This window comes from Vreelandella sp. V005, from assembly GCF_052645115.1.
On sequence record NZ_JBQXYA010000008.1, the window covers coordinates 1 to 57,671 of the forward strand.

Sequence of the window (57,671 nt, forward strand, 5' to 3'; positions counted from 1 at the left end):
ACGAAGAAGACGGCACGCTCACCGTGGCCAACGGCGGGGTGGACTTCACCCCCGGCACCAACGGTGACGGCTACTACGCCTTTGACGGCGAGAACGTGACCCTGACCCAGGCCGGTGTCGACGCCATCAATGCCGGCACCACGCTGCCCCCGGTCAGCCTCACCGCCACTGACAGCGGCACGCCTGCGCTCACGGCCACTGACAGCGACACCCCGACGTACACCGCCCAGAACGATGGCCCGACGATCGACGTCACCGCGGTGGATACCTTTAACGAAAATGACGCCGTGGTCGGCCAAACCGTCGCCACCTTCACCGCCAGTGACGAAGAAGACGGAATGCTCACCGCCGGTGCAGGCCAAGTCACCTTCACCCCCGGCAGCAACGGTGACGGCTACTACGCCTTTGACGGCGAGAACGTGACCCTGACCCAGGCCGGTGTCGACGCCATCAATGCCGGCACCACGCTACCCCCGGTCAGCCTCACCGCCACCGACAGCGGCGGCCTGACCGCCACTGACAGCGACACCCCGAGCTATGTAATTAATAGTGTCGTTGCCATCTCTGAAGAGGGGTTGGATAACGGCATTCCCGACACTGGGGCAGGGGCAGGCTATTCAGATTCGACAAATTCAACGACTGCTTCAGGTACACTCAGCATTGCTGGAGACACCGGTTCGTCATTGACAGTAGGCATTGATTTAACTTCATTACCTACTGGCTTGGCTTCCGGAGGGGAGGAAATTACCTGGGATTACTTAGGTGGCAATCACGCAATTGCGGTTGGCTCCACTAGTAATGGAGAGGCGATCCGCATTGAGTTAAATGATGGTAATACATCAGTAGCAAACCCCTCTGCTACTTCCTCTGTTGGCTATGAAGTTACGTTAAGTGCTCCTGTCGATCATCCGGAAAATAGTCTGGAAGACACATTAAACTTCGATTTTGACGTAAATATTGTCGATGGTAATAATGCATCAAGCACTGGCACGGTAACCGTAGTTGTTGAAGACGATATGCCAATCGTAAATGCAGATTCCAACGATCTTAATGTGGTTGTAAACGAATTAGCTGTGGGTGGCTTATCTGTTGCCTGGTCTAATGTGTCAGGTGCTAATGGGGGTGTGTTAAACAACCAGCCAGCTGGGCAAGATGACGTGATTAGCTGGGGTGGTAGTAATGGAAAAAGCAATTACACTTTCGATGATAACGACGATTTAATTGCTAATAATTCTGTGTCAGTGAATTCGATGTTTGAACTAGGTGAATTTACTCACAATAATTTTGTTGTGTCTCAAAGCATTAATTCTGTTGATCTGGATTTATCATTGAATATTCTGATTAATGGTTACTCCGCTACCATTAAGCATACCATTAATTTTGATCACAATGAGACATCAAATAGCGGCGCTGACCCTCGTGATATTGTAACCATCAAAAATGCCAGCACTATTGTGCCAGTCGAAATAACAAACGGAAATGGCGAGATTGAAACCTATAATTTTCAGATAATCGGGTTTGTTGATCAGAATAACAATATTGTTAGTAATGTATTTACTAATGAAAATGCCTCCAATAGCTATAAGTTAATGGCTAAGTTGGTGTCTTCTGATGCGCCTGATGTATCTGGCCAGTTAGAGTACGCATTCGGTGCCGATGGCCCCTCGGATGAAGAGGCTGTTGTCTGGAATAATGGTAATGGCGTTAGCACTAAAGAAAACGGTGATATTGAGGTACAAGGTAAGTTTGGCATTCTGACCGTTTCTGAAGACGGCTCATATACTTACAAGCTAGACCAAGGGGCTTACGATCAATTGGATGCTGGTGAGAAAGAGACAGAGAGCTTTACTTATACTCTTACGGATGGTGATGGTGACAGCGTTAAATCTGCTCTCGACATCAATATTACTGGTGAGGCCGCTCCGCTGAATCCGAACAATGTAAGCATTGGTACCAATGCCGGAGAGACTGTTGAGAGTAAAGGCGGTGATGATCTACTTATCGGCGATCAAGGCGGTAAGAAAACAGTCATCGAGAAAGGTCAAGATTATAATATTTCTTTGATGTTAGATGCTTCGCAAAGTATGAGCGCTCAATCCGGAACGGGCAGCCTTTCACGGTTCCAATTAGCTAAAAATGCATTGAAAAGCCTAGTTGATGATCTATCTAATCACGATGGTATTGTCAATGTTCAGCTTTTAGCCTTCTCAGATAGTGCCTGGAAGGTTGCTGAAATCAATGGGTTGAGTGCTGCTAACGTTAAAGGATTGAAGTCGCAGATAGATAGCATCTCTCAAAATACTTGGACAAATTATGAGGATGCATTTATCAAATCGAAAGCTTGGTTTGATAAGCAGGCTGACTCTGATTCATTTAAAGATGTTGCTTACTTTCTAACTGATGGCGACCCCACTGCCTATAATCATAATTCTGGCAATGTTAAGACAACCGGTGGTTATGACACCAATAAAGCAACGATGGAAAAGGCGATTGAGGCATTTTCAGCGCTGAAAGGTGTCGATGTCCATGCTATAGGTATCGGCGGTGGCGTAAGTCAAAACTTACTCGAGTTTTTCGATAATACTGGTTTGGTCATTGAAAATGATAGCGTTCGGGTAAACGGTGGCAAGGTTTATGGTTCAACTGGGAAAGTAGACATTGTTAATTCTGCAGAGGATTTGCAAGCCGTATTGCAAGGCGGTTCCGAGCGTGAGGAACCCGCTGACGTAGGAAACGATATCTTGCGTGGTAGTGATGGAGACAACATCATTTTTGGTGATGCGCTAGAACACGCCGATTACCCCGGTATGGGCGTACAAGGTATCAAAAATTATCTGCAAGCTGAAAATGGTGCTGAGCCAAGTGATGAAGCGTTAGCAGCCTTTATCCGTGAAAATCATGAATCGTTGGTTATGCCCACTGAGCAAGGTGGGGACGATGTTTTAATTGGCGGCGCAGGCAATGATGTCCTTTATGGTGTGGCCGGTGCTGATACTTTTGCATGGGAGTTTGGTGATCAGGGCACGACAAATAACCCTGCTGAAGACCAAGTAATGGATTTCCACCTGGGTGAGTTTGGTGTTGATAATGAAGCTGATCGTCTGGATTTAGCAGATCTTTTGCAAGATGAGGATAGCAGTAATATCGATGGCTATATTTTCGCCGAGCAGCAGGGCGACGATACTGTACTCCACGTTAAATCTGACGGTGGATTAACAGCAGATGGTAGCAATGCTGATCAACATATCGTTTTGAAAGGCGTTGAGATGCCTCAAGGTGGCAACTCGTCAGACTTTATTCAAAGCATGCTGGACAATGATCAGCTTAAAATTGACCAATAAGTAAAAAGAAATAATAAGGCCGCCTCAGGGCGGCCTTTCTGTATCTAGTTCGGTATGCTAATAGGTAATCCTTCAATGCTTTTACCCACAGAGGAAAGGCCATGCTCTACACCAAGCGCAATCCAGCTGGCGAGATTGTGATGCTTAGCAAAGAATCAACCACTGAGTGTAATGAAACGGTTGCTCCTGATTCCCCTGCGGTGCTGGCTTTTTTGGCCGACCAGCCCGGTTCAACGTCCCACTTCATAGCGTCTGATTTGGCGTTTGTAAGGGTAGTCGAAGATATATTGGAAGTGCTGCTAGAGAAGGGAATTATCACCTTTACTGACCTGCCCGAAGCCGCGCAAGCCAAGGTGATGGAGCGTAAATCTCTCCGGGTAAAGAATAACGTCGATTTATTGGGCGGTGATAGCGACACCATTTAGCAATATCAATAGAACAGTGCCGCTAAGTTACCTCAAGCCTCAACTTCTAAGTGAGGCTTAAGCGTGATGTACGCCTGGACCGGTCGCGCCATCGATACCCACGCGGAACAAGCAAACGAGTTCCTCATCGTCTGCCACACCTTCCCCTATCACCTGAATGCCTAATGAGTGACATAACGTGGCCATGCCCCGCACGATGGTCTGTTGTTCATTGGATGTATGCAGAGCGTGTATCAGGCTGCTATCCATTTTTAAGTAGCTAAGGCCTACATCGTGCAGATCAGCGAGTTTCGTAAACTCGGCACCCACATGCTCGATGCCGAAGGTACACCCAAGGGGGCGTAAGGCGGTGCATAGCCCGCGCAAGCTGCCTATTGCATGGGTGCTCAGCGTGGCGGGTACTTCAAAGCAGAGCTGTTTTGCAAGCAATGGGTGAGCAACCAGCAGGTTCCGAAGGTCGTTCACAAACTGAGTGTTGGTGATCGATGCTGCAGAAAGGTTGATTCCCACTGGTTTGAGATCGCTTTGTAGGTTGTGCAGTGCCTTTTTGACGACCGCTAAGTCAAGGGCGGGCTCCATATCGAAGCGAGTGACCCAGGGAATGAATACGCCAGCGGTGTGCCATTTCCCCGCTAACTGTAATCGGGCAGGGCATTCGTAGTGAAGGATATCGCCATTGACGTCGACGACCGGGAAGTAAGCCAACTCTGGGCCCGCCAGAATGGCGGTTTCCAGCGCTGCTCGCCATTCGGCGTGGCTGCTGTAAAGCGAGACACGTTCGCGCTGACGTACTACTACCTGTTCAAAGGACGTTAGACTTTCGGCTTGAGCCAAGGCGTCATCCAGCGTGGCTAGCAGCATGGCGCGTTCGTCATGAGGCGCATAAGGCACAATGGCGGTCGGTAAAAACAGCTCTGCGGTGGGCACCGTGGCGGTTATCTCCACTAAGGCGGCCATGACTTGAATTCTAAGCTCTTCCACATCATCTATCAGCGGTAGCATAAAGATAAAATCACTACCGTTAAGGCGACCTACCACCGGCTCTGATGACGCATTGTCAAGTTGTCCTAACTGGGTCACCAGCGTCATTAATAATTGGTCGGTAGCGGCATAGCCGAGCTGCTCGTTAAGCGTCTCAAGTTCCTGTACACGAACCATCACCAACATGCCGGTAGCGCGTGCGTCATCGCTGCTTAACTGGGAAGAAAGCTTACCCATGAACACATCGCGATTGAGCGCTCCGGTGACACGGTCATGCTGTAAATGACGGCGTAATTCATCCAGTTTATAGCTTTCGTGACTCAGCATCTGATGAACATTGGCCGATAGGATGTTCATTGCCTGTGTAACTTGACGCAGTTCCAGCGTGCGTGGCTCTTTGATCGTCGTGAAGCGTCGTGCGCTGATATCTTGGGCTTGTGCCACAACACGCGATAAGGGATGTTTAATACCACGTACCACCATAGTGGCAATGGCTAGACTAATGGCGCCCGCGAGTAAAAACCACGCGGCTAGTTCGAGCATGCTCCGCCAAAGCGAGGCATAAGCAAAACTGTGCTGGCTCTCTAGCTCCAACGTGCCGAACTGCCGCCAGCCATCTTGAATGGTGGCGGTGCCGCTGGGTACATCAAACTCTACCAACTGACGAAACCAGCCAGGTACATCACCGGTATAGGTATCGGCAACGCGCTCGATCAACACGCTGCCATCGGTATCACGCAGGGTAATTCGACGGTAGTAACCGGTATCAAATTGAGCAGCTATCAATAGCTCTAAGGTCACCAGTTCTTTATCCAGCTGGCTCATGGAAAGCGCCAGTGCGTTGGCATTGTCTTCATTCTTAATACGCACTTCTTGCTCAATATAATCGCGGCTGGTGGTGATGCTGATAGCCAGACTGCCCACGAACGACAGCAGAAGCAGGGCGATAATGGCAAGCCAAAGTTGTTTTATAAGTGACATCGTGCCAATTCCTCTTAAATGAAACCCTGGGTTTGCATACGTTCGATAACGCTGCGCCAGCGTGAGAGCCGAGCGAGCGGGTCGGCGCGAGATTCAGATGAGCCGCCAGCCCAAAGCCCTTCGCTGTTAAAACTAAACAGTGGGTCGAGGTCCGTACGCTGGGAGGCAGGGGTAATAGAAGGAATAATATTATCCAGTACCAATGGTTCTGCATCTGGTGTTGAGTAGTAGCCCAGCACCATGTGTGCTTGGGTAATTTGGCTACGTCCAATGCGCGCTCGCACATAAATCATGCGTAGATACTGGCTAGTAATACCTAATTGTTTAAGCGTAATGTATTTGGCAATGGAGTAATCCTCACAATCCCCCTGGCCTTTGCCCATGGCCTCCAAAGGTGTGGACCAGAAATCCTCTTCTCCCCAAACACGAATATCATCGACCCATCGAATACGGCGATTGAAGAAATCATTAACCCCACGCAGTTGCGCTTGAACATCTTGATTCTGTAGCTGTTGAAGTAGGGTAAGCCACTCTTCTAAGACGGATAGGCCCGTCTGACCATACTGTTGCTGCATGCTTTGACGAAGGCGCTGGGGATCAAACGCTGATGCAGGCGTGGGGTGAATACCAAGCCCTATGCCCAACCAAAGCGCGCCGACCGTTGCTAAGAACTGTCGACGCGAAAAAGTAGTAGGGCTGTGATCAGAAGATGCAGGCATGAGCCGCCATTTGTAACTGTCAAATAGGCCTTAAGATTACAAGCTGGCGTGGTGAAGTGCTACATCTCTCAGTCAAAAGAGTGGGCTTACTGAGCCGCTGCCTGATGCGTTCTCTCTAATAAGGGTTCAAGCGTGGGCCACACATTATCGAGAATAATCGGCTGTGCATCCGCAGTGGGGTGAATACCGTCGCTTTGCATGAGTGCGTCGTTCAAGGCGATATCCTCCAGCAAGAAAGGTACCAAGGGAACGTCATACTCTTCGGCTAACGAGTGGAAAACACCGGTAAAAGCGTCTCGATACGCTTGGCCATAGTTGGGCGGTATATCGATTCCCAATAGCAGCACTTGCGCGCCTGCTTCTTGGCTCTGCTCGATCATAGTGGCTAAGTTCGTCTGCATTTGTTGTGGAGACAAACCACGTAAGCCGTCATTGCCGCCCAGCTCTAATAGAACAATATCTGGCTGTTGCTGTCCGAGAATATCAGAGAACCTTTGTAGACCGCCGGAAGTCGTTTCACCGCTAATGCTGGCATTGATTATCTGGGCATCGCCTTCCAAGCGCTCTGCCATCAGGTTCACCCAGCCCTCATCACGCTCTATGCCATAAGCGGCGCTTAAGCTATCACCCATCACCAGCAATGTGGTGCCTGGGTCTGCGTCCGCGTTAATAGGTTCTGCGTTGATAGACGATGAGGCAAAGGTGACTATCAGCAGCACCAGCCATCCGGTTACCATGCGGTTCAGTCCATGCCATGCCATAGGGATGCCACGCTTCATGTCTTATTCCTCAAGTTCAAGCTCCTCAGATAAAACTGCACATTCATCTACTGATAAATCGATTTCAAGCGTATCGCCCCAAGGTGAGCGCCAGCTTACTTCGGACAACCCAACCGCAGGCGATGTTCCTCAAGCCGCAACTAGCGTGACTTCTGATGCTACCGGGCACACGGTCCTACACGCGGATAAGCTGTCTAAAAAGGTCACTAGCGGAGAGCGTTCGCTCACCATCTTACATGACCTTTCGCTCAGCGTAGCAGCGGGGGAGAGTGTCGCGATCCTGGGCAAGAGCGGAGCAGGAAAGTCGACGCTGTTAGGGTTGCTGGCGGGGCTTGATACGCCAAGCGACGGCGAGCTAACCCTGTTTGGGCACGCCCTTAGCCGTTTAGACGAGGATGGGCGTGCCGCACTTCGGGCTGGGCGTGTAGGCTTTGTATTCCAAAACTTTCAATTACTACCTACCTTGAGCGCGCTTGAGAATGTCATGCTCCCGCTTGAACTGTCGCCCCGTGCCGGGGAGACGCAAACCGCTGCACAATGCTTAGCGCGTGTGGGGCTTGGCGAGCGTGTAGATCACTTACCTAAACAGCTTTCCGGTGGTGAGCAGCAGCGGGTTGCCGTTGCGCGCGCTTTCGTAACTGACCCTGAACTGGTATTTGCCGATGAACCCACCGGCAACCTGGACCCCGATACCGGGGCGCAAATCATCGATCTACTTTTCACGCTAAACCGGGAAGCGGGTACCACGCTTATCTTAGTCACCCACGATCATGCTCTGGCGCGCCGCTGTGATCGCTGCCTGCGTTTAGACCACGGGAAGTTAGAAGCCTTTGTGCCCACCGCCACGGCAATTGATGAGGGCGCGCAATGAGCGATGTGAATTGGCGCTTGGCCATGCGCAGCCTCAGGCGAGACTTGAGAGCCGCCGATGTACGTGCGCTGTTTATTGCCCTGGTACTGGCGGTCGCGGCTTCGACCATGATTGCGTTTTTTCTTGACCGCCTGGAACGCGGTCTTGAGCGTCAGGCGGGCCAGATGCTGGGGGGCGACCTGGTGTTAGAGCAGCGCGATCCGTTTTCAGGAGAGCTGCGAGAACGCCTTGAAAGCGCCGGTTTTATACTCAGCGACCAAGTCGATCTAGTCTCAATGATTAGCCGTGACGGCCGTTTTCAACCGGCTAGCTTAAAAGCCGTGGATGACGTTTACCCTCACTACGGTGTCTCCCACGTTGATTTTGGAAATGGGACCGAACAGATAGCCTCAGGCCCCGCGCCCGGTGAGGCGTGGGCCGACCCCCGGCTGATTGAGCTGGTCGAGATTGAGCTGGGTGATCGCGTTCAGGTGGGTCAAACCGAGCTGGCCGTGACAGGGATTATTGAGCGCGAAGCGGATCAGTCGGCGGGCTTTGGTAATTTTAACCCACGCTTGATGCTCAATACCGCGGATGTTGAAGCCACCGGCCTTGTACAGGAAGGCTCGCGAATCGAGTTTGAAATCCTGGCGGCCGGACCGCCGGAAGCACTGGATCAAGTGCAAGGGTTGCTCGCTGAGCTACGCCGCAATGGGGTAGAGGTTCGCGATGTCCGCGTTGATCGCCCTCAACTCGGCAATGCATTACAGCGCGCAGAGAGTTATCTGGGGCTGGCCGGTTTAGCAGCAGTCTTGCTCGCCGGTGTGGCCGTGGCAATGTCGACTCGCCGTTATGTGGAACGCCACCTGGATACCGCTGCGTTGTTGCGTTGCTTTGGTGCCAGTCAACGTCAGTTGGTCACTATTTTTACCCTCCAGCTAATGGGGCTTGCGCTGGTAGCCGCGGTGATCGGTGCGCTGCTTGGGCTGATTGGGCAAGCGGTGCTGATTTGGCTGCTAGTGAGTTTTCTGCCCATGACCTTACCGCCGCCAGGTCTTATGCCGCTGGGTTTAGGTGTGTTTACAGCCCTAGCGGTACTGGTAGGGTTTGCTGGGCCAACCCTGTTACGTATCAAACGCGTGAGCGCCTTAAAAGTCCTGCGCCGTGAGCTGGACCCACTGCCGCCGTCGGCTTGGCTGGTAGTCGGTGTGGCAAGCCTCGTGTTTGGAGGGCTGCTGTGGCTCTATTCGGGAAGTCTGCCGTTGGCCATTGCGCTGTTGATCGGCGGGGCGGTGCTGCTCGGCGTGTTGTGGATGATTAGCGCGCTGCTACTGAGCGGCTTGTTGCGGGTTGTACAGCGGTTCTCTGGGCGAAGTGAGTGGTCTCAGGCGCTGCGTTTAGGCGGCCGCCAGCTAGCTAGGCGTCGCCAAACGGGCCTAGGCCAGTTACTGGCCTTTTCGGTGACCTTCTTTGCCATGGCGATGATTGTTTTGGTGCGTGGCGACTTGCTTAGCACTTGGCAGGACCAACTGCCTGACAATACGCCCAACTACTTTGCTATCAATATTCAGCCTTCCGAGCGCGACCCTTTCGAGGCGGCAGTTTCGCCCCGAGTGGAAACGCAAAGCACTCTCTACCCTATGGTGCGTGGCCGGGTGATTGCGATTAATGGCCAGGCACCCAGGGACGCTGTGCCGCCGGATGCCAGCGGTGATAACTCGCTGCGTCGGGAGCTCAACCTAACTTGGCAATCAGAAGTACCCGAAGGCAATGCTGTGGTGGCTGGGGAGTGGTTCTCGACGGCGCAAATTGATGAAGAGGCGAGCCAAGACTGGATGAGCGCTGTTGAGGCGACTCCCCAAAGCGCCCCCGTCCCCATTTCGATGGAGGATGGGCTCGCTGAAAGGCTGGGTCTCGGTATCGGCGATGAAATGACGTTTTCGGTGGGCAGCGACGAGATCACCACGCAAATTACTAGCCTGCGCAGTCTGAATTGGGACAGCTTTCAGCCCAATTTCTTTGTCATTTTCCCGCCGGGAGTGCTGGAACAGTTTGGGCATAGCTATATTACAGCCTTTCACTTGCCTGAAGCAGAGCAGGAGTTGATCCGTGAACTGATTACCGACTTTCCTGGGGTCTCCTTGCTGAATGTCGATGCCATTCTCGGCCAGGTGCGGGATGTGCTCGGCCAAGTCACTCGGGCCGTGGAGTTAGTCCTTGCCTTGGTGCTATTGGCAGGGGTAAGCGTGCTGTATGCCGCACTCACCGCCAGCCGACCAGTACGTGCCCATGAAAGCGGTTTGCTACGCGTGTTTGGCGCAGGTAGCCGCATGATTTCGCGGGTGCAGGGCGCTGAATACGCGCTGCTGGGTTTTGCAAGTGGTTTGATGGGCGCGGTGCTTGCCGAATTGACCACGGCGGCACTGTATATTTTCCTCTTGGATCTCACGCCACGCTTCCACTTGGGGCTATGGATTTTCCTCCCTCTTGGCGGTGCCGTGCTGATTGGCGTGATAGGCCATGCACTTTCGCGAGGATTGCGTCGTCAGGCGCCTGCCGCCAGCTTGGGACTGCTCGGCGAAGCCTAAAAGCTATTTCGCGAGCCAGAAACCGACCACCAGGGCACTGATGACAGCAATAAAAAAGACCAGATTACGGACGCGGGTATCGCGGTGAGGTTTCATAACGGCACCAAGTGAGCGTGAAGGTAAAAGGGGCGGAAGCATTGTGCTCGGCATGGTAACGTTTGTTGCTTACGCCGTCATCTTGCCCGCTCCGCCGTTTGCCCAGGATACTTGATTATGCCTCACACCGAATTCAAGGCTGCTTCCAGCGTTGCTTCGCAGCCCCTTTCTCTTGCTCAAGGCCGCTTAGCGGCCCTGAGTTGGGGCCGAGCAGGTGCCCCAGTTTGGCTAGCGCTACACGGCTGGCTAGATAATGCCGCCAGCTTTTCACGTTTAGCGCCGCTGCTGGTAGAGGCGCTGGGTATTCGTATCGTCGCCATTGATTTTCGTGGCCATGGCCATTCTGCGCACCTGCCGCAAGTCGGTGACTATGCTCTCACTGATTATGCGCTATGGGACTATTGCCACGATGTGTTGGATGCCATGGAAGACCTCGGTCTTGACCAAGTTAGCGTGCTGGCCCATTCGATGGGCGCCGCAGTGGCCTGCCTACTTGCTGCAGCACTACCCGAACGCATCGAACGCTTGACGCTGATAGATGGCCTGGGCGCACTCAACACACCCAGCGAAGAGACGGCCAGCCAACTACGTAAAGGGCTAACGGCGTACCGTCGTCCACTTTCTCGCCCACCGCGCTACCCAGATATCGAAAGTGCCGTCGCTGCTCGTGTGGCCGGTGGCGTCACTCCGATAGACAGCATCACCGCAACGCCGTTGGTAGAACGTAACACCCAGCCAACCGCCGATGGTCATGTTCAAATGCGTACCGACAGTCGCTTGCTAAAGCCGTCCTTGGTGCGCTTCACGCCTGAACAAGTGCTGTCGTTACTCGCTAATATCAACGCCCCAGTGCTATTGATCGAGGGTGAAGAGGGCATTTTGGGTGAACGTGCCTGGGCCATCCAAGCGCGACAAGCCGTCAAGAGGTTAACCCGCCAGGTGCTCAAAGGTGGCCACCATTTGCACCTGGAACCTAATGCGGTAGCGCAAGTCGCCTTGGTTATCGATGCATACTGGGTCAATGCGAATAAGGGCTAGCGATGGACAGCAGTATGAATGAATTGGCACAGGGCAGTCGGGGTAACAAAGTCGCGCTGGTATTAGGCAGTGGCGGTGCCAGGGGCTATGCGCATATTGGGGTAATTGAATCGCTCGAGGCGCGGGGCTTTGAGATCATCGCCGTCTCAGGCTGCTCAATGGGTGCGCTGATTGGCGGTATTTACGCTGCTGGCAAGTTACCTGAATACCGTGATTGGGTATGCAACCTTGATTACCTGGATGTGCTCAAACTGGTGGATGTGACCTGGAATCCCATGGGCGCGATGCGCGGCAGTAAAGTAATGAGCAAACTAGAAGCGCTGGTGGGCGATATCTTGATTGAAGACCTGGCAATTCCTATTACGACGGTGGCGACAGACCTGGTACGCCAGCGGGAAGTATGGTTTCAAAACGGCCCGCTTTTGCAAGCCATTCGTGCCTCGATCGCGGTTCCAGGGGTGATTACTCCGGTGCATTTTGGCGAACAGGTATTGGTGGATGGCGGATTGCTCAACCCGTTACCAATTATGCCTGTGGTGGCCGCCCATCAGGCGGATTTTGTGGTAGCGGTCAACGTCACGGCCCATAGCCCACTGCCGGTCACGCTGGAAGAATTGCTACCCAAAGAAGAGCAAGCCGTCGACAGCCGAAGCAAAAAAGAGATTGAACGCGATCAACGTATGGGCAACTGGATAGGTGATGTACGTGCCGCCACGCAAAAGCTGTGGGCTGGGCTGGGGGCCAATGGGGAGGGCGAAGACGCGGAACTGGAAGAGACCACCGAAGCGCGCGGCAAGCGGGAGTGGAGCAAGCTCGATATGATTCTGGAGTCGTTTGATATTACCCAGGCGGCGCTGGCCAAGTACAAGGTGGCGGGCTATCCACCCGATGTGCTGATCGAAATACCCAAAACGGTCTGCAGCACTTACGAATTCCATCGTGGCAAGGAGTTGATTCGCCTGGGTAGGCACCTAGCGGACGAAGCACTGGAGCGGCGCATGCCAGGTATTGCCTCTGATGCCGCCGAGTAGGGTTACTGGCCTCGCTTGCGCAGCAAAATATAGACCGCGCCGGTGCCACCATCAATATCGATAGCGGAACAGAAAGCCAGCACCCCAGGCCATTCGCGTAGCCAGGCGTTGGTATGGCTTTTGAGGACGGGAAAGTCAGCCGTGGTGCCCCATGATTTGCCATGTACCACCAGCACGCAGCGCAAACCTTGGCTGGCAGCATCGCGCAGAAAGCTTTCCAGCTCCGCGCGCGCCTCTTCCAGGGTGTGGCCATGTAGGTCAAGTCCCGCCTGCCATGCCGTTTGGCCGCGTTTTAACTGGCTGAACGTGCGCCAAGGCAAGTCCGGCACACTGAATTCCAAGTACTCGGAAGGCCTTACGGCTTCCACCCGTCCGTCTGAAGTACGTCCGCTGGACTGCGTTGTACTGCTCTCAACCGCCGCGTGACGCCGCGCTTGCTGAGCCAACCCATCGCGCCTGGGTTTGCCAGGGTCAGCTTGGTTGGTCGCGATACGACGGACACCTGCCGCCTTTAGCGCAGCGCGAAAGGCATTGATATCGTCATCATCGGGCAGGTGGCGGCGTCGCGTCATGGTAGGCTCGGGTGGCAAAAAAGTAGTAAATAACGGTAGAACAAGTAAAGACGCACAGTATAGCGGGCTGAGCGTTGCTGTGAACCGGACGGCGTGAAAGGTACAATCTTTTTATTCGTTGTGTGTATGCGGCTGCATTGGCTGTATTCACGATTATCGTCAACCAGGAGTCGCTGTGTGACCACGCACCTAAACGCTGAGCCTTCTCACTCAACCCTTTCCCTGCCCGAGTCGGTGCTGGTAGGCGAACTCTTTACGCTGCGCGACTACCTGCGCTGGGTTTCTAGTGAGTTTTACCTGGCCGGTTTGCATTATGGCCACGGCACCGATTCCGCTTGGGACGAGGCTGTCGCGCTCTGCCTGGGGTCACTTCACCTGCCATGGAATGTTGACCCCGCTGTGCTGGAAGCACGCCTTTTGCCGGTCGAGCGTCAGCGAATTATCGCGCTCGTCAAAGAACGTGTTACTACCCGCCGCCCGTTGCCCTATTTACTGGGAGAAAGTTTCTTTGCCGGCCATCCGTTCAACGTTGATGAACGGGTGCTTATTCCGCGCTCGCCAATTGCCGAGCTGATCGAAGACGGTTTCGCCGCTTGGTTCCCCGAAGAGCCGCCTGCCAGTGTGTTGGATTTATGCACCGGTTCTGGCTGTATCGGCATTGCGACCGCTCTCTACCTGCCTACCTGCGAAGTGACGCTTGCCGATATCAGTCAAGATGCCTTGGCCGTGGCCCGCCAGAACATTACCCGCCATGATGTGGGCGATCGGGTGCGGGCGATCGAGTCGGATGTTTTCAATGGCTTAGAGGGGCGGCGTTTTGATTTGATTGTCTCTAACCCGCCTTATGTCGACGCCTGTGATCTGGCTACCATGCCTGCCGAGTTTCGCCATGAGCCTTCGCTGGCCCTAGGCGCCGGCAGCGATGGGCTGGATATCGTCCGACGCATGTTGCGTAAAGCCCGGGACCATTTGACCGATGAGGGCTGGCTGATTGTAGAAGTCGGCAACTCTGATCGCCATTTAGAAGCGGCCTTTCCGGAGGTTGCTTTTCTGTGGCTTGAATTCGAGCGTGGCGGCCAGGGTGTTTTTGCCCTGAGCGCAGCTGAACTCGACGCCCATGCGGCGTCTTTCGTGTGAGGAATTAACGGCCATGTCTGGCAATACATTTGGCAAACTATTCAGTGTAACGACCTTTGGTGAAAGCCACGGCCCTGCGCTCGGTGCGATTGTGGATGGTTGCCCGCCTGGGCTGCCGTTAAGTGAAGCCGATCTGCAGAGTGATCTGGATCGCCGTCGACCGGGCAGTTCTCGGCATACCACCCAACGCAAAGAGCCTGATCAGGTGCGCATTTTATCCGGTGTCTTTGAAGGTAAGACGACGGGTACCTCGATCGGCCTGCTGATTGAGAACACCGACCAGCGCTCTAACGACTACTCGAAAATCAAAGAGCAGTTTCGGCCCGCCCATGCGGATTACACCTACCATCATAAATATGGCCACCGCGACTATCGTGGCGGCGGTCGCTCCAGCGCCCGTGAAACGGCCATGCGGGTAGCCGCTGGGGCGATTGCCAAGAAATACCTAGCCGCCCAGGGCGTACAGATTCGTGGCTATATGAGCCAGTTAGGCCCTATCAAAATTGAGTTCAAACAGTGGGAATCGGTCAGTCAGAACGCCTTCTTCTGCCCTGACCCAGCGCGCGTGGCAGAGTTGGAAAACTATATGGATCAACTGCGACGCGACCAGGATTCCGTCGGTGCCGAAATTACCGTCATTGCCGAAGGTGTCCCAGTAGGGCTGGGCGAACCGGTATTTGACCGTCTGGATGCAGATCTAGCGCATGGTTTGATGAGTATCAATGCGGTAAAAGGGATCGAGATCGGTGCTGGTTTTGGCAGTATCGCCCAGCGCGGCAGTGAACATCGTGATGAGATGACGCCCCAAGGCTTTCTTTCCAACCATGCAGGGGGTGTGCTGGGGGGGATCTCCAGCGGGCAACCCATCGTGGCGCGCTTAGCGCTTAAACCGACGTCCAGCATCACCACGCCAGGCCGCTCTATCGATATTCACGGTCAAGCCGTCGAGGTGATTACGAAAGGGCGCCATGACCCCTGCGTGGGGATTCGTGCCACCCCCATCGCTGAGGCAATGATGGCGATTACGCTACTGGATCACTGGCTGAGGCATCGTGGCCAGAATGGTGATGTCAGCGTTGATACACCGCGTTTAACTCAGCGTTAACGCATAACGGTAAGGTTTGCCGTTCGCTGCTACACTCAAACAAAACAATTGCATGAGCAGTCGTCATGAAAAAACAACGCAGGAGCCGCCTATGAAGATTAACCTTGAGTTTGATCTTACCCCCGATGAATTTCGTCAATCACTGGGGCTGCCGGACGTTGAAGCCTTTCAGAAAAACCTGTTGGAGAATATCCAGCGGCAGATGGAGTCTGGGGTGGAAGGCTACGACCCCATGAGCCTAATGCGGCCGTTCTTGCAGCAGCCGATGATGCAGCAAGGGCTATCCCAAGGCTTGGCCAACTTCGGCACGTATCAGCAAATGATGTTGGATATGTTGCGTCAGGCGGGAAATACCTCTTCGGCCAGCAGCGATAATGAAGAGAAAGGGGCGGCTAGCAGCGCCAAAAAAACTACCCAAAGTAGCACTGGTAGTAAGGCTAAATCGACCGCGTCGTCGCGCTCACGCGCTGATTCCAAGCGTAGCGGCACTTAGCGTGTCGAGAGCTGTCTACGTGTATTAACTTAGGCGTATTAACTTAACAGTCGATTGTTAACTTGTTGAGTAGGAAAGAGTATACAACAGCGTATATGGCTAACCGCTAAAGTCCTTGCACGGTGTTCATGCATGACCCCACTGTTGCAATGCAGTATGCTAAAGATTACTCTTTTTGCAGTGCAGCATAGCTAGATCAACGATAGCTTGATACAGATAGCTAGATCACAGTGAGTCACTCCCAGGCTCATGCCAAGGAACGAAATAGGAGCAGACACTATGCAAGACAATATGATGGATGCCTTTAACGCCCAAACGAAACAAATGTTTGAGCCGATGCGTAAAATTAATTCGCTGATGCTCAATAACATGGAAAAAATGACTCAGTATCAGCTGGAAGCCATGAAGCGCTACAGCCAGATGGGCACTGAGCGTATTCGCAGCGCCACCGACATTCAGGATGCAGAAAGCCTGCGTGATTTCGGCACCAAGCAAGCCGAAATGATGAACGAGCTTTCTCAACAGATGCAGGAAGACGCTCGGGTAATGAGTGAAATGAGCCTGCAGTTTAAGTCGGAAATGGAAAAAATGTTCAGTGAAGCTGGGCAGCAAATGTCCGACCAAGCTAAGGCCGCCACGAAAGGTGAGCAGCCTGCAAAAGCCTCGAGTCAATCAACGCGCAAAAGCTGATTGGCGACATCATCGCGGCGCCTTAGGGCGCCGCGATGCATTTATGGCTTCCTAGATAAAGCGTTTAATCCTATAAGAAGCTTGGTTATATCACCGCTGGGTCTTGGTCAACGTGATCGGTGCGCCTTAAGAGCGGCGTAGGGAGAGTTAGTATGCAGTCAGCGTGGCACAATCCATTCCAGGCATTATCCTCAGGGCTTTCTCAAGGTCTTTCTCAGGGGGTAGCCGATGGGATAGCTAAGGGCTTACCTGAGGGGTTATCCCAGGCCGACATTGAAGCTTGGAACAATCAGCTTAAAGCGATTAGCGAGCAGTACCAGGGATTGATGCAGGACCTGCTTTCCCGTATCGCCCCCAGTGAGGCTGCCGACTCCATTTATAGCGACATGCGTGAAAGCTTCGAGGCGGGTGCTCAGTCGCTCATGCAAAATCCCACCCTGCTGTGGGAAACGCAGGCTCGGTTGGTGCAGGATCAGTGGCTCTTGTGGCAACAGGCAATGCGTGGCATGGCTGGAGAGCAAGTTGCCCCGTTAGTAACGCCAGCCAAAAATGATCGCCGTTTCAAAGACGAGGCGTGGACACAAGACCCACACTATATGGCCATCATGCAGCAATACCTGCTGTTCTCGCAGATGGTTGAAGAGCTGATTGAAAGCTTAAGTGGTCTCGACGAAACCCAGCAGCGGAACCTGCTGTTTTACGCGCGCCAATTGGTCAACGCGATGGCGCCGACTAATTTTATGAGCACCAATCCCGAAGTCATGCGCCGCACGGTTGAAACCCGCGGTCAAAACTTGCTTGATGGGTTGGAGCGGCTGCGAGAGGATTTAGGCAACTCTGCTGAAGGCATTAATGTTCGTATGACCGATCGTGGTGCTTTTGGGGTGGGGGACAATATTGCCGTAACGCCCGGTGCGGTGGTTTACGAAAATGAACTAATACAGCTCATTCAATATACCCCCACCACAGAAAAAGCTTTCAAAACACCACTGTTGATGGTGCCCCCGTGGATCAATAAGTACTACATTCTCGATCTACGCGAAGATAACTCCATGGTGAAGTGGCTAGTGGAACAAGGCCATACGGTATTTTTGATCTCTTGGCGCAACCCTGGACCCGAACAGCGCGATATCACCTGGGCCGACTATATGCAGATGGGCCCAATCAGCGCGATGGAAGCCATCGAGAAAGCCTGTGGAGAGAAGTCGGTCAATTTGCTCAGCTATTGTGTGGGCGGCACATTAACGGCTTCTACGGTCGCCTACCTCACCAGTACGCGGCGTGGGCGCAAAGTAAAGTCAGTAACGTATATGGCGACGCTGCAGGATTTTCGCGATCCGGGCGATATCGGCGTCTTTCTGAATGAACGAGTGGTCGATGGCATAGAGCAGACGCTTGAACTGAAAGGCTATCTTGACGGTCGCTCAATGGCTTACACCTTCAATTTACTGCGTGAGAACGATCTGTTTTGGTCGTTTTACATCAACAATTATTTGAAGGGCGAAACGCCAGCAGCCTTTGATCTGCTTTACTGGAACACTGACGGCACTAATCTTCCCGCAGGCACACACGGCTGGTACCTGCGCCATATGTATCTGGAAAACCGGTTGGTAGAGCCAGGTGGCATTGAGCTGGATGGCATTAATATAGACCTGCGTAAGGTGTCAACGCCCAGCTACTTCGTGTCTACCAAGGAAGACCACATCGCCAAGTGGAACAGTACCTATTATGGCGCCTTGTTACCCAAAGGGCAGGCCACCTTCGTGTTGGGCGGCTCGGGCCACATCGCCGGTATCGTCAACCCTCCCCATAAGAACAAGTATGGTTACTGGACCAATGACACGCTACCGGAAAGCCATGAGGCTTGGCTGGAAAGCGCAACGCCGCATGAAGGCTCCTGGTGGCCCCACTGGCAGGCCTGGATGACCGAGAATGGCTATGCCGATAGCGAGAAAATGGTGCCTGCGCGCCAACCTGGCGAGGGGGAGCTCAAGGTGATTGAGCCTGCGCCAGGGCGTTATGTGAAGATGACGATTCCAGAGGTGCTTGGTGAGATACCTAAGACGTCTTGATTGATCGCTAGAGAGCTAAGACGAGAAAAGCCCGCTGACAGTGTGTCAGCGGGCTTTATTTCGTCGTAATCAGTTACGAATAAGGTAGTCGAAAGCGCCAAGCGATGCTTTAGCACCTTCACCCATGGCGATAATGATCTGCTTGTAAGGCACGGTCGTGACATCGCCTGCGGCGAATACACCGGGCACGGACGTCATACCATGAGCATCGACAATGATTTCACCTCGAGGCGTCATTTCAATTGGTGAGCCCTTCAGCCACTCAGTGTTGGGTACTAAACCAATCTGAACGAAAATACCCTCCAACGCGATGGACTTGCTCTCGTCAGTTGTACGGTCTTTATAGTTCAAGCCGTTAACACGGCTGCCGTCGCCAGTGACTTCGGTCGTCTGCGCATTCAGGATAATATCCACATTGGGCAGGCTCTTGAGCTTCTTCTGTAGTACGGCGTCCGCCCGCATTTCGCCCATAAACTCGACCAATGTAACGTGGCCAACAATACCCGCCAGATCAATCGCTGCTTCAACACCCGAGTTGCCGCCACCAATGACGGCGACACGCTTACCCTTGAACAGCGGGCCATCACAGTGGGGGCAGTAGGCGACCCCTTTGTTGCGGTATTGCTGCTCGCCAGGCACGTTCATTTCGCGCCAGCGGGCGCCTGTTGCCAGTACCAGTGTCTTGCTCTTTAGTTTGGCACCAGACTCGAACGTGACTTCATGTAGGCCGCCTTCGGCTTCGGCCGCTCTAAAAGAAGTCGCAAGCTGCAGGTTCATGACGTCAACTTCGTAATCTTTGACGTGTTCTTCCAGCGCGCTGACCAGTTTTGGACCTTCGGTATGTGACACCGAAATGAAGTTCTCAATACCCATGGTGTCGGCCACCTGGCCACCGAAGCGTTCAGCGGCAACACCGGTGTTGATGCCCTTGCGCGCCGAGTAAATGGCTGCCGCAGCACCGGCGGGACCGCCACCAATCACGAGCGTATCGAAGGCGGCTTTTTCGCTGAGCTTTTTAGCATCGCGTTCGGCTGCGCCGGTGTCGACCTTGGCAAGGATCTGTTCAAGGGTCATGCGGCCTTGATCGAACGGTTTGCCGTTCAGGTAGATGCTCGGCACCGACATGATTTCACGGGACTCGACTTCATCCTGAAACAGCGCCCCGTCGATAGCGACATGGCGCACGTTAGGATTGAAGATAGCCATCAGATTTAGCGCCTGAACTACGTCAGGGCAGTTCTGGCAAGAGAGCGAGTAGTACGTCTCGAACAGCATCTCGCCGTCAAGCGCACGAATCTGATCGAGTTGTTCGTCTGATGTTTTGGGTGGGTGACCGCCGACTTGCAGCAGTGCCAGTACCAACGAGGTGAACTCGTGGCCCATCGGGATACCGGCAAATACAACGCCCGTCTCCTCACCGGGGCGGTTGATCGCAAACGATGGCGTGCGTGCATCCTGGCCATCGCTATGCAGGGTAATCTTATCGCTCAAGCTGCTGATTTCTTCCAGCAGGCCGAGTAATTCTTGTGACTTGGCACCGTCATCGAGGGACGCAACGATCTCGAACGGCTGAGTCACTTTTTCCAGATACGCTTTTAACTGGGATTTTAAATTGGCGTCCAGCATGACAGTGCTTCCTCGCAGTTAACATGTCGGTGTTTGGTCAAAGAGCACGGCGCAATAACGCGTGCCTAATAAAACAAAACACCCGGGCTGGTGCCCGGGTGTCGCGCTGCCAAAAGAGCAACAGAGTGAAAAGTATCCGTTTGGCAGCCGTAGGAAGTTTAGATTTTACCTACCAAGTCTAGAGACGGCGCGAGGGTGTCTTCGCCTTCTTTCCACTTCGCTGGGCATACTTCGTTCGGGTTGGCGCGCACGTATTGAGCAGCTTTCACTTTGCGCAGCAGCTCTTCGGCATTACGACCGATGTTGCCAGCGTTGATTTCGACAATTTGGATTTTGCCATCAGGGTCGACAACAAAGGTACCGCGCTCGGCAAGACCGGCTTCTTCGATCAAGACTTCGAAGTTGCGTGAAATGCGCAGCGTCGGATCAGCAATCATCGGGTACTGGAGTTTGCCGATGGTGTCAGAGCTGTCGTGCCATGCTTTGTGGGTGAAATGGGTATCCGTTGAAACGCTGTAGATTTCAACGCCCAGTTTCTTGAACTCAGCGTAGTTGTCGGCTAAGTCACCAAGCTCGGTCGGGCACACGAAGGTGAAATCTGCAGGGTAGAAGAAAAAGATAGACCACTGACCCTGCAAGTCCGCTTCGGTCACATCAACAAATTCGCCATTCAAATAGGCAGTCGCTTTAAACGGCTTAACTTCAGTGTTGATCAAAGACATTCAGATAATCTCCAGGATAGGTGAATGAACAATTAGAAAGTGGTAATGATACTAATGGCTAACGACTAAAGGCTAAAATTAAGAATAGGCATACTACCAATAGCATTTCTCTATTAGCGCAAGCGGTGTCGTTGCGCTGGCAGGTTAATGGGGTCGATGAAGCAGAATACAAGAATTTTTCACATTGGCTTGCGGTGGACGCCCCTGCATCGCAAAATTCGCACGGTCAGCATTATGGCCTACGCTATTGTTAGCCGTGGGTGAGCTGGCATTGATAACCTTGGCCAGACAACGTTGACACAAATGGCTAACAAACGTGGCTAACTAGTTGAGATCATCAGGAGCAGTCATAATGGGGAACATCCACAAACTTTCAGCGGCCGTTGCGGCCATTTCGTTTGCCGCAGCGGCTAGCGCTACCCATGCCGATGAGGTGCGGGTATATAATTGGTCAGATTACATTGCCCCGGAAACGCTGGAAAAATTCACCGAGCGTACCGGCATTGAAGTGACCTATGACGTTTACGATAGCAATGAAATCCTAGATGCTGCACTGCTTGCCGGTCGTTCGGGTTATGACGTGGTGGTGCCCTCTACCTATTACTTTACCCGTCAAGTAAAAGCCGGTGTGTTCCAGCCGCTTAATCACGAGTTACTCCCCAATTTAGATAACCTCAACCCTGAGTTGATGGCTAACCTGGAAACCATCGACGCCGGTAGCGAATACTCGGTTCCCTATATGTGGGGCACCAATGGTATCGGCTATAACGTTGAGCGTGTAAAAGAAATTCTTGGTGACGATGCCCCCGTAGACAGTTGGGCGTTGCTGTTCGATCCCGAGGTAACCGGCGCACTCAGCGAGGCAGGTTGCGGCCTGTCGATGCTGGATTCCGCTGATGAGATGCTTTCGCCCGCGATGGCCTATTTGGGCTTGGATCCGCTTAGCGAAAATATCGAAGATATCGAAGCTGCTGGCGAGTTGATTGCCGACGTCCGCGACGACATGACCTATTTCCACTCATCGCGCTATGTCTCTGACCTGGCGAACGGCGATATCTGCGTAGCCGCAGGCTACTCCGGTGATGTTTTCCAAGCCGCTGCACGCGCAGAAGAAGCAGGGCGCGATTTCTCTATTGGCTATACCATCCCCAAAGAAGGCGCAGCCCTTTGGTTCGACATGATGGCAGTGCCCGCCGACGCGCCGAACACTGAAAACGCCCATGCGTTCATCAACTTTATTCTTGACCCGGAAATCGCCGCTGAGATAACTGAATACGTGCGTTATGCTAACCCGAATGCGGCGGCTGACGAGTTCCTTTCAGAAGAGATTATTAACGACCCGGCAATCTACCCGGAAACGGATGTCATGCAAAACCTATACGTGCAGGCAGAAAAGCCCCAAGATGTGCTCCGCGCCCGCACGCGTATTTGGAATCGCGTGAAGTCTGGCCGCTAAGCCGACCGTTATCCGACGGCGAGCCTGAGGCACACCCTCATCGGCTCGCTGTTTATTTTTCAATGCCCGGGTTACCGGGCCTTTTGATGGGAGTGGCGAATGGTCACTACGCCCCTGTCGAACGAGCCTTCATCTGCTTCACCCACAGCCCCTTCAGTGCCTCGCGCCCAGGGAAAAACCCCTCGGTTTGCTGAGGACGTGGTGCTGGAAGTGAAACGCTTAAGCAAGCGATTCGATGATGCGCTGGCGGTGGATGATGTCAACTTGCAGGTCAAGCGCGGCGAAATCTTTGCGTTGTTAGGTGGTTCGGGGTCGGGTAAATCAACCCTGCTGCGTATGCTGGCGGGATTCGAGACGCCAACGGAAGGGCGCATATTGTTAGACGGCGTCAATATCACCGCCATACCGCCGCACAAGCGGCCCATCAACATGATGTTTCAGTCCTATGCGCTATTTCCGCACATGACGGTGGCGCAGAATATCGCTTTTGGTTTGAAGCAGGACAAGCTGCCCAAAGCGGATATCGACGCCCGTGTCGCGCAAATGCTCAAGCTAGTGCACATGGAGCGGTTTGCCAAGCGCAAACCGCATCAACTTTCCGGTGGACAACGCCAGCGGGTCGCACTGGCCCGGTCATTGGCCAAGCGTCCCAAGCTGCTGTTGTTGGATGAGCCCATGGGGGCACTGGATAAAAAACTGCGCACTGAAATGCAGTTGGAAGTGGTCGAGATTATTGAGCAGGTCGGTGTTACCTGCATCATGGTGACCCATGATCAGGAAGAAGCCATGACCATGGCCGATCGCGTGGCCATTATGGCTGACGGCTGGATCGAGCAGGTAGGTTCGCCGGTGGATATCTATGAAAGTCCGGTAAGCCGCATGGTGGCTGAATTCGTGGGTACGGTGAATCTGTTTGAAGGCGAGATTATCGAGGATGCTGCCGACCACTGTCGCATTGTCGCGCCCGCACTGAATCAGCCCATCTATATTGATCATGGGATTACCACCCAGGCGATGGATCGTCGTGTATGGGTCGCGTTGCGGCCTGAGAAAATTTGGCTAACCCGACAAAAACCCACCACGGAATATAATTGGGCCGAGGGCAAAGTGGATGATATTGCCTATCTAGGGGGGTTCTCGCTCTACTACGTTCGCACGCCGTCGGGTCAGATGATCAAGGTCAGTATGGCCAACACGGAGCGTCGCGGTGATCGGCCTACCTGGGAGGATAGTGTTTACGTCCACTGGGAAGATCACAGCACCATTGTCCTAAATCGCTAGAAAATTGAACTGCTAGCGTGGTGCATTTCCTACTGCGAGGAGCCTGCCTTCAATGAAGTCATCTCGTTCTTCAGCACTGCTCAAACGCTTGAAACTGGGGCGGCGGGTGGTGATTGCGTTTCCGCTCGTCTGGTTAACGCTGTTTTTCCTGCTGCCCTTTGCGTTGGTGCTCAAAATCAGCCTCTCCGAGGCGGCGATTGCGATTCCGCCTTACGGGCCGCTGCTGGATTATGCCGACCAGACACTGCATATTTTTTTAAATGTTGGCAACTATCTTTTCCTGCTTTCGGACTCGCTGTATATCGCCGCTTATTGGGGGTCGGTCAAAACTGCGTTCATAGCAACGGTGGCTTGTCTGCTGATCGGCTACCCAATGGCGTATGCCATGGCGCGGGCACCGGCACGCTGGCAACTGCTGTTACTACTGCTGGTCATGCTGCCTTCGTGGACGTCGTTTTTGATTCGTGTCTATGCTTGGATGGGAATTCTCAGTAACAGCGGTCTCATCAATAACCTGTTGATAGGCTTGGGCCTTATCGATTCACCGCTACGCATGATGAACACCCAGTTTGCGGTCACTATCGGTATCGTTTACGCCTACTTGCCGTTTATGGTGCTGCCACTCTATGCCCACCTGACCCGCATGGATAATTCGTTATTGGAAGCGGCTGCTGACCTGGGTTCGCGCAAGCTCAATACGTTTATCAAAGTCACCCTGCCACTCTCGATGGGGGGAATTGTGGCGGGCTCGATGCTGGTGTTTATCCCGGCGGTTGGCGAGTTCGTCATTCCCGAGCTGCTGGGCGGCCCGGACACGTTAATGATTGGCAAGGTATTGTGGGAAGAGTTCTTCCTTAACCGTGACTGGCCCGTGGCATCGGCGTTGGCCATGGTGATGCTGCTACTGCTGTTGGTACCGATTGTCTGGTTCCATCGCTATCAGTCCAAGGAGCTAGCATCATGAGCAGCCTTCGGCGTTTCAATTTTTCAACGGTCATGCTGGTATTGGGTCTACTGTTTCTTTACCTACCCATGTTGGTACTGGTGGTGTATTCGTTTAATGCCTCGAAGCTGGTCACTGTCTGGGCTGGCTTCTCCACCCAGTGGTACGGCGAGTTGTTACGAGACGAACAGATTTTATCGGCGGTGTGGACGAGCCTGCGAATCGCTTTCTTTGCTGCCAGTATGGCGGTTTGTTTAGGCACCGTGGCCGCTTTTGTAATGACCCGCTACGGTCGCTTTAGAGGCAAAACGGCGCTGTCTAGTATGGTCACAGCGCCGCTGGTCATGCCTGAAGTGATTACGGGCTTATCGCTACTGCTGCTGTTTGTTCAAATGGCGCAGATAACCGGGTGGCCCGCTGACCGTGGCATGGCGACAATTTGGATTGCCCACACCACATTCTGCAGCGCCTACGTGGCGGTGGTGGTGGCTGCGAGACTGCGAGAGGTGGACCACTCAATTGAAGAGGCTGCCATGGATTTAGGTTCGCCACCGGTCAAAACTTTCTTCTCCATCACGCTGCCGATTATTACTCCCGCCCTGGCGGCGGGTTGGTTGCTGGCGTTTACGCTCTCCCTTGATGATTTGGTTATTGCCAGCTTTGTTTCAGGCCCTGGCGCCAACACGCTGCCGATGGTGGTATTTTCATCGGTGCGCATGGGTGTGTCGCCTAAGATCAATGCGCTCGCCACGCTGATTATATTGACGGTGTCGCTGGCAACGCTGCTGGCATGGTTCTTTATGCGCCGTAATGAAACCAAGCGGAAGAGTGCCTTACTAGACGCTTAAGTCTCGCTATAGAACATCATCGTCACGCCCGGCAACGACACTATCGAGCTCGCCGGTCATCGGCGAAACGACAACTTGTAACTGGATAGGCGCGCAGCACTGGTGGCAGTCTTCCCAGGTGTCGTGGCTGCCCTGAGACGTATCAATCAGAAAGGTCAGCGGTGAATCGCAGTAGGGGCAGTGGAAGTCATAATTGACCAGGGCGTCATCATGCATTGTTGGCTTCCTTTTAGACGTTGAGCGCTTGATCACGCGCTTCATGGGGATGAGTGTAGCAGGGTGGTCGTCAGGTAGGGCATCGTGGGATTGAATCAGGTAGGATATCCAGGCCCTAAGTTCCTAAAGCAACGCAGTGAGAGTAGCGATGATGTTACGTAACATGGCAGTAGCGGCCCTGGTGGCCTTTCCGATGGTCGCGTTGGCTGAAACCCCCAATGTGAAAGCTGGCGAGTGGGAATTTGTCAGCAAAACCAGCGTCAGCGGTGAGATGGAAATTCCGGATCAAACGGAAACCGAACGGCAGTGTATTACCCAGGAAGAGCTTGAGGGAGCTGAGTTCGGCTTCATCGAGGAAGAAGAGGGCTGTGAGCTACTCGACCAGGAATTGAACGCTGACGGTCTTAGCTACAGCATGGTGTGCCGCGCTGAGGGTGGCGAAGCCACCATCGATGGCGAAATGCGTTTTATGGGTGAACGAATTGAAGGCAGCGTCGATATTCTGACGCAGTCACCCATGGGCGAGCTGAGCATGAACACAGTGATCGAAGGCGAGCATCTCGGCGAATGTGAATAACCGCTAGTTGCCTTGCGAAGGGTGCCATTTGGCACCCTTTTTTATTGAGAGTGTCATTACGAGGAGCGCAGCGACGCGGCAATCTCAAGCGTGCGGTGGCCTCTAAAAACCAGATTGCTTCACTTCGTTCGCAATGACACTCCCCACCCAAATGGCCACGCTTCAGTCACCATGACATCACTCGGATGGCGCGTTGGCAATTTCTTCTTCCAACTGTCGCTTCACGGCACCTGGTGAGCCGGTGTGACGGGCGAGCAAGTCATAAGCCACGGGGACTACAAAGAGCGTGAACAGCGTAGCTGAACCGACCCCCGCCATAATCACGGTGCCAATCACCAAACGTGACTCGGCACCAGGGCCTGTGGAAATGATCAACGGAATGGCACCGGCCATGGTAGTAACGGCGGTCATCAAGATGGGTCTCAAGCGTGTGATCGAGGCTTCCATCAGCGCTGCTCGGAACGCTTTTCCTTCGTCGCGCAGCTGATTAGCAAACTCAACGATCAGAATGCCGTTTTTAGCCGCGAGTCCAATCAGCAGCACCAGCCCCACCTGACTGTAAATATTGAGCGATTGCCCGCTTAGCAGCAGGGCGAGCAGGGCACCGCTCATGGCGAGTGGCACCGTGAGCATAATGACAAAGGGATGAATCAAACTTTCAAATTGCGCAGCGAGCACCAGGAAAACGACCAAAGCGCCCAAGATCAACAAAAAGGCGGTGGCGCCACTGGCTTGTTGGAAGTCACGCGATGCACCCGCCACGTTGGTTTGCACCTCTTCGGGTAGTAGCTCAGCGGCACTTTCCTCTAAATACGTTAACGCTTCGCCGAGCGGGTAGCCATCCGCCAGATTAGCTTCGATGGTAATCGAGCGAATGCGGTCAAAGCGGTTCAAAGTGCTGGCGCCAGCAAAGTCGGAAAGGGTGACAAGACTGGCTAAGGGGATCAGTTCGCCGGAGCGCGCCGAGCGTACTTGGATATTGTCCAGCGCGCGTGGGCTATTTTGGCTGCCGCGGTCGCCTTCCAAAATGACATCGTACTCTTCACCCTCGTCCACGTAGCGAGTCACGTTGCGCCCGCCCAGCAGCACTTCCAGGGTTCTGCCAATTTCAGTGACGGTAACGCCTAATGCCGCGGCGCGCTCGTAGTCGATCTCTACCCGCAATTGGGGCTGAGTCTCGTTGTAATTACTTTCGATGGCCATCAAGCGCGGGTTGTTCTCGCGCATATGGTCGATCAGCGTATCCCGCCAGCGGGCAAGCTCCTCATAGGTACCGCCACCGAGTACAAATTGAACCGGTTTTTCCGTACGTTGCCCAAAGCCCTGGCGCATCACGGGGAACGCTTGCACCCCTGGCAAGGTGCTCAGGGTCTGGCGTACTTCGGCCATGATTTCCCAGGCGCTACGACGACTGCCCCAGTCGGCCATGTTGACGATAATAAAGCCGCTGTTAAAGTTCTCGATATTGCCATAGCCCCGCGGCGCACGAACCACCACACGCTCTAGCTCGCCGCTCTCCACCAGCGGCGTCATGCGCGCTTCGATTTCATCCATATAGTCCATCATATAGTCGAAGGTGGCGCCCTCAGGGCCGTTTACCAATACGATAAAGTTGCCGCGATCTTCTTGTGGGGTGTATTCATTGGGCAGCACTGTTGCGAGCCAGGCGGTCGCCGCTATCAGCAGTACAAACAGGGCCACCACCAGCCAGCGCATATTAAGCATCCATTCAAGGGCAGTTTGATAGCGGCGTTGCGTGCCGCTGAGCAACCATTGGACGGCTTTGCCAATGTGACTATCGTGCATGCCAGGCTTGAGAATTTTAGACGCCATCATCGGTGTAAGCGTCAGCGCCAATAGCGTGGAGACGATGACAGCGGCGGCCATGGTCAGTGCGAATTCAGAAAATAGGCGTCCAATATCACCTTGCAACATACTCAACGGTACAAATACCGCCACTAAGACGAGAGTGGTCGCGATAACGGCAAAAGCAATTTGCCGGGTGCCACGAAAGGCCGCCACTAAAGGCGTTTCACCGTAGTCGTGCATCCGCCGGTTGATGTTTTCGAGCACCACGATGGCATCATCCACGATCAGCCCAATCGCCAACACTAACGCCAGCAGGGTTAACAAGTTAATCGAGAAATTCATCGCGGCAAGGGCGGTGAAGGCGCCGATGACGGCAATGGGGACGGTGACTGCGGGCACCAAGGTCGTGCGTAAATTGCCTAAAAACATGAAGATCACAACCACCACCAACCCCATGGCGATAAACAGCGTCATCACGACTTGCTCGATAGCGCCGGAGACGAACAGCGAGGCGTCATAGTTCAAACTTAGCGACATCCCCTCCGGCAGCGTGCCCTGCAGCCGCTCCAGTTCTATTTGTACGGCTTCCGATAGTTCGATCACATTGGCCGTTGACTGCATGATCATGCCCAGCCCAACCATGGGAACACCATTGGAGCGGAACACCGAGCGATCCTCCACGGCACCGACCTCTACCCGAGCGACATCAGCAAGGCGCACCAAGTAGCCGTTTTCGCTCTGATTAGGCGAGCTAACGGCAAGGCGCTGAAAGTCATCGGCATTGGCAAAGCTACGGGGCAGGCGAACAATGAACTGTCGATCAACGGATTCTATGGAGCCAGCAGGTAATTCGACGTTTTCGGCCCGCAGAGCATCTTCGATATCGCCCACGGTAAGCCCACGGGCCGCCAGGGCATTACGGTCCAGCCAGACGCGCATGGCATAATCACTGCCGCCGCCAACACGCACTCGAGCCACGCCTGGCTGTACGGAGAGGCTATCAACGAGAAAACGATTGGCATAATCGGTGAGTTCGGTGATTGAGTAGTCTTCGCCGGAAAGGCTTAGCCATACCACGATCTCTTCACTGCTGTCGGCTTTGGTGACCTCGGGATTGTCAGCGTCATCGGGCAGGTTGCGAAGGGCTCCGGCAATTCGATCACGAATATCATTGGCGGCAGCATTGATATCCATATCAATGCCGAATTCAATCTCGATCTGGGAACGGCCATCCTCGCTTTGCGAGGTGATTAGTTCGATGCCTTCCACGCCCGCAATGCGGTCTTCCAATACTTGCGTAATGCGCGTTTCGACTACGCTGGCCGAGGCGCCTGGGTAGCGGGTGTCGATTGTGACCACCGGCGGATCGATGGTCGGATACTCTTGCAGCGGCAAGCGATTAAGTGCCAGCAGGCCAAAGGCAATAATCAGCGCTGCAATGACCATCGCCAGCACCGGCCGCTGAACGGAGATATCCGAAAGGCGCATTAGCGGTCAGCCTCCAGCAGCTCGCGAATACCGTTTTCATCATCGGTGATGCCGATTAACCGGGCTTCTTGGCCATCCCGCGCTAACTGTAAGCCGTGTACGACGATTAAATTGTCGGCTGCTAGGCCTTCTAGGATTTCTACCTCGCCATTGCGCCGTTCGCCGATAACCACTTCGCGGCGAGCTAAGCGCGTGGTATCACCCTGTTCGATAAGCATGACAAAATGACGGTCTCCGCTGGGCTCAATAGCGGCTTCAGGAATCACAATGGTGTCGCGCACGCGCTGCTGAACGATGACCTCCATGAGCATCCCCGGGCGCAACCGACCATCGGCGTTATCGAGTTCGGCACGCACATTTACGCTGCGTGTCACCGGGTCGATCCGGGTGCCGATAGTGGCGATTTCGCCGCTGAAAATGTCGTTGGGGAAGGCCGCCGTGGTGGCATTCAACATCAATCCTGGCGAAAGTCGGCCCAAAAACACCTCAGGCACGCTGAAATCCAGCTTCATGACATCTAGCTTATCGAGAGTCACCAAATCCATGCCTGGGGTCACAAGTGCCCCAACGCTGATATTGCGAAACCCAACGCGACCGCTAAAGGGTGCCTGCAGTTGATAATTTTCCAGCTGAGCTTCAATAGCTTGAATATCGGCTTCTGCTTGGCGTAAGCGGGATTGGCTATCTTCTACATCGGCTCGGGCAGCCAGATTACGGTCTTGCAATTGAGAGGCACGATTTGAGGCGTTACGCCTTTCTTCGCGAAGTGCCTGTGAAGCTCTCAGCAGTGCCTGCTCTTCTCCATCCTCTAGTTGAATAAGCAATTGCCCCGCTTCCACCTGCTCACCGTCCTGAAAATTGATGTCGGCGACAATTTCCGTGACGGTGGTGGAGAGCGTCACGCTTTCATCGGCACTGAGCGTCCCCAGTGCTTCGAGGGGGTCCGACCAAGTGGTTAGTGCCGCTCGTGTACCAATAACGGTCGGTGTCGATTGGGCCAACGCTACCTGCGTTAATAGCAGGGCAAGAGGGAGGAGGGCGAGCCTTAGCCGTCGTCGAACAGGTAAATACATAGTGGTCTCGTTGTGGTAAATATTTATACAATGATTTTATAACCAAATTTTTTAATAGAATAAATTATCTAGCCTGTCCCTGATAGAATGCCTGTTTTTTCCGTCCGAGCCGCCCTTTGATGCCTTTCCCTATGAGCGTTTCCTTATGAGCTTCTTTTTATGATCTACGATGTCGTTATCATCGGTGCGGGCGCTGCGGGGCTAATGTGTGCAGCGCAAGCGGGCTATACCGGCAAGCGCGTCTTAGTGCTTGATCATGCAAACAAAGCGGGCAAAAAGATTTTGATGTCCGGCGGCGGGCGCTGCAACTTTACCAACCTTGGCACCACACCACAGCACTTTTACTCGGCTAATCCTTACTTTTGTATTTCAGCGCTCAAACGTTATCGGCCAGAGCACTTTGTCGAGCTAGTGGAGCGCCATGGCGTCGAGTACGTCGAGAAAACGCCGGGGCAGCTGTTTTGTGCCACCTCAGCGAAAGAGATCGTGCGCACGCTGCTGACCGAGTGTGAGTGGGCCGGTGTGGAAATAGCGCTGAGTACGCACATTAATCGCGTTGAGCAGAAAGGCGATGCTATGCAGCTAACGACCTCGATCGGCACGCTCGATGCGGGAGTGGTCGTGGTGGCGAGCGGGGGCCTGTCTATTCCTACCATGGGGGCGACTGGGTTGGGATATGACATTGCCCGCCAATTTGGCTTGGAGGTATTCGATACGCGCCCAGGCTTGGTGCCGTTCACTCTGAGTGATACTTGGAAAGCACGCGCGGCAGAGCTTTCGGGATTGAGCGTCCCCGTGACCGCCAGCGCCGGTCACCGCCGCTTTGTTGATCCCCTGCTATTTACCCACCGCGGCCTGTCGGGTCCGGCAATGCTTCAGGTATCCAGTGTCTGGCAGCCAGGGGAGAGCCTCACCATCGATTTATTACCCGATGAACATGCGGCGGAATCACTCCGCCAAGCGCGGGAGTCAACACCCAAGCGGCAACTTTCCACATGGCTGGGTGAGCGTTTTCCCAAGCGGTTAGCCCAAGCGCTGATGGAGTGGTACCCCGAGCAAAACCCGGCTCGGCCATTGGCCCAGTATGCGAATGCTGCGTTGGATGAGTGGGCGGAAAGACTCAATGCCTGGCAGCTAAAGCCTGCGGGCACCGAAGGGTGGCGCACCGCTGAAGTCACTATGGGCGGGATCAATACGGATGTCCTATCGTCCAAAACCTTTGAGGTGAAAGGTTTGCCGCAGCTTCGATTTATCGGGGAAGTAGTGGATGTGACGGGCGAGCTGGGTGGGTACAACTTTCAATGGGCGTGGGCGAGTGGCGTTGCCTGCGGACAATCATGCTAGGCAACGCCACCCATGCCGAAGCGACTTACCCTTAGGTGGCTACTTTAGCTAACAGTTTTAGCTTCTTAAGTAGCATATAGCCAGCGAGTGCTTTTCTGCCTGCTACCATGGCGCCACCGGGATGGCGCAATATCTTGAAAGCAGCAAAACCACCCACCGCATAAAGCGGTAACTTAACGCTTTGCCAATTTTTATCTAAGGGTAAGGCGGCTTGCTGCAGATAGTCGCTATCGACCAGAATATCGATCCGCTGCTGCTCTAGCTCCGCCAGCAGCAATGCTTTGCGTTCAGCACGGCTCGGGAGTTTCGGTAGCGGTTTAACGGTGTCTGCGGATGGTTTCATCACTAGGCTCCTCAAGCAGTGCTCGATCTGCGGCCAGCTGTTTGAGTGTTTCTTTCAGTAGCGAGTGCCGTTTAGACTGACGTACAGCGATAAACGCCAAGAGTAGACTAGCGCCTATGAGAGCGCCCGCACTAATTGCGATAGCGGTTAAACGGTAGGTGTCCCAAAAGAGAACCACGATCAGCGCTGTCAGCGTCGCTATTCCTAGCAACAGCAGCAATAAGCTAGCGCCTGCCAAAAGAAGTAATACTAAAAGACGCGCGCGCTCTTCCTCTAATTCCAATACCGCCAAACGCAGGCGGGTTTCGCTATTCGCAATTAGCGATTTTAGCAAGCGTTTGACGGCAGAGAAGACGCGTTGGGTTGGACCCAGAGCCATTAGCGACGACCGAGCAGCATACCCACAACCATACCGGCAGCAGCACCAATACCAATGCTCGTCCAGGGGTTTTCGTGAACGTAGCGGTCACAGGCGTCAGCTTGCTGTGTCAGTGAATCACGTGTTTCGTCATAGATTCGCTCGCCGCGCGCTTCAAGACGTGCGCGGGTGTCTTTCAAACGGCGCTCGGCACGGGTACGCAGGTCATGCATTTCTCCACTGGCATCTTTGGCTGTCGCGTTGACGAGTTCTTCAACGGTTTCGCTTAAATGGCGCAGATCATCTTTGAGTTGATCGGCTTGAGTAGAGTAAGTTTGCTGACGTTTAGCCATGGAGTCTTCCTTTGACGAATGAGTTGTGTAACTACTATAAGCATAGCAGCCACCCTACAACAGACAAGCAAATGTGCTTATCGGTTCAGCCCTGTCGCACTAAATAAGGGGTTTAAACTGAACCCTAGACTTAAGCGATGCACACGATGATCGTAATCGATCATGCTTTCGCCATAGCCGTAGTAGTACTGTACATGTGCGCGCAAGTTGTTGAAAGCGGGCCAGCTGTAATCGATCTGTGTACCTATATTGCCAGCACTTGGATTACCACGCAGTTGCCCACTCACTTCATGGTTGTTATTGAGGCGCTTGGCGAGGCGGATGTCGCCGTAACCCATGTACCGTTCGATATCAGGGTTGTCGTCATCCTCTTTGGATTCGGGTATCCGCCAGTGGGGGGCCAGGGTGAACGCCCAATCACCGCGCTGGAAGGTACTTTCAAGATAAACCCGGTTCCAACTGCGTGAGAGAGGGTCTGAACGACCATTAGACTGGTGATTGAGCGCGACACGATTACGCGTGTTCACCCAGCCAAGCGCACCCCAGGCATTATCGAAGTCGATAAATACTTCGGGCTCGTAGTTGGTTTCCCTGAAAGGGGATGAGGCGTCAGTGTTGTAAGCCTGCCACCAACTACGCTGGGTGTAGCCAAAAAAGACGTCTCCATAGTTACCAAATATCTGCTCAGCCAGATTCACTTTGGCGCTGAACTGAAATTTCAGCTCCACGCTATCCACTTCGCTATCGTCTGAAATATTGCGAAAGCTCTCGCGATTCTGGTTCGCATTGTAGCTTACCGGAAAGAGATAGTTAGTGCGGTGCGTGGTGATTGAGAACGGGTTTCGGCTCGATTCCTGCTCAAGTTCACGGCGCTCGCTCAGATCTTCTCTAGCGGCTTCTTCGGGCAATTGCTCAAACGGAACGCCTTGCGCGGCGTCTTGGGGGGGGGCTATCTGCTGTAATTGCTGACGTAAATCATAAAGTTCAGCATTGAGCGCGCGAATGCGAGCTTCAATCTCTTGTTGGGTCTCGGCGAGGGCACTTGCACTAACCGTAGCAAGACTCAGCACAACCAGTAATTTCGTAACCGCTAGTTTTCGGATAACCATCTAAGGTGGCTCGCAAAAGGAATGAATAGGCAAATGCCATGGTCGTTTCTATCATGCCCCCCACGGAAGTCAACACCTCTGATTGCGTTGGCTATCAGAACGTCTGACAATACCGCTATTATCCGTGTCGGCGGAGCTTTTGATGTCAACGAGGCATAAGTAACGTGGTGAGATGCGCCTGTAAGTGGATCGTAACGTGTTTATTCTTGCTGCTTATCATTAGCAGTACTGCGAGCCCTCTCGCCCATGCCGCGCTCCAAGCCAGTATGCTCGAGCGTGTGCCTGCACAGGCTGAGCTGGCTACAAGGCTTGCCCAGTTAGAAGCACTTGAGGGGGAATTGACCGCCCAGCAAACCAGCGACAAAGAAGCCTTAGAGGCCGCCCTTGACGCTTATGAGCGGCTGGCTTCTTTCGATGAGCGCCTTGCTGCGCTAGAGACTCGCGTTGAGCAGGCACCCGCACTTTTAACACGCCTGCAGCGGGAGTTATCCGAAGCGGAAGAAGCATCGCAGCAGCTTTCCGTCGCCGGTTTGAGTGACCGGCCTCTTGACGAGCTCGAAACACTGCAATCTGACGCGGTGATCGAATTACAGCAATTGCAAAGCCAACTAGCGGAAGTGAACTCCCAACTGTTAGCCGCCCAAACGCTCCCTGAACGTGCCCAACAATCCATTGCTGAATCTCTTCAGCGCGCAGAGAGTTTACGCCGACAACACGATGAGCGCGAGGCTTTGCTAGCCGATCGCCAACTTTCTGCGTTGAGTGATGCAACGCTTATACAACAGCGCCTTGAGCGGGCACTTGCTGAACGCGAAGTGAGCTTTTACCAGCGCGAGCTCAGTGCCAATAGCCGCTTGCGTGAATTGGCGCAGGAGCGGCGTGATGTGCTGATGATGCAGATCGATTATCAAGAGCAGCAGCTCAGTATGCTACAAGGCGTGATCGACCGGCAGCGGCGTTTGGCTTCAGAGCAAGCGATTGCCGATGCCGCCCGGGACAATCCTTTAATTGCTGCGGGTCACCCCGTTGTAGTGCAAGCCCAACAAACCAACCAAACATTAAGTCTGGAACTGCTTAGGGCCACCGACCGCGCTAACAGTATTGTGCGCGAGAATATTGAAGCACAGCGCCAGTTAGAGCATGTCCGCCAACTGCAGCGTAGCCTGAATGAGCAAATTGATGCCATCCGCGGAAGCCAACTGCTGTCGCGCATTCTGCGAGAGCAACGGCAATCCCTGCCCCCCTTAAACACACGGCGAGATCTGCAGGATGAAATTGCCGATCTGCGTTTGAAGCAGTTTGATTTAGTTCGCCAGCGTGATCAGTTACGCCAGAGCGAACAATTTGCCACGACGCGACTAGCCGAGGCTGGCATTGAAGCAACGCCGGGGCTGGTGGATTCACTCTCGCGGCTCTATCAGTCCAGACGCGAGCTTGTCGAGCAGTTAGAACAATCTTATGGAAGCTTGTTGAGTGCGGCCATAGAGCTACAGTTAAACCAGCAGCAGGTGTTATCGACAACGATTGAACTGCGCGAAACCATCGATGAACAACTATTTTGGGTCGCCAATAGCCGCCCGCTGGACATTAACTGGCTGCGCCAACTGCCGCATAATTTATGGTTAGAGTGGCAAGAAGGCGAGTGGCGCGCCATTTTGCCCACCCGTTGGCAAGGGCTCTCTTGGCAAGTGCTTAATGGCGCGCCGCTAGTGCTAGTGGGCTTAGTGCTGATGGGGTTGCGACGCCATATCAAAACGCGTTTGGCCAATCTGCATTCTCAAATCGGCCGCTTGAAAAGCGATACACAGCTACACACGCCAAAAGCCGTGTTGCTAAATGCATTGCTGGCACTCTCCGGGCCACTGGCATTAGCGGGGATCGGAGTGGGGTTGCTCGGCACAACGGGGCCGCTGGCAAATAGCGTTGCTCCGGCGCTGCTACAGTTAGCCTTAAGTTGGGGAGTCGTCGCGTGGGTGCGCCGGTTGCTGGTGCCTGATGGGGTGGCTGAGCGCCACTTTACTTGGTCACCTCACTACACGGCGCGGTTACGGCAGTTGTTAGGCGGGTTAGGCGTAGCCTTGGTGCCGGTTATCGCCATTGCGGCCATGTCGGGGGAAATGGAAACGCCGTTAGCCATGCGGCCAGTCGCTTTGGCGTTACTGTCGCTGGGTTTGTTAGCGATGAGCTGGTGGCTGGTTCAGCTAATATTGGCCCATATTCCGATTTTTGGTGTGCGGCTGTTTCGCTTGCTCTTAGGGCTCGCGATGGCGTCGGTACCGTTGGTTTTATTGGGATTAGTTGTATGGGGCTATGAGTACACCGCGCTTCGCTTGGTGGGACGCTTTGCCATCACGCTTTATCTATTGGGGTTATGGGTGGTGGTCGAAGCCACGCTGGTACGCAGCCTGGCAGTGGCTGCAAGGCGTCTCGCCTATCGCCGTGCCCTGGCGCGTCGTCGCGCGCAGGTGCAGGAAGGTGCCGAAGGGGGGTTGGAAGTCGTCGAAGAACCGCCGCTTGATATGGAGCAGATCAATAGCCAATCGCTACGACTTTCCAAGTTGATAGTGCTGATTGGCTTTAGTGCGCTGCTTTACCTGGTTTGGTCCGATTTGCTCTCGGTACTCGGCTATTTGGATAATGTGTCACTGTGGGAAGCACAAGAGGGTGACCTGGTTAATAACGCGCTCTCGATATCCGATATCTTTGCGGCGCTGCTGATTGTCGCCGTTACATTTATTATGGCAGGCAATTTACCCGGCCTGCTGGAAGTAATGGTGCTGTCTCGGCTGTCATTAAAGCAGGGCAGTGCCTACGCGATTAGCTCGCTGCTCTCCTATACCATTGTGGGCACCGGGATCGTCATGGGGCTTTCGACACTGGGCGTTTCCTGGGACAAGCTTCAGTGGCTGGTGGCCGCATTGAGTGTAGGGTTAGGGTTTGGTCTTCAGGAGATTTTTGCCAACTTTATCTCGGGTTTGATCATCCTGTTTGAACGCCCTATTCGTATCGGTGACACCATCACCTTGGGTAACTTGCACGGCACGGTTAGTCGTATTCGCATCCGGGCTACCACGGTGACCGACTTTGATCGTAAAGAAATCATCATTCCCAATAAAACCTTTGTCACCGACCAACTGATTAACTGGTCGCTATCGGACAACATCACGCGTGTTGTGCTGACTTACGGTGTGGCCCACGGCTCCGATATGGCCAAGGTGCACCAGCTGTTGCGTCAGGTCGCGGATGAAAATCCACGCGTACTCACCGATCCAGAACCACAGGTTTTCTGCCTAAGCTACGGCCAGCACAGTCTTAATTTTGAGCTACGCATTTTTGTCAACGACTTGCTGGATCGGCTATTTGCCGCTGATGAAATCAACTGCCGAGTCGATGCGCTGTTTCGTGAAGCGGGCGTTCGCGTGGCCTTTGAGCAGATGGATGTATGGCTGCACCCTGAGCAGGGCGACGCAGTCAAAGTGCAGTCCGCTCATCAGCTCATGCCGCCTTCGTCAACGTAATGCGCTTTTTAAGCCGCTTGTTTAAATGCTTTTGATAGCGTGAAGAAGGAATTCCCGATTGCCATCGCTGCCGGTAATGGGGCTTTCCTGCCAATGCTCAATGATCAGTCCGCAGGCTTCGCAGGCACGGCGAATGCTGGCTTCAACCTCTGCGAAGCGCTTGTTATCGCGCACCACGCCGCGTTTATCGAGAGCGCCGGGGGAGAGTTCAAACTGGGGCTTTACCAGCGAAATCAACTGACCGTTCAGCGGCAACAAAGCGGCAATTTCAGGCAGAATCAGCGTTTGAGAGATGAACGATACATCCATCACGGCACAATCAATGGGATGCGCCGTTAGCATGCCTGCTAATGCAACATCGCTGCTCATTGCTCGAGCGTTCAAGCCTTCTAGGCAGGTCACGCGAGGGTCTTCACGCAGTTCAGTTACCAATTGCCCATGGCCCACTTCGACACCAATGACATGGCTGGCGCCAAATCGAAGCGCGCAGTCAGTAAAGCCCCCGGTGGATTGGCCAACATCAAGCACGCGATAATCATCCAAGCGCAGCTGTAACGTAGTCAGTACCGCTTCAAGCTTTAAGCCAGCGCGGGAGACATAGCGCTCTTCGGGGTCATCTTCCACATCAAAGCGGGTCTCTTCGGGCCATTTTTCGGAAGCCTTAAGTAACGCTCTGCCGTTATCGGCAAGACGAATCCGGCCATGACGAATGAGCCGTTGGGCGCGGGTACGCGAGTTGGCCAGCCCCTGGCTGACCAACAGTTGATCTAATCGCATCATAGTGAGTGAACGTATGGTGAGCAGTGAGGGTTTATTCTACATCCAATGGGGCGTTAGGGCCTTGGTCGGCCTGTAGTTCGGTGGGCGGCAGGCGCGTCGCCCCCCAGCTTCGGTGCAGATAATCTTTAACACTTTCCAACTCATCGCTGGTCACTGATACGATTTCACCGTGCTCAAGTGGATCAAAGTGATAAATATAGAGGCGTGACGCAAAGCGTTCAAAAGGCAGCGAGGCCTCACCAAAACGCTCACCATTGCCAGACGTGCTCACAATGACGCCATCGCCCCAATCCTGCCCACTGTCGTTGTTAGGGTTATAGAAATACACCCGCATGACATCAGATGGGTCGAGCGAGGCCCGCAAAATGGTAATGGCGTGCCAGCCGATAAACCGTGCTGCGCTATCGGTCACCGCAATGCCCGCTGGCTGTGGATGTATCAACGGCTGGTTGCCATTGTAAAAAGGGTGATAGCAGGCATAGAAATGACGGACAAAGTCATCCACATCGCTCAGTTGCCCCGTGGCCACATCGACATTGATGCGAAAGCCGCGGCCAGACCACCAGCCATGAAATTCCGGGTTAACCCAGCGATGAGGGTCGCCATCTCGATCAATGCAGCGTCGGCCCATTTCCGCATAAATACGGTCCAAATGGGGGACCACAATCAATGAGACAGGATCAAGGTCCATGGGCAGTTCCGTGGCGACGCCCGATAAACTCTCCATTGAGGAGATCGCCTGCCCCTCAAAATGCATGATGATTTCGTCATCGCGCGCTGCCCAAGCCACCATCTGCAGCAGGTAATCAGGGTCGTTATAGGCCCACATGGAAAGGGCGCGTGCCGATTGGCAGGTTGGGTTGTTGCCCTGGCCTACGCCTAGTGGCAGGCCCAGCATGCACAGCACGCCTTCAATCAGACGGGCACGGGGTGAGACAGTGTCGCCATAAGCGATAGTGAGTCGCGACTGTGCCCACTCTGATAGCGGCAGATTAAGCTGACGCCACATGGCGGGTGCCACAGGAGGCTGATAGAGAATGCCGCGTTCCAGCATCAGTGCCAAGCCATAGACGGCCTGAGAAGAGGCTGGATAGACACCGCCCCTGATCAACGCTTGAACTAGCTCGCGATAGCAGAGTAGGCAATCACGGCCCGTGGACGACAGTCCCAGCGCTTCAGAGAGTAAGTGGTCGCCTTCTTCAAGCAGGTGGCGTAACAATACCGCATGATAGGGAGAGACCAAGCCGGTATCGTGCATCGCCCTGGCAAAGCCGGTGGATTCGGCTTGCAGGGCAGCTTGGTCCATATGCTCCAGACGGTCGCGATAAACGTCGACACCCGGGTCTTCCCGGCAGGCCTGGGTGGGGCCGTAGAGTGAACTGACCAAGCGGTCGGCCCCCTGGCCGCTAGCGCCCAGATCAATGGCCGGGTTGGCCTGGCATAATGCAATCTGGGTGATCATCTGCTTGATCGCATCCACCTGGATGGGACGCTGCTTTAAAATACGCCAAATCTCATCAATCAGTTGATCGACGATATGCTCGTAACCGATTCGGTCGGCCAAGTGCTGGAAAAGCTGGCGAGGAATGGTGGCGAGTCGTCCTTGTGTTTCCCGTTCCGCCTCGCTGGGCGGTAAAAAAAGCAGCCACAAATTGATGGCCATGACCTGAGTCAGGTAATGATGTGCATGCTCTGCGGACACCAGACTATGAGCGTAATCGCCTTTCGCTACAGATAGTAGTCGCAGCTCGCTTAACGCCTCAATGACCACGACATCCGCCTCGGCGCTCTTCAGCGAGAAGGTCGTTAGCGTAGGCACCAAGTATTGAGGCGTTTCCCAATCGGAGCCCAAAAACACACCTGCGTTTTCATACGCCTGTGCGCGTGATTCCAAAGCTTCACAACCGCCGTCCTGAAGTAGTATTCGCCGCGCAGTATCCATTACCCGCGGCAACTTGGCAGCCTTTGAGAAGGCGGGCGCCTGCATTAGCAGGCGCACGGCGTCATCAAATTTGCTCAATAGTCCATTGAGCTTGCTATCTTCCTGAGAAGACGTGAGTTGATCTGTCTCCACGGTGACTCCTTATCCCAGCATCAGCGGGGATTATACATAGAAGTCGAGGTCTTCTTGGCGTTTTAGCAGATCGCGAATTGTATGCGCATCCTCGCCTTTGAAGTAGACCAGACCCCAGTGGGTACCAAATGCAGTGCGCTTGGTAACGGTTTCTTCTACTGGTGAGGTTAGCTCATGAGACTCGAAATAGGGATGCTCTTCGGTCTCTTCGGGAATTTCCAAGCGGCTGACCACGCGGCGACGTGGGTAAACGCCAAAGCAGCCGGCAAAACCATCGGCGTCGACCACTTCTTTGGGGAAGAACTTGGCCACTTCTTCCTGGGTGCTTTTGGGGTCGAATACCAGCATGGACGCTTGATAAGCATTAAAGCCGTAAACACGCTCTAACAATTCAAACACTTTGAAGCCGGGTGGGCGATAGGCCACTTCACCGAAGTACATTTCACCATCGCTGGTGACAAAGTATTCGGGGTGAATCAAACCAAACTCGATATCAAACGCTTTGATGAGTTTTTCAATCTGTTGCGTAATTTGCTCACGGTAAATCTCGAGCTCTGGTGACGCGGGCACAAAGACTGAATAACCCAGCGTCACATATTCAGAGATGTTCAAGAAGACGATTTTGCCATTGTGAATCCACGCTTCAACGGCAAACTCCCAGCCATCCAGATGTGATTCCATCAATACCGGAAACTCTTCATCGGGAATCGTATCGACCTCGTCTGGCGTGCGAATCACGCGGTGACCCAGGCAACCTGCTTTGTCAAACGCCTTGAGGTGGATCGGGTCGTTGGGGTCGCCATCCAGCTTAAGCAGGGTCTGGTTGACGCGTTTTAAGAAGCGCACTACGTCTTCTTTGTCGTGAGCTTCTTCAAAGATACCCACGCGGATGCCGCCTAGCTGAGCACGACGCTTCATCAATGCCTTATCGCGAAGCAGTAGCGACTGACCATAAATGCGAGGATTTTCAAGCAGTACGGAGTTGATGGCCCCAGCCCACTCAACGGTTTCTTCGTAGAGAGGAATCGCGACATCAACACCCTTTTCTTTGAGTGTTTCGGCAATTTCCATGGAACGGTCGTTGAGTCGCTCGAAATTCCAAGGCACGTAAGGGATGTCATGTTGTTGGCAATACTCTTCCGCCCAGTCGGGTGCAACGACAATGTAGCGACGGTCAAAATTCTCAGCCGCTTCAATCGCATTGAGGCTCCAGCCCAGCAGAGCAATGTAGCCCTTGTTTGGATCCTTTTGCATGTTGATGACTCCTACTTGGTGAATGAATATGCTGCCAAATCACTCCTATCACCATACACGAGGCGGGCAGGTGCGGCTAATGAGCCTATATGCTGCAGCATTCACGCTAGGCCTCTCGTACTCGCGTAAAGGCGTAGCGGTGGGAGTATGGTAAGCTAGGCGGTTCAACTTCATTTATAAATGGCAAGAGGAATAGGCCAAGATGGCGGCCAAGCCGATCTACCGTGTGGTGGTTCACCAGCAGGGTGAAATTTGGGATTTATACGTCCGTGAGATCTTTCAGAGCGAACTTTGGGGCTTTATTGAAGTCGAGGAGTTTGTCTTTGAGGATGCTTCACGTGTAGTGGTTGACCCTGCAACCGAAAAGTTGCAGCGAACCTTTGACGGCGTCAAACGTAGCTATCTACCGTTAAATGCCATTGTGCGCATTGACGAAGTAGAGCGCGAAGGCCCGTTAAAAGCGGTTAAAACTGATGCTCGTGTTGCAGAGTTCCCCCGTCCCTTTCCGCTGCCTCCGCGCGGTGAAGGGTAAGCGTATGAGACAAGCGCACCGCTAAGTTAGGCGACAAGCGCTGCTGGCTTCGTCCGCCTTGCAGCGTTTTTAATCAGGACATGATGTCATGCAGGTAACTAAAATCCGTTTTCGATATTACGCCGCTGCGGCTGGCGTATTACTCAGTGTGGCGAGCATCAATGCTAACGCCCAATCCGACAACCAAGCGTGGGTGACCGACGAGTTGAGTACCTACGTGCGCAGTGGCCCGACAGATGGCTATCGCATTATCGGTACGCTTAATGCTGGCGAACAGGTTAATGTCCTGGAGACCAGTGGCGATTACACCCGTGTTCGCAATAGCGATGGTAACGCGGTGTGGGTGTTGAGCGATGAGCTACAGGAAACACCGAGCGCGGTTGAACAATTACCCGCATTAGAGGCGCAAGTAGAAGAGTTAACGGCGGAGCTTGAGGGGATCAATGAATCCTGGGAGCAGCGTGTTTCTTCGATGACAGAAACCCTTGAGGTTCGTGAGCAGCGTATTACCGAGCTTGAAGCGAGTAATCAAGCGCTGGATAGCGAGGCGGAACAGTCGCGTCAGCAGGTAAGAGGGCTTCAGGCGCGCTTGGAGACCCAGGAAGAGGATCTCCTGATGCGCTACTTCATGTACGGCGGTGGTGTGGCTGGCGCGGGTTTATTGGTAGGTCTGATTGTGCCGCACCTGCCACGTCGGCGTAAAAAGCGTGATCGCTGGTTCTAACCGCGCATTCGACGAGGTGCTTAAACGATGAGCGATCAGTGGCGCAAACGCTGGCAAGAAGGGCGTATTGGCTTTCACTTGCAGCAAGCGCACCCAGCGCTTCTGCGTCATTGGGGGGCACTAGGGGTGGCTGAGCGCACCAAAGTGCTTGTGCCCCTATGCGGTAAAAGCCTGGATATGCGCTGGCTGGCAGATCAAGGATATCCGGTGCTGGGTATCGAGTTTGCCCCTGAGGCCATTGAGCAATTTTTGGCCCAACGCAACACGTCAGTATCACGCTATCGTCAAGCAGGTTTCAACATTTCCCGTCAGAGTAGTGTGGAACTATGGTGTGGGGATTTCTTTCACCTGCACATTCAACATGCTGCCGAAATAGGCGCGTTTTATGATCGCGCTTCTTTAATTGCGTTACCCCCCGCGACGCGCCAGCGCTATGCCTTCCATCTGGCGCAATTAGTGCCGCCAGGTGCGAAAGGCCTGCTCATTAGCTTGGCACACGACGAGGGTGAGGCGGGGCCTCCCTATAGTGTTCCTGCTAGTGAAATCGAACGCTTGTTCACGCCTAACTTCACGCTAACGTTTTTGGAAGGGGGTAGCCCTGACGAACACGGCCGCACGGAAAGTGTGTGGGCTCTGGAACGGCGCGGGCCGCGCCTCTAAGGGTTAGAGGCGCGGCCCGTCTTTTGTGTCGCTTATAAGTCAGGCTGTCTTAGCGAGCGAGTAATTGGCCCAGCTCTGGATCGCTAAAAGCACGGTTCATACCATCGCTGAGAAGATCGCTTAGCATGCGTGTATTGCTGTCCGCATCGGGTTTAAGCGCATAACCTTGAGTGCGGCGCGATGTGTAAGTGCCAGTGTAAGTCGTGCCTTTGTTTTTAGCGATAGCCCGGAAGACGCCTTCAAGGCGTGCTTCGTCGACCAACGGTTGGCCGCTGTCGCCCCGTGCATAGTTCAGGCTGTCAAGTTCAAGGGTCAGACTCGGGCGCCCTTCGGCTTGCTCAGTCGTGGGCGAAAAGCCCATCTCGTTGATGGCGCGCTCGGCTTCTTGCTGTAAGCGCGGAATGAGTTCATGGCTGCTCACGGTGATGCGAGCAGTGGACATGCCGCCACCTGCGCGATTACCAATAACATCGCTTTCGCGCCCATCTTGAGCAATCACTGTCACTTGCTGGCCGGAGCCCATCTGAGGCACCTGCGCAGTGCGCTCAGGGCTGAGTTGGAGGTACTGCGGGCTAGCACAACCGGCTAGCCATGCACTGGCAAGCAGAACACCTGAAATCTTTAAAAAGTGACGCCGAAGCATGGTCTTCCTCCGCTATGGCTAAAAGGCCAGTATAACGCGGCTAGCGCCCTGGCGGTATGTTCATGCGACGCGAGTCTGCTCCGTCGCTTTTGTTTCAACCTTCGGGAAGCGCCGCCAGTGGCGGGGGTGAGCAAATAAACGTTGCCCGCGGCGTAGTGCCAGATGCTCAAAGTCCGTGTGGCGCACGGTGGCAAGCCACGGCTGGGCCAGCCAGTCGGCTTCCAATTCTACACGTACTTCGGCACCTACCGGGGAGATCGCTGTGATGGTGACAGGCAAGTGGCTTTCAGATGTCGGCTGCTCGGTTAAACGCACTTCGTGAGGGCGCAGCAACAGCTCTTCATGACCATCGGGCAGGTCAACGTGCCAATAGGCGTCACCGCAGGTCAATACGCCGTTACTCACTTTGCCCTCCAGGTGATTGACGTCACCCAAGAACTCAAATACAAAGCGGTTTGCCGGTGTGCGGTAGAGCTCATCGGGGGTGTCGATCTGCTCTATGCGGCCATTGCTCATCACTACGACGCGGTCGGAAAGCTCCAGTGCCTCTTCCTGATCGTGAGTCACAAAGACGCTGGTGAAATTGAGCTCGTCGTGAAGATGACGCAGCCAGCGACGTAGTTCTTGGCGCACTTTGGCATCCAAGGCGCCAAATGGCTCGTCCAGCAGCAATACTTCAGGCTCTACCGCCAAGGCGCGGGCCAGCGAGACACGCTGCTGCTGACCACCGGAAAGCTGGGCAGGGTAGCGGTTGGCAAGGTGTTCCAGTTTGACCATCTCAAGCAGCTTGAACACCCGTGCACGAATCTCACCGCTGCTGGGGCGGCGCTTGCGCGACAGCACGGTCAGCCCAAACGCCACGTTGTCGTAAACGCTCATATGGCGGAACAGCGCATAGTGCTGAAACACGAAACCAATGCGGCGGTCTCGCACATGGACGTTGGTGACATCGCGGTCGCCAAATAGGATTTTACCCGGATGGGCGGTGCGATCGGCATTTTCCAATCCTGCGATAATCCGTAGCAGCGTGGTCTTGCCTGAACCCGAAGGGCCGAGCAAACCCACCAGTTCGCCTTCGTGAATATTCAGGTCGATCGGTTCTAATGCTTGGGTGTTGCCGAAGTGTTTGCCGATGTTATGTAATTGAATGCTCATGCAAATGCCTCCCGACGCGATGCGCGCCATTCCAGCCCCGCCTTCGCGGCGAGCGTCAATAGGGCAATAAAGGCGAGTAAGGCCGCGCAGGCAAACGCCCCAACGGCGTTATAATCCTGATAAAGCTGCTCAAGGTGCAGTGGCAATGTGTTGGTCTGGCCACGAATAGCCCCCGAGACCACTGAAACAGCACCAAACTCGCCTACTGCACGAGCATTAGTCAGGATGACGCCATACAGCAGTGCCCAGCGAATATTGGGCAGGGTGACCCTGCGAAACGTCGTCCAGCCCGAAGCGCCGAGCGTCACCGCCGCTTCCTCTTCGCGCGAACCTTGCGCCTGCATTAAGGGAATTAGCTCTCGGGCGACAAAAGGACAGGTAACAAAAATCGTCACCATCAGAATGCCTGGCCAGGCAAACATCAGCTGAATATCGTGGCCATCCAGCCAAGTGCCGACCCAGCCATTGCGACCATACAGCAATAGATAAATAAGGCCGGCCACCACGGGGGAGACGGCAAAGGGGATATCAATCAATGTTTGTAGAATGCGGCGGCCTGGAAAGCTAAACCGCGTGACCAGCCACGCCAGCGCAACGCCAAATACCAAGCAAACCGGAATGGTGAGTAGCGCTATCATCAGCGTTAAGCCAATCGCATGCAGCGTAAAGGTGTCACTGACATTGGACCAGAAGACCATCACGCCCTGCGAGAAGGCCTGCGCAAAAATGGCGACCAGCGGGAGTAATAAAAAAAGCGCGGAAAGCAAGAGGGCGGCGCCTATTAGCAGCCGCCTAACGGCTGGTGCATCACCAATTCGACGCATTACCCCTTACCCCCATGCAGGCGGCGTACAAAGCGGCCCTGCCAAACGTTGATAGCCAGTAGCAGTGTCAATGAGACAAACAGTACGACCGAGGCAATCGCCGATGCCCCCGCGTAGTCATACTCTTGCAGCTTGACGAAAATCATCAGCGCGGTGATTTCCGTTTCATAGGGCATATTGCCCGCGATAAAAATAATCGCGCCGAACTCGCCCAGCGAACGCACGAACGCAAGCCCGGTACCGGTCACTAAAGCAGGCCAGATATGCGGCAAGATCACCCGGCGAAAAGCCACACCGTCGGTGGCACCCAGCGACATAGCAGCTTCGTCGACTTCAGCGGGCAGGTCTTCCAGCACGGGTTGTACGGTGCGCACCACAAAAGGGATGCTGGTAAACGCCATGGCCAGCGCAATGCCCACCCAGGTATAGGCGACTTGGAAGCCTAAGGGTTCCAGCAGCCCACCCATCCAGCCACTGCTGGCGTAAAGCGTGGCCAGCGTAATGCCGGCCACGGCAGTTGGCAGCGCAAAGGGCAGGTCCATCAAGGCGTCGAGTAAGCGTTTGCCAGGAAACTCATAGCGCACCAGTACCCACGCCAGTAGCAGGCCAAAGATGGCGTTAATCAACGCAGCGAACGCGGCCGCGCCAATGGTGACCATGTAGCTTGCGACCACGCGCCCTTCGGTAATGATCGCAAAGTACTCGGCCAAGCTCAGTTCGGCTAACTGGCCAAACAAACCCGTCATGGGAAGTAACAGTACCAGCGAAATAAACAGCACGCTGATACCCATAGAGAGGCCAAAGCCCGGCAGCACGCGTGTGCTGCCGGTTCGCCAGGATGCGAGTTGACTCATCGTTCAGACTGACTCATGAGTGGTTATTAGCGGCGCTGCAACTGGTCTAAAAGTCCGCCACTACCAAAGTGGGTTTCCATTGCCTCGTCCCAGCTGCCGAATACATCGTTGACTTCGAGCAATTCGGTCTCTGGGAACTGGTCGGCAAACTCTTCTACCACGGCTTCGTTATGTACCCGGTAGTTGAAGCCCGCGAGCAGGCGCTGCATCTCTTCGGTATAGAGATATTCAAGGTAGCTTTGGGCCAAATCGGTGTTACCGTTGCGTTCCGCATTTTCGCCAACAACGGCAACGGGGAACTCAGCGAGAATGCTGACCGGGGGAACGATGACTTCATAATCATCGCTGCCGTACTCGCTACGAATATTGTTAACTTCAGATTCGAAGCTAATCAGTACATCGCCGATTTCACGCTCGATAAAGCTAGTCGTCGCACCCCGGCCACCGGTATCAAACACGGCGACGTTGGCTAGGAAAGTGCGCATGAACTCTTCGATTTGCTCTTCGTCACCATCGAATTCGTTTTCAGCAAAACCCCAGGCGGCTAAATAGGTATAGCGACCGTTACCCGACGTTTTTGGGTTGGGGAATACAATGTCGACATCTTCATTAGCCAAGTCATCCCAGCTCTCGATACCTTTAGGGTTGCCTTTGCGCACTAAAAACGCCGTCGTGGAGTAGTAGGGTGATGCGTTATTTTCAAAGGCATCTTGCCAGTCTTCTGCCACCAGCCCGGCATCGGCGAGCACCTGCACGTCGGTTACCTGGTTAAAGGTCACTACATCCGCACGTAACCCTTGCAGAATGGCGCGTGCTTGAGCAGAGGAGCCGCCGTGAGATTGGCTAATAGCGACCTCTTCCCCATGCTCTTCCTGCCACCATGCTTGAAACTCAGGGTTGATCGCAGAAAACAGCTCGCGAGCAATATCGTAGGACGAGTTGAGTATTTCGCGCTCTTGGGCAGCCGCGGTGCCACTCACTGTGACGCCCAGGGCAATGGCTATCAGGCTGCGGCGGAAAATTGTCGGCAACGTCATTGGTATCTCCTTAAATCGGTAAGCGCAAAGTATCGCCAAAAGTAGTGTTGCAATATGAGTAAGGTTAAAGCTATCAATGTGGAATTACAATTATGTTTTATATTCTATTTGAGAATATGCGTGTGATGACATGGACAGCCGTCGTTAACTCGCTGATACGTGGTTCTACCAAGCGGCTCTGGTAAGATAGGCGTTTGGCTCTGCTCTTTTAGCCTGTGCTCGCAGGCCTATGGGGTGGCTACTCTCGTCTACTGTTTACTATGCAGGAATGGAATATGACCGCTGCGCATGATTTTCTAATTGCCCCCTCTATCTTGTCAGCTGATTTCGCCCGGCTGGGTGAAGAGGTAGACAACGTGCTGGCTGCAGGCGCAGACATAGTTCACTTCGATGTGATGGACAATCACTATGTACCCAATCTCACGATTGGCCCTATGGTGTGCAAGGCATTGCGCAAACACGGCGTCACGGCTCCGATTGATGTGCATTTGATGGTCAAGCCGGTCGATCGGATGATTAGTGACTTTATTGAGGCGGGCGCCAGCTATATCACCTTTCACCCTGAAGCCTCTGAGCACGTTGACCGTTCGCTTCAGCTGATCCGCGATGGTGGTTGTAAGGCTGGTTTAGTGTTTAATCCCGCCACACCGCTCTCCTACCTCGACTATGTGATGGATAAAGTCGATATGGTGCTGCTGATGAGCGTCAACCCAGGATTTGGTGGCCAGTCATTTATTCCCGGTACGCTGGACAAGTTGCGCGAGGCGCGCGCGCGCATTGATGCCTCGAACTATGCTATCCGCTTGGAAATCGACGGCGGCGTAAAAGTGGACAACATCGCTGAGATCGCTGCGGCGGGTGCCGATACTTTTGTGGCGGGCTCAGCCATTTTCAGCGCCCACCAAGCCAGCGACCCTTACGGCTATGACACCGTGATCAAACAGCTCCGGGCGGCGCTGGCTAAGGCATAATCGAGGACGGTTTGACCTAGAGCTCAACCGAGAACAAAGCAACTCAGGGAGGAACGGGGCGATTAGTGCAATTTCATCCGTGGTTTTAAATATTTGTTGAGCTTGTCCACTAGCCAGGCCAGCCCCGTCTTCGGCGCCCCATGGATAGAGAGTTGATGCATGCGGTAGAGCGATGCATAGGCTTGACGAGCCAGCCAGCCCTCTAAAAACAGGCCGCGGGAGGCGGAGCTGCGCATTAAGTTACCCACTGCATCGTAGCGCGCCAGTGATACCAGTGAGCCATGATCACGGTAGCGAAAATCATGCAATGGCTTATCTTCTAGCTGGTTTATCAGGTTTTTGGCTAGTAACTTGGCTTGTTGATGCGCTGCTTGCGCGCGCGGTGGCACACTACCATCTTCACCCATCGGGCAACTGGCGCAGTCGCCAAGTGCAAATATCCGTGCATCGTCAACACTTTGCAGGGTTTTATTGACTTCGATTTGGTTCTTCTTGTTCGTGGTAAGGCCAAGTTCGGTGAGAAATTGCGGCGCTTTAATGCCCGCTGCCCACACGTTGATATCTGTTTCGATCTCTTCGCCATCGTTGGTCACTAGCCGGTGCGCCTGGGCTTCCTTGATCGCGGTATCGGTATGAACCGTCACGCCCATGCTTTCAAGCTGGGTTCTGACCGTTTGGCTGACCCGTTCAGAGAGCCCCGGCAGCAGGCGCGGTGCGGCTTCCAGTAAGTGGACGCTAATGTGCTGGTGGTCTATTGCCGTCACGCCATAGGCATTGAGCATTCGCGACGCATCGAACAGCTCAGCCGCTAGTTCTACCCCTGTCGCGCCGCCCCCCACAATACCGATGGTCAGTTGGGTATGCTGACGCAGGGTGGGGTCGGTATAACGCAAGAAGGTGTTGATCATATCGCGCTGAAACGCTTTGGCTTGTTGGGGCGAATCAATGAAGTGGCAGTGCTCGGCGACGCCGGGCGTGCCGAAGTCATTTGAGACACTGCCTAGTGCCATGACCAAGTAGTCATAGGTTAACTCCCGACCCGGCAGAACCTCATAGCCATCTTCGTCTTTAACGGGCGCTAAATGCAGCGTTTGCTGCTGGCGATCAATACCTGTCAGCGACCCGCGTTGATAACGATAGAAATGGGCAGATGAATGCCCGCGATAATCGACTTCATCCATGCTGGAGTTCAGCACCCCGGTCGCCAATTCATGCAGAAGCGGCTTCCAAACATGGGTGGTGTTACGATCCAGCAGCACAATTTCTGCGTGTTTACGTTTACCTAACGTATGCCCTAGGCGCGTAGCGAGCGCTAACCCGCCAGCACCGCCACCAACTATCACAATCCTGGGTATGGCCATCACTCTCTCCTTGGCTAAATTAGCCCAAGCATAGAAGTTTCTTGGGCTTCTGACTAATGCGAAAGTTTGCCTTGAGCAGGTAAGATGGTCGGCTAACGACAAACGCAATTTTTTTAGTGATGTTTGAAGCGCTTTGCTGAGCAGGCAGAGTAACCACGGCGCTCAAAACGGGCTTAGCCGTAAACGACGCTAAAGGGCAATGACGGTGCATTCCATACGCTATTCAGACCTACATTCAGCGCTACAGGGTAAGCGGCTAATAGCCTTCGATTTGGACGGCACGCTTATAGATTCTGTACCTGACCTTGCCGCCGCGGTGGTTCACACCCTTAAGACGCTTGAATTGCGTGCGCCGAGCGAGGCAGAGGTGCGTGACTGGGTCGGCAACGGGGCGCCTGTATTAGTCGAAAGAGCCCTTACCTGGGCGTTGCAGGCGCCGCCAGCACCTGCACTGCTGGCGCGTGGCTATGATATTTTTATGGCTTACTATGGCGCTGCCCCGCATGTGCACACAACGCTCTATCCTGGCGTTGAGCAAGCGCTCCGGGCGCTGCATCAGCAAGGAGTGACACTCGCGCTGATCACCAATAAACCAGAGCGCTTTATTGAACCGCTCTTACATCACTTCAATCTGTTGACGTATTTTACGCTATGGGTCGGTGGTGATTCGTTGGATGAAAAAAAGCCCCATCCAATGCCACTGCTGCACGCTGCTAGCCGCTGCCAAATTTCCCCGGCTGAGTGTGTAATGGTGGGCGATTCCCGGCATGATATTGCTGCTGGTAAAGCGGCGGGTTTTATGACCGTGGCGTTACCCTACGGCTACAACCACGGCGAGCCCATCGAAGATAGCCACCCCGACTTAGTGCTCTCTTCGTTAACAGAACTGTTGATGACTGCACCCCATGCGACAAGGACCGCTTAATGATGACCCCGGAACATTTTCACGAGCTTAGCGAAGCAGGTTACAACCGAATTCCTGTTTCGCGTGATGTACTCGCTGATTTAGATACGCCGCTGTCTACTTATTTAAAGCTGGCGAACACTCCCTGGACCTTTTTGTTCGAGTCGGTACAGGGCGGTGAGAAATGGGGTCGCTACTCAATGATTGGTCTGCCGAGTCATGAACGTATTGAGGTACGTGGCTTTACGGTGCGTCATATCAAAGAGGGTGAAACGCTCGGTGTCACCGAAGTGGAGGACCCGCTAGCGTGGATTGAGAAATTCCAGAGCCGTTTCAAGGTGCCCAAATTGGATGATCAGCCGCGCTTTGATGGGGGCTTGGTCGGTTACTTCGGTTACGACACGATTCGCTATATCGAACCGCGCTTACGCGGCGGGGCGGACAAGCCTGACCCGCTGAACGTGCCCGATATTCTGCTCATGGTATGCAATGACTTTGTGGTGTTCGACAACCTTTCCGGGCGGCTGACAATCTGGACTCACGTTGACCCTGCCGAAGCAGACGCCCTTGAGCGCGGACAGGCACATCTTAAACACCTTGAAACCCGCCTGCGCGAAGCGCATATCAGCCCCAATAATGCGGGCAGCGGTCGGCAGCCGGTCAAGGAGAGTGACTTTAATTCAGGCTTTACGGAACAGGGTTTTAAAGCCGCCGTCGATAAAATCAAAGAGTACGTGCTGGCTGGCGATATCATGCAGTGCGTGCCTTCCCAGCGAATGTCGATTCCCTATCAGGCCTCGCCGCTGGATCTCTACCGCGCCCTGCGCAGCCTTAATCCATCGCCGTATATGTTTTTCTTCAATTTGGATGATCATCACGTGGTGGGCTCATCACCCGAGATACTTACCCGCATGGAAGAAGGCGAAGTCACCGTACGCCCCATTGCTGGTACCCGCAAACGCGGTAGAACGGAGGAAGAAGATGACGCCCTCGAAGCAGACTTACTAGCAGACCCCAAGGAACTCGCCGAGCATTTAATGCTGATCGATTTAGGCCGCAACGATGTGGGCAGAATTTGCCAAACGGGCAGCGTCGACGTGACCGACCAGATGGTGGTTGAGCGCTACTCTCACGTTATGCATATCGTTTCTAACGTCACAGGTAAATTGAAGCCCGGTTTAACTGCGATGGATGCGCTGCGCGCGACGTTTCCCGCAGGGACGGTTTCTGGCGCACCTAAAATTCGGGCACTGGAAATTATCGATGAGGTAGAGCCGGTCAAGCGCGGCATCTACTCCGGGGCAGTCGGCTATCTCTCTTGGCATGGCAATATGGATACCGCCATCGCCATTCGCACGGCGGTCATCAAGGATGGCCAGCTTCATGTTCAGGCCGGAGCCGGTATTGTGGCTGACTCCGTGCCCGAAATGGAGTGGCAGGAAACGCTTAACAAAGGGCGTGCGATTTTCCGTGCAGTGGCTATGGCGGAACGTGGGCTAGATAACCTGTAGCACGCACTTGCCGAACAATGAGGAGCGCTGCCGCTAATTACTCCGCCGTAGCGCCTCCCAAGGCAGTATGCATGACTTCAGCGTTATGGCGCAGCATGGCCGAGTAGTTGGCGGCTGGGCCATCGGCACCGCTCAGCGAGTCGACATACAGAGGGCCTGCTAGGGGAAGCGAGTGCTCCCGTGCGAGGGCATCCATATGAATGCTAGGCGTCTTGCTTTCAAAAAACAGCGCCGAAGGGCGTTTGTTAACAAGTCGCTCGCTCATTTTGGCCATTGCCTGGGCGTTACCGTGGGTTTCGTGATTAACGCCCCATACTCCCTGGGCTTCAAACGAGAATGCACGCGCGAAATAACCAAAGCTAGCTTCGCTAGTGATCAGGGTGCGGTTGGTTTGAGGAATGCCGTCGAGCCGCTCTTTCACTTCTAAACTCAGGTTCGCTAATGCGTTACGAGCCTCTTCGGCGCGGGCATAAAACGCCTCGGCCTGTTCGGGTAGATGCTCGGCTAACGTTTCTGCTATCACGTCAAGGTAAGCGGCGGCGCCGTCGGGTGCCATCCACATGTGCGGGTCGGGTTCGCCTCTGTACTGACCGGTCGAAATCATCAGCGGTGCGTAGTCGGCCTTTTTCGCCACTTCGACGAGGGTTAGCTGGTCGTCGGACATCGCTTCAATATGACGGATCCAGGGCTCTAACCCCAGTCCGTTATAAAATACGATATGGGTATCTTCTAAAGCGAGCACATTGGGGGGCGTTAACTCCCAGCGATGAACATCTTCGCCGGCAGGCACAATGACGTTGACGCTGACCGAGTCGCCAGCCACGCGTTTAACCAACTCTTCCATCACTGAAAACGAAGCGATAACGCGTAACGCTGCGTTGGCATTGACTGGCCCAACGCTTATCAGCATGACCAATAAGAGCGAACCTACCCAGGTAACCCGCTTTGACATCCCATGCTCCTAACTGGCTAGAAAATATTGTTAAAAAAACCTATAAAAAACATACGTTAAAACTGTCGTAAAACGGCCACAAAACCGTCACAAAAGACGCCCGATAATAAAGACTGCGGTGGCCGGTTGCCAGTTCCAATACGGCGACACAGAAGAGCGCTATTGCCCAAGGGAGGATTCCCTCTAAAGGCAACTGCCACTATGCTGAACAGTATTACACCCCTAAGCATAGCGTGCCTTATGACTAACCAAACGGTTTCTTCTTCGCGGCGTCGGCGCGGCCATCCCAAAGGCCGTGACTTATCCCCCGTGGCATTGGTGACGTTAAGAGCGCTATTGGGTGATGAACGGCAACAGCCTAGTTTACGCCAACGCGATCAGCTACTTGAACATCTACACGTTATCCAAGATGCTCACGGCCATCTATCCATGATTGAGCTGCGGGCTTTGGCGGCGTATATGAACCTGCCCATGGCTGCGGTCTATGAAACCGCTACCTTTTACGCTCACTTTGACGTGGTGCACGACGGCCAAACGCCGCCGCCCGACACCACCGTGCGGGTGTGTGATTCGCTCTCCTGCCAGTTGGCCGGGGCCACACAGCTGAAAGCCAAATTAACAGCGGGCTTCGATCCAGAGACCGTGCGCGTGATACGCGCTCCCTGCATGGGGCGCTGCGATAGCGCGCCGGTGGTAGAAGTGGGCCATCACCACGTCAATTTTGCCACTGCTGAAGGCGTTGAGGCGGTGGTTGATACGGGGCATTTCCACCCTGAAGCGATTTTATGGCAGCGCCTGGAAGCGTATCGGCAGCAGGGTGGCTATCAACTGTTGGCTGACTGCCTTGTTGGCCGCGTGAGCGTTGAACAGCTAATGACCCAGCTTGAGCTCGCGGGGTTAAGAGGGCTTGGCGGCGCAGGGTTTCCGACCTTTAAAAAGTGGCACTTCCTGCGCGAGGAACCGGGGCCCCGTTACTGTGTGATCAATGCTGACGAAGGCGAGCCGGGCACCTTTAAAGACCGCTACCACCTTGAAAAATCACCCCATCAGTTTTTAGAAGGCGCTCTTGTCAGCGCCTGGGCGATTGAAGCTCAGGCGCTGTATATTTATTTACGCGATGAGTACCCAGGCTTGCATCGCGTGCTACGCGAAGCGATTGAGGAGCTTGAACGAGCAGGGCTGAGTGAGCCGGGGTATATCGTGCTACGACGTGGTGCTGGGGCCTATATTTGCGGCGAAGAGTCGGCGTTGATTGAATCGCTGGAAGGCAAACCCGGCAAGCCACGTCACCGTCCTCCCTATGTGGCTCAGCAAGGGCTATTTGGTCGCCCGACGCTGGTCAATAATGTGGAGACTGTGTATTGGATAACCCCGATTTGGCATAGAGGCGCCGATTGGTTTGCTAAGCAAGGCCGCAACGGTCGTTCTGGGCTACGCAGTTTTTCCGTTTCAGGCCGCGTCAAACATCCAGGCGTTTATTTGGCCCCTGCCGGGATCACGCTGCGCGAACTGATTGATGAGTACTGCGGCGGCATGGTTGAGGGTCACCATTTGGCCGCTTATCTGCCCGGTGGCGCCTCAGGTGGTATATTGCCCGCCAGCAAAGCGGATATCCCGTTGGATTTCGATACGCTCCAGGCCCACGGCTGTTTTATTGGTTCGGCGGCGGTCATCGTGCTTTCTCAGCGGGATAACTTGCAGGCGGTGGCGACCAACCTATTGGCATTTTTTGCCGATGAGTCCTGCGGGCAGTGTACCCCTTGCCGTGTAGGCACAGAAAAAATGCTGACGCTGCTGGCGCGTGACGAATGGGATGTCGGCCAGCTTACCCGTCTGGCGCAGGTGATGCAGGATGCTTCGATTTGTGGGCTAGGCCAAGCCGCTCCCAATCCGGTGCTCGGGCTACTGAAAGATTTTCGCACAACGCTTACTCACCAGCAGATTATTGTCAGCGATGCGACCGCATCGGTTGCTGAAGGGGGCGCGCCATGAGTGAACCTTTCGCATTAACCCTCGATGGCGTGGAAGTTACGGCTTATCCCGGTGAAACCCTTTGGCAGGTCGCCAAGCGCGAGGGTGAAACCATTCCCCATCTGTGCTTTAAAGACGCCCCCGGTTACCGCGCCGATGGCAACTGCCGTGTTTGCATGGTCGAGGTGGAGGGAGAGCGTGCCTTAACGGCGAGTTGTCTGCGCGAGGCGGTGCCTAATATGAAGGTGCATAGCGCCAGCTCTGAGCGCGTAAAAGTCGCTCGGGAAGGCGTGATGGAACTGCTGATGGCGGATCAACCCTCACGTGAGCATAGCCCTGACCGCTCGAGCCACTTTTGGGCGATGGCCGACCAGTTAGGCGTCGAACACAGCAGTGTTAAAGCCTGGTTGCCACCCAGGCATAGTGAGAAGGTGAATCAGGTTGACGCCTTGGACGCCAGCCACCCCGCCATGCGGGTCAACTTGGACGCTTGTATCGAGTGTACGCTTTGCGTGCGCGCTTGCCGTGAAGTCCAGAGCAATGACGTGATTGGCCTAGCGAACCGCGGGGCGGCGGCCAACATCGTGTTCGATTTCAATGACCCCATGGGCGAAAGCACTTGCGTGGGGTGTGGCGAATGCGTGCAGGCGTGCCCGACGGGCGCGTTGATGCCAGCCACGCTTATTAATCAACAGGGGCAGGGCGACTCGAAAGCGGTAGATCGCCAAGTCGACTCAGTGTGCCCCTACTGTGGCGTGGGCTGCCAGCTTACCTACCACATTAAAAACGATGACATTGCCTATGTGGAAGGGCGCGACGGCCCTTCCAACCACAACCGGCTGTGTGTCAAAGGGCGGTTTGGATTTGATTACCCGCGCCACCCTGCGCGCTTGACTACACCCTTGATACGTAAGCCGGGTGTTCCGAAACGCTTGGATCCTTCCTTCGACCCCGCCCAGCCACTGTCGCATTTTCGCGCCGTTAGCTGGGAGGAGGCGCTAGCGGCCGCCGCGGACGGTTTGGTTGAGCTAAAAGCCCAGCACGGCCCAAGCGCGCTGGCAGGGTTTGGGAGCGCCAAGTGCTCGAATGAAGAGGCGTGGCTGTTTCAGAAGCTGGTGCGCACTGGCTTTGGCAACAATAACGTCGACCACTGTACGCGGCTGTGCCACGCAAGCTCCGTGGCGGCGTTGATGGAGTGCCTGGGTTCCGGGGCGGTGACCGCTTCTTTTATGCAGGCGCTGGAAGCGGACGTGGTGATTCTTACCGGCTGCAACCCGGCGGTCAATCATCCTGTCGCCGCCACGTTTTTCAAACAGGCCGCTAAACGCGGCACTGAAATTATTATCCTCGACCCCCGCGGCCAAGCATTAGATAACTACGCCAGCCTGAGCGTAAGATTTACGCCGGGTGCCGATGTGGCGCTATTCAACGCCATTCTCCATGTGATTATTGCCGAAGGACGCTATAACGAAGCGTATATTGCGGCACACACCGAGGGCTTT

General features: G+C 54.2%; 50 protein-coding genes (1 of these 50 running past the window's edge). 26 read left to right on the forward strand and 24 right to left on the reverse strand.

Going from position 1 to position 57,671, the window contains the following annotated elements; translation table 11 throughout:
• On the reverse strand, positions 1-299 hold a 299-nt coding region (locus ACUN8H_RS15780; RefSeq protein ID WP_445533020.1), incomplete at its 3' end, for a hypothetical protein.
• Between ACUN8H_RS15780 and ACUN8H_RS15785 the strand changes: the two genes are divergently transcribed.
• Together ACUN8H_RS15785 and ACUN8H_RS15790 are read left to right on the forward strand one after the other, a co-directional pair.
• The gene (locus ACUN8H_RS15785; RefSeq protein ID WP_445533021.1) at positions 288-3,341 is read left to right on the forward strand and encodes a type I secretion C-terminal target domain-containing protein; all 3,054 of its coding nucleotides are present in this window, start codon (positions 288-290) and stop codon (positions 3,339-3,341) included. The genes ACUN8H_RS15780 and ACUN8H_RS15785 overlap by 12 nt on opposite strands.
• Before the next feature lie 101 nt (positions 3,342-3,442).
• Entirely contained in the window at positions 3,443-3,766 is a 324-nt protein-coding gene (locus ACUN8H_RS15790; RefSeq protein ID WP_445533022.1) for a tryptophan synthase subunit beta like protein, read from the forward strand.
• Between the two features lie 57 nt (positions 3,767-3,823).
• Here ACUN8H_RS15790 and ACUN8H_RS15795 read toward each other — a convergent pair whose 3' ends face one another.
• The 3 genes from ACUN8H_RS15795 to ACUN8H_RS15805 form a co-directional block, all read right to left on the reverse strand.
• Positions 3,824-5,728 carry a bifunctional diguanylate cyclase/phosphodiesterase gene (locus ACUN8H_RS15795; protein ID WP_445533023.1) on the reverse strand — a complete coding sequence of 635 codons (1,905 nt, stop codon included), beginning with the start codon at positions 5,726-5,728 and terminating at the stop codon, positions 3,824-3,826.
• A gap of 14 nt (positions 5,729-5,742) precedes the next feature.
• Positions 5,743-6,447 (reverse strand): transglutaminase-like cysteine peptidase, encoded by a 705-nt coding sequence (locus ACUN8H_RS15800; protein WP_445533024.1) that lies wholly within the window; start codon positions 6,445-6,447, stop codon positions 5,743-5,745.
• Positions 6,448-6,533: 86 nt separating this feature from the next.
• Positions 6,534-7,226, reverse strand: a complete 693-nt coding sequence (locus tag ACUN8H_RS15805) for an arylesterase (protein ID WP_445533025.1) — start codon at positions 7,224-7,226, stop codon at positions 6,534-6,536.
• A 61-nt stretch (positions 7,227-7,287) separates the two neighbouring features.
• On the opposite strand from ACUN8H_RS15805, the gene ACUN8H_RS15810 reads away from it, so the two are divergent.
• The 4 genes from ACUN8H_RS15810 to ACUN8H_RS15825 all read left to right on the forward strand — a co-directional run bounded on the left by ACUN8H_RS15810 (position 7,288) and on the right by ACUN8H_RS15825 (position 12,829).
• Positions 7,288-8,097 (forward strand): ABC transporter ATP-binding protein, encoded by an 810-nt coding sequence (locus ACUN8H_RS15810; RefSeq protein ID WP_445533124.1) that lies wholly within the window; start codon positions 7,288-7,290, stop codon positions 8,095-8,097.
• On the forward strand, positions 8,094-10,664 hold the full coding sequence (locus ACUN8H_RS15815) for an ABC transporter permease (protein ID WP_445533026.1): 2,571 nt from the start codon (positions 8,094-8,096) through the stop codon (positions 10,662-10,664). The genes ACUN8H_RS15810 and ACUN8H_RS15815 overlap by 4 nt, the downstream gene beginning before the upstream one ends.
• Positions 10,665-10,877: 213 nt before the next feature.
• Positions 10,878-11,798 carry an alpha/beta fold hydrolase gene (locus tag ACUN8H_RS15820; RefSeq protein WP_445533027.1) on the forward strand — a complete coding sequence of 307 codons (921 nt, stop codon included), beginning with the start codon at positions 10,878-10,880 and terminating at the stop codon, positions 11,796-11,798.
• Positions 11,799-11,812: 14 nt separating this feature from the next.
• Positions 11,813-12,829 carry a patatin-like phospholipase family protein gene (locus tag ACUN8H_RS15825; RefSeq protein ID WP_445533028.1) on the forward strand — a complete coding sequence of 339 codons (1,017 nt, stop codon included), beginning with the start codon at positions 11,813-11,815 and terminating at the stop codon, positions 12,827-12,829.
• Positions 12,830-12,831: 2 nt separating this feature from the next.
• Here ACUN8H_RS15825 and ACUN8H_RS15830 read toward each other — a convergent pair whose 3' ends face one another.
• Entirely contained in the window at positions 12,832-13,401 is a 570-nt protein-coding gene (locus tag ACUN8H_RS15830) for a Smr/MutS family protein (protein ID WP_445533029.1), read from the reverse strand.
• A 177-nt stretch (positions 13,402-13,578) separates the two neighbouring features.
• Between ACUN8H_RS15830 and prmB the strand changes: the two genes are divergently transcribed.
• The 5 genes from prmB (at position 13,579) to phaC (ending at position 18,898) form a co-directional block, all read left to right on the forward strand.
• Positions 13,579-14,538, forward strand: a complete 960-nt coding sequence (prmB, locus tag ACUN8H_RS15835) for a 50S ribosomal protein L3 N(5)-glutamine methyltransferase (protein ID WP_445533030.1) — start codon at positions 13,579-13,581, stop codon at positions 14,536-14,538.
• A 13-nt stretch (positions 14,539-14,551) separates the two neighbouring features.
• Positions 14,552-15,643 carry a chorismate synthase gene (gene aroC / locus ACUN8H_RS15840; protein ID WP_445533031.1) on the forward strand — a complete coding sequence of 364 codons (1,092 nt, stop codon included), beginning with the start codon at positions 14,552-14,554 and terminating at the stop codon, positions 15,641-15,643.
• A gap of 91 nt (positions 15,644-15,734) precedes the next feature.
• Entirely contained in the window at positions 15,735-16,136 is a 402-nt protein-coding gene (locus ACUN8H_RS15845) for a hypothetical protein (protein ID WP_445533032.1), read from the forward strand.
• A 279-nt stretch (positions 16,137-16,415) separates the two neighbouring features.
• Positions 16,416-16,826, forward strand: a complete 411-nt coding sequence (locus ACUN8H_RS15850; RefSeq protein WP_445533033.1) for a phasin family protein — start codon at positions 16,416-16,418, stop codon at positions 16,824-16,826.
• Between the two features lie 152 nt (positions 16,827-16,978).
• Positions 16,979-18,898, forward strand: coding sequence for a class I poly(R)-hydroxyalkanoic acid synthase (phaC, locus tag ACUN8H_RS15855; protein WP_445533034.1), 1,920 nt, complete (start codon positions 16,979-16,981; stop codon positions 18,896-18,898).
• 69 nt (positions 18,899-18,967) lie between these two features.
• Here the strand turns inward: phaC and ahpF are convergent, their stop codons facing one another.
• Together ahpF and ahpC are read right to left on the reverse strand one after the other, a co-directional pair.
• Positions 18,968-20,524, reverse strand: a complete 1,557-nt coding sequence (gene ahpF / locus ACUN8H_RS15860) for an alkyl hydroperoxide reductase subunit F (RefSeq protein ID WP_445533035.1) — start codon at positions 20,522-20,524, stop codon at positions 18,968-18,970.
• 158 nt (positions 20,525-20,682) lie between these two features.
• A complete protein-coding gene (gene ahpC / locus ACUN8H_RS15865; protein ID WP_431313193.1) occupies positions 20,683-21,240 on the reverse strand; it encodes an alkyl hydroperoxide reductase subunit C in 558 nt (185 codons plus the stop codon).
• 358 nt (positions 21,241-21,598) lie between these two features.
• Here ahpC and ACUN8H_RS15870 point away from each other — a divergent pair, with 358 nt between their 5' ends.
• The 4 genes from ACUN8H_RS15870 (at position 21,599) to ACUN8H_RS15885 (ending at position 25,774) form a co-directional block, all read left to right on the forward strand.
• Positions 21,599-22,702 (forward strand): polyamine ABC transporter substrate-binding protein, encoded by a 1,104-nt coding sequence (locus tag ACUN8H_RS15870; RefSeq protein WP_445533036.1) that lies wholly within the window; start codon positions 21,599-21,601, stop codon positions 22,700-22,702.
• A gap of 99 nt (positions 22,703-22,801) precedes the next feature.
• Positions 22,802-23,983, forward strand: coding sequence for an ABC transporter ATP-binding protein (locus tag ACUN8H_RS15875; RefSeq protein WP_445533037.1), 1,182 nt, complete (start codon positions 22,802-22,804; stop codon positions 23,981-23,983).
• A gap of 52 nt (positions 23,984-24,035) precedes the next feature.
• Complete coding sequence (locus ACUN8H_RS15880) at positions 24,036-24,947, forward strand: ABC transporter permease subunit (RefSeq protein WP_445533038.1); 912 nt, start codon at positions 24,036-24,038, stop codon at positions 24,945-24,947.
• Positions 24,944-25,774 carry an ABC transporter permease subunit gene (locus ACUN8H_RS15885; protein WP_445533039.1) on the forward strand — a complete coding sequence of 277 codons (831 nt, stop codon included), beginning with the start codon at positions 24,944-24,946 and terminating at the stop codon, positions 25,772-25,774. The genes ACUN8H_RS15880 and ACUN8H_RS15885 overlap by 4 nt, the downstream gene beginning before the upstream one ends.
• A gap of 6 nt (positions 25,775-25,780) precedes the next feature.
• On the opposite strand, the gene ACUN8H_RS15890 is transcribed toward ACUN8H_RS15885, so the two are convergent.
• Positions 25,781-25,990, reverse strand: a complete 210-nt coding sequence (locus tag ACUN8H_RS15890; protein WP_008959592.1) for a CPXCG motif-containing cysteine-rich protein — start codon at positions 25,988-25,990, stop codon at positions 25,781-25,783.
• 148 nt (positions 25,991-26,138) lie between these two features.
• Here ACUN8H_RS15890 and ACUN8H_RS15895 point away from each other — a divergent pair, with 148 nt between their 5' ends.
• The gene (locus tag ACUN8H_RS15895; RefSeq protein WP_445533040.1) at positions 26,139-26,567 is read left to right on the forward strand and encodes a DUF3617 domain-containing protein; all 429 of its coding nucleotides are present in this window, start codon (positions 26,139-26,141) and stop codon (positions 26,565-26,567) included.
• A gap of 177 nt (positions 26,568-26,744) precedes the next feature.
• Here the strand turns inward: ACUN8H_RS15895 and ACUN8H_RS15900 are convergent, their stop codons facing one another.
• Positions 26,745-29,864 (reverse strand): efflux RND transporter permease subunit, encoded by a 3,120-nt coding sequence (locus tag ACUN8H_RS15900; protein WP_445533041.1) that lies wholly within the window; start codon positions 29,862-29,864, stop codon positions 26,745-26,747.
• Complete coding sequence (locus ACUN8H_RS15905) at positions 29,864-30,937, reverse strand: efflux RND transporter periplasmic adaptor subunit (RefSeq protein ID WP_445533042.1); 1,074 nt, start codon at positions 30,935-30,937, stop codon at positions 29,864-29,866. Before ACUN8H_RS15905 ends, ACUN8H_RS15900 begins: the two co-directional genes overlap by 1 nt.
• Before the next feature lie 159 nt (positions 30,938-31,096).
• Here ACUN8H_RS15905 and ACUN8H_RS15910 point away from each other — a divergent pair, with 159 nt between their 5' ends.
• Positions 31,097-32,281: an NAD(P)/FAD-dependent oxidoreductase gene (locus ACUN8H_RS15910; protein ID WP_445533043.1), complete on the forward strand. Its 1,185-nt coding sequence runs from the start codon at positions 31,097-31,099 to the stop codon at positions 32,279-32,281.
• A 31-nt stretch (positions 32,282-32,312) separates the two neighbouring features.
• Here ACUN8H_RS15910 and ACUN8H_RS15915 read toward each other — a convergent pair whose 3' ends face one another.
• The 4 genes from ACUN8H_RS15915 to ACUN8H_RS15930 all read right to left on the reverse strand — a co-directional run bounded on the left by ACUN8H_RS15915 (position 32,313) and on the right by ACUN8H_RS15930 (position 34,444).
• Entirely contained in the window at positions 32,313-32,624 is a 312-nt protein-coding gene (locus tag ACUN8H_RS15915; protein WP_445533044.1) for a hypothetical protein, read from the reverse strand.
• Positions 32,599-33,003: a phage holin family protein gene (locus ACUN8H_RS15920; RefSeq protein WP_445533045.1), complete on the reverse strand. Its 405-nt coding sequence runs from the start codon at positions 33,001-33,003 to the stop codon at positions 32,599-32,601. The genes ACUN8H_RS15915 and ACUN8H_RS15920 overlap by 26 nt, the downstream gene beginning before the upstream one ends.
• Positions 33,003-33,335, reverse strand: coding sequence for a DUF883 family protein (locus ACUN8H_RS15925; protein ID WP_289113401.1), 333 nt, complete (start codon positions 33,333-33,335; stop codon positions 33,003-33,005). The genes ACUN8H_RS15920 and ACUN8H_RS15925 overlap by 1 nt, the downstream gene beginning before the upstream one ends.
• Before the next feature lie 77 nt (positions 33,336-33,412).
• Positions 33,413-34,444: a phospholipase A gene (locus tag ACUN8H_RS15930; RefSeq protein WP_445533046.1), complete on the reverse strand. Its 1,032-nt coding sequence runs from the start codon at positions 34,442-34,444 to the stop codon at positions 33,413-33,415.
• 206 nt (positions 34,445-34,650) lie between these two features.
• Here ACUN8H_RS15930 and mscK point away from each other — a divergent pair, with 206 nt between their 5' ends.
• The gene (mscK, locus tag ACUN8H_RS15935) at positions 34,651-37,962 is read left to right on the forward strand and encodes a mechanosensitive channel MscK (RefSeq protein ID WP_445533047.1); all 3,312 of its coding nucleotides are present in this window, start codon (positions 34,651-34,653) and stop codon (positions 37,960-37,962) included.
• A gap of 21 nt (positions 37,963-37,983) precedes the next feature.
• Here the strand turns inward: mscK and ACUN8H_RS15940 are convergent, their stop codons facing one another.
• Genes ACUN8H_RS15940 through ACUN8H_RS15950 form a run of 3 tightly spaced genes read right to left on the reverse strand, consistent with a single transcriptional unit; the run spans position 37,984 to position 42,070 of the window.
• A complete protein-coding gene (locus ACUN8H_RS15940; RefSeq protein WP_445533048.1) occupies positions 37,984-38,742 on the reverse strand; it encodes a TlyA family RNA methyltransferase in 759 nt (252 codons plus the stop codon).
• Positions 38,743-38,773: 31 nt separating this feature from the next.
• Positions 38,774-40,816: a hypothetical protein gene (locus tag ACUN8H_RS15945; RefSeq protein WP_445533049.1), complete on the reverse strand. Its 2,043-nt coding sequence runs from the start codon at positions 40,814-40,816 to the stop codon at positions 38,774-38,776.
• 30 nt (positions 40,817-40,846) lie between these two features.
• Positions 40,847-42,070, reverse strand: a complete 1,224-nt coding sequence (locus ACUN8H_RS15950) for an ATP-grasp domain-containing protein (protein WP_445533050.1) — start codon at positions 42,068-42,070, stop codon at positions 40,847-40,849.
• 202 nt (positions 42,071-42,272) lie between these two features.
• Between ACUN8H_RS15950 and ACUN8H_RS15955 the strand changes: the two genes are divergently transcribed.
• The 3 genes from ACUN8H_RS15955 (at position 42,273) to ACUN8H_RS15965 (ending at position 43,986) form a co-directional block, all read left to right on the forward strand.
• Positions 42,273-42,602, forward strand: coding sequence for a DUF1820 family protein (locus ACUN8H_RS15955; RefSeq protein WP_035583969.1), 330 nt, complete (start codon positions 42,273-42,275; stop codon positions 42,600-42,602).
• A gap of 88 nt (positions 42,603-42,690) precedes the next feature.
• Positions 42,691-43,326 carry a TIGR04211 family SH3 domain-containing protein gene (locus ACUN8H_RS15960; protein ID WP_445533051.1) on the forward strand — a complete coding sequence of 212 codons (636 nt, stop codon included), beginning with the start codon at positions 42,691-42,693 and terminating at the stop codon, positions 43,324-43,326.
• 27 nt (positions 43,327-43,353) lie between these two features.
• The gene (locus ACUN8H_RS15965; protein ID WP_445533052.1) at positions 43,354-43,986 is read left to right on the forward strand and encodes a thiopurine S-methyltransferase; all 633 of its coding nucleotides are present in this window, start codon (positions 43,354-43,356) and stop codon (positions 43,984-43,986) included.
• Positions 43,987-44,035: 49 nt separating this feature from the next.
• Here ACUN8H_RS15965 and ACUN8H_RS15970 read toward each other — a convergent pair whose 3' ends face one another.
• Genes ACUN8H_RS15970 through cysP form a run of 5 tightly spaced genes read right to left on the reverse strand, consistent with a single transcriptional unit; the run spans position 44,036 to position 48,499 of the window.
• Positions 44,036-44,629, reverse strand: a complete 594-nt coding sequence (locus ACUN8H_RS15970) for a YajG family lipoprotein (RefSeq protein WP_445533053.1) — start codon at positions 44,627-44,629, stop codon at positions 44,036-44,038.
• A 60-nt stretch (positions 44,630-44,689) separates the two neighbouring features.
• Positions 44,690-45,784 carry a sulfate/molybdate ABC transporter ATP-binding protein gene (locus ACUN8H_RS15975; protein WP_445533054.1) on the reverse strand — a complete coding sequence of 365 codons (1,095 nt, stop codon included), beginning with the start codon at positions 45,782-45,784 and terminating at the stop codon, positions 44,690-44,692.
• Positions 45,781-46,608 carry a sulfate ABC transporter permease subunit CysW gene (gene cysW / locus ACUN8H_RS15980; RefSeq protein WP_445533055.1) on the reverse strand — a complete coding sequence of 276 codons (828 nt, stop codon included), beginning with the start codon at positions 46,606-46,608 and terminating at the stop codon, positions 45,781-45,783. The genes ACUN8H_RS15975 and cysW overlap by 4 nt, the downstream gene beginning before the upstream one ends.
• On the reverse strand, positions 46,608-47,462 hold the full coding sequence (cysT, locus tag ACUN8H_RS15985; RefSeq protein ID WP_445533056.1) for a sulfate ABC transporter permease subunit CysT: 855 nt from the start codon (positions 47,460-47,462) through the stop codon (positions 46,608-46,610). Before cysT ends, cysW begins: the two co-directional genes overlap by 1 nt.
• Before the next feature lie 26 nt (positions 47,463-47,488).
• Complete coding sequence (cysP, locus tag ACUN8H_RS15990) at positions 47,489-48,499, reverse strand: thiosulfate ABC transporter substrate-binding protein CysP (protein WP_445533057.1); 1,011 nt, start codon at positions 48,497-48,499, stop codon at positions 47,489-47,491.
• Positions 48,500-48,774: 275 nt separating this feature from the next.
• On the opposite strand from cysP, the gene rpe reads away from it, so the two are divergent.
• Positions 48,775-49,470, forward strand: a complete 696-nt coding sequence (gene rpe, locus ACUN8H_RS15995; protein WP_445533058.1) for a ribulose-phosphate 3-epimerase — start codon at positions 48,775-48,777, stop codon at positions 49,468-49,470.
• Positions 49,471-49,532: 62 nt separating this feature from the next.
• Here the strand turns inward: rpe and ACUN8H_RS16000 are convergent, their stop codons facing one another.
• The gene (locus ACUN8H_RS16000) at positions 49,533-50,831 is read right to left on the reverse strand and encodes an NAD(P)/FAD-dependent oxidoreductase (RefSeq protein ID WP_445533059.1); all 1,299 of its coding nucleotides are present in this window, start codon (positions 50,829-50,831) and stop codon (positions 49,533-49,535) included.
• Between the two features lie 199 nt (positions 50,832-51,030).
• Between ACUN8H_RS16000 and ACUN8H_RS16005 the strand changes: the two genes are divergently transcribed.
• Both ACUN8H_RS16005 and trpE read left to right on the forward strand, forming a co-directional pair.
• Positions 51,031-51,756 carry a phosphoglycolate phosphatase gene (locus tag ACUN8H_RS16005; RefSeq protein WP_445533060.1) on the forward strand — a complete coding sequence of 242 codons (726 nt, stop codon included), beginning with the start codon at positions 51,031-51,033 and terminating at the stop codon, positions 51,754-51,756.
• A 2-nt stretch (positions 51,757-51,758) separates the two neighbouring features.
• Positions 51,759-53,246 (forward strand): anthranilate synthase component I, encoded by a 1,488-nt coding sequence (trpE, locus tag ACUN8H_RS16010; protein ID WP_445533125.1) that lies wholly within the window; start codon positions 51,759-51,761, stop codon positions 53,244-53,246.
• A 37-nt stretch (positions 53,247-53,283) separates the two neighbouring features.
• Here trpE and ACUN8H_RS16015 read toward each other — a convergent pair whose 3' ends face one another.
• Positions 53,284-54,198: a metal ABC transporter substrate-binding protein gene (locus ACUN8H_RS16015; protein ID WP_445533061.1), complete on the reverse strand. Its 915-nt coding sequence runs from the start codon at positions 54,196-54,198 to the stop codon at positions 53,284-53,286.
• A 240-nt stretch (positions 54,199-54,438) separates the two neighbouring features.
• Between ACUN8H_RS16015 and ACUN8H_RS16020 the strand changes: the two genes are divergently transcribed.
• Both ACUN8H_RS16020 and fdhF read left to right on the forward strand, forming a co-directional pair.
• Positions 54,439-56,190 (forward strand): NAD(P)H-dependent oxidoreductase subunit E, encoded by a 1,752-nt coding sequence (locus ACUN8H_RS16020; protein WP_445533062.1) that lies wholly within the window; start codon positions 54,439-54,441, stop codon positions 56,188-56,190.
• On the forward strand, positions 56,187-57,671 hold the 5' portion of the coding sequence (fdhF, locus tag ACUN8H_RS16025) for a formate dehydrogenase subunit alpha (protein ID WP_445533063.1). 1,305 nt of this gene lie beyond the right edge of the window; only the first 1,485 of its 2,790 coding nucleotides appear in the window; its start codon is at positions 56,187-56,189; the stop codon falls past the right edge of the window. Before ACUN8H_RS16020 ends, fdhF begins: the two co-directional genes overlap by 4 nt.

Excerpts from the sequence above, each read along its gene's own strand:
- ACUN8H_RS15790 (WP_445533022.1), top strand. The coding sequence starts at position 3,443 with ATGCTCTACACCAAGCGCAATCCAGCTGGCGAGATTGTGATGCTTAGC.
- ACUN8H_RS15795 (WP_445533023.1), bottom strand. The coding sequence starts at position 5,728 with ATGTCACTTATAAAACAACTTTGGCTTGCCATTATCGCCCTGCTTCTG.
- ACUN8H_RS15800 (WP_445533024.1), bottom strand. The coding sequence starts at position 6,447 with ATGCCTGCATCTTCTGATCACAGCCCTACTACTTTTTCGCGTCGACAG.
- ACUN8H_RS15805 (WP_445533025.1), bottom strand. The coding sequence starts at position 7,226 with ATGAAGCGTGGCATCCCTATGGCATGGCATGGACTGAACCGCATGGTA.
- ACUN8H_RS15815 (WP_445533026.1), top strand. The coding sequence starts at position 8,094 with ATGAGCGATGTGAATTGGCGCTTGGCCATGCGCAGCCTCAGGCGAGAC.
- ACUN8H_RS15820 (WP_445533027.1), top strand. The coding sequence starts at position 10,878 with ATGCCTCACACCGAATTCAAGGCTGCTTCCAGCGTTGCTTCGCAGCCC.
- ACUN8H_RS15825 (WP_445533028.1), top strand. The coding sequence starts at position 11,813 with ATGAATGAATTGGCACAGGGCAGTCGGGGTAACAAAGTCGCGCTGGTA.
- ACUN8H_RS15830 (WP_445533029.1), bottom strand. The coding sequence starts at position 13,401 with ATGACGCGACGCCGCCACCTGCCCGATGATGACGATATCAATGCCTTT.
- aroC (WP_445533031.1), top strand. The coding sequence starts at position 14,552 with ATGTCTGGCAATACATTTGGCAAACTATTCAGTGTAACGACCTTTGGT.
- ACUN8H_RS15845 (WP_445533032.1), top strand. The coding sequence starts at position 15,735 with ATGAAGATTAACCTTGAGTTTGATCTTACCCCCGATGAATTTCGTCAA.
- ACUN8H_RS15850 (WP_445533033.1), top strand. The coding sequence starts at position 16,416 with ATGCAAGACAATATGATGGATGCCTTTAACGCCCAAACGAAACAAATG.
- phaC (WP_445533034.1), top strand. The coding sequence starts at position 16,979 with ATGCAGTCAGCGTGGCACAATCCATTCCAGGCATTATCCTCAGGGCTT.
- ahpF (WP_445533035.1), bottom strand. The coding sequence starts at position 20,524 with ATGCTGGACGCCAATTTAAAATCCCAGTTAAAAGCGTATCTGGAAAAA.
- ACUN8H_RS15870 (WP_445533036.1), top strand. The coding sequence starts at position 21,599 with ATGGGGAACATCCACAAACTTTCAGCGGCCGTTGCGGCCATTTCGTTT.
- ACUN8H_RS15875 (WP_445533037.1), top strand. The coding sequence starts at position 22,802 with ATGGTCACTACGCCCCTGTCGAACGAGCCTTCATCTGCTTCACCCACA.
- ACUN8H_RS15880 (WP_445533038.1), top strand. The coding sequence starts at position 24,036 with ATGAAGTCATCTCGTTCTTCAGCACTGCTCAAACGCTTGAAACTGGGG.
- ACUN8H_RS15885 (WP_445533039.1), top strand. The coding sequence starts at position 24,944 with ATGAGCAGCCTTCGGCGTTTCAATTTTTCAACGGTCATGCTGGTATTG.
- ACUN8H_RS15890 (WP_008959592.1), bottom strand. The coding sequence starts at position 25,990 with ATGCATGATGACGCCCTGGTCAATTATGACTTCCACTGCCCCTACTGC.
- ACUN8H_RS15895 (WP_445533040.1), top strand. The coding sequence starts at position 26,139 with ATGATGTTACGTAACATGGCAGTAGCGGCCCTGGTGGCCTTTCCGATG.
- ACUN8H_RS15900 (WP_445533041.1), bottom strand. The coding sequence starts at position 29,864 with ATGCGCCTTTCGGATATCTCCGTTCAGCGGCCGGTGCTGGCGATGGTC.
- ACUN8H_RS15905 (WP_445533042.1), bottom strand. The coding sequence starts at position 30,937 with ATGTATTTACCTGTTCGACGACGGCTAAGGCTCGCCCTCCTCCCTCTT.
- ACUN8H_RS15910 (WP_445533043.1), top strand. The coding sequence starts at position 31,097 with ATGATCTACGATGTCGTTATCATCGGTGCGGGCGCTGCGGGGCTAATG.
- ACUN8H_RS15915 (WP_445533044.1), bottom strand. The coding sequence starts at position 32,624 with ATGAAACCATCCGCAGACACCGTTAAACCGCTACCGAAACTCCCGAGC.
- ACUN8H_RS15920 (WP_445533045.1), bottom strand. The coding sequence starts at position 33,003 with ATGGCTCTGGGTCCAACCCAACGCGTCTTCTCTGCCGTCAAACGCTTG.
- ACUN8H_RS15925 (WP_289113401.1), bottom strand. The coding sequence starts at position 33,335 with ATGGCTAAACGTCAGCAAACTTACTCTACTCAAGCCGATCAACTCAAA.
- ACUN8H_RS15930 (WP_445533046.1), bottom strand. The coding sequence starts at position 34,444 with ATGGTTATCCGAAAACTAGCGGTTACGAAATTACTGGTTGTGCTGAGT.
- ACUN8H_RS15940 (WP_445533048.1), bottom strand. The coding sequence starts at position 38,742 with ATGATGCGATTAGATCAACTGTTGGTCAGCCAGGGGCTGGCCAACTCG.
- ACUN8H_RS15950 (WP_445533050.1), bottom strand. The coding sequence starts at position 42,070 with ATGCAAAAGGATCCAAACAAGGGCTACATTGCTCTGCTGGGCTGGAGC.
- ACUN8H_RS15955 (WP_035583969.1), top strand. The coding sequence starts at position 42,273 with ATGGCGGCCAAGCCGATCTACCGTGTGGTGGTTCACCAGCAGGGTGAA.
- ACUN8H_RS15960 (WP_445533051.1), top strand. The coding sequence starts at position 42,691 with ATGCAGGTAACTAAAATCCGTTTTCGATATTACGCCGCTGCGGCTGGC.
- ACUN8H_RS15965 (WP_445533052.1), top strand. The coding sequence starts at position 43,354 with ATGAGCGATCAGTGGCGCAAACGCTGGCAAGAAGGGCGTATTGGCTTT.
- ACUN8H_RS15970 (WP_445533053.1), bottom strand. The coding sequence starts at position 44,629 with ATGCTTCGGCGTCACTTTTTAAAGATTTCAGGTGTTCTGCTTGCCAGT.
- ACUN8H_RS15975 (WP_445533054.1), bottom strand. The coding sequence starts at position 45,784 with ATGAGCATTCAATTACATAACATCGGCAAACACTTCGGCAACACCCAA.
- cysW (WP_445533055.1), bottom strand. The coding sequence starts at position 46,608 with ATGCGTCGAATTGGTGATGCACCAGCCGTTAGGCGGCTGCTAATAGGC.
- cysT (WP_445533056.1), bottom strand. The coding sequence starts at position 47,462 with ATGAGTCAACTCGCATCCTGGCGAACCGGCAGCACACGCGTGCTGCCG.
- cysP (WP_445533057.1), bottom strand. The coding sequence starts at position 48,499 with ATGACGTTGCCGACAATTTTCCGCCGCAGCCTGATAGCCATTGCCCTG.
- rpe (WP_445533058.1), top strand. The coding sequence starts at position 48,775 with ATGACCGCTGCGCATGATTTTCTAATTGCCCCCTCTATCTTGTCAGCT.
- ACUN8H_RS16000 (WP_445533059.1), bottom strand. The coding sequence starts at position 50,831 with ATGGCCATACCCAGGATTGTGATAGTTGGTGGCGGTGCTGGCGGGTTA.
- ACUN8H_RS16005 (WP_445533060.1), top strand. The coding sequence starts at position 51,031 with ATGACGGTGCATTCCATACGCTATTCAGACCTACATTCAGCGCTACAG.
- trpE (WP_445533125.1), top strand. The coding sequence starts at position 51,759 with ATGACCCCGGAACATTTTCACGAGCTTAGCGAAGCAGGTTACAACCGA.
- ACUN8H_RS16015 (WP_445533061.1), bottom strand. The coding sequence starts at position 54,198 with ATGTCAAAGCGGGTTACCTGGGTAGGTTCGCTCTTATTGGTCATGCTG.
- ACUN8H_RS16020 (WP_445533062.1), top strand. The coding sequence starts at position 54,439 with ATGACTAACCAAACGGTTTCTTCTTCGCGGCGTCGGCGCGGCCATCCC.